This window comes from Streptosporangium brasiliense, from assembly GCF_030811595.1.
GTDB lineage: Bacteria > Actinomycetota > Actinomycetes > Streptosporangiales > Streptosporangiaceae > Streptosporangium > Streptosporangium brasiliense.
The window spans coordinates 3,295,478-3,350,428 of record NZ_JAUSRB010000002.1 but is presented as its reverse complement, the minus strand read 5'-3'; the positions used below and the strand labels follow the sequence as shown (position 1 = coordinate 3,350,428).

Genomic DNA, 54,951 nt, shown 5'->3' with positions numbered 1-54,951 from the left:
GCGCCCCAGTCTCCTTCAGATGTGGTTGCGCGGCCTTCAGGTGAAGCTCGCGCCGAACTACGTCCGGACCGTCTTCGCCCACTTCTCCGCGCTCCTGAACGCCGCGGTGGACGACGACCTCATTCCCAAGAATCCCTGCCATGCGGGATCGGTGAAGCCACCGAAAGCGGAGTCCAAGAAGATCAGGCCGTGGTCGGTGGAGCAGGTGAAGACCGTGGCCGGTGCCGTCACGCGGCGCTATGAGGTCATGGTGCAGACGGCTGCGGCGCTCGGGCTCCGTCAGGGTGAGGCGTTCGGCCTGGCCGTCGACGACATCGACCTTGCGGCCGGAGTCGTCCATGTGCGGCGACAGGTCAAGCTGCTCAACGATCGCCGCATGCTCTTCGCGCTCCCGAAGGGCGGAAAAGTCCGGGACGTTCCCCTCCCCGAGAGTCTCGCCCTGCGCCTGTCGGATCACCGGGAGACCTTCGCGCCGGTCGAGATCACGTTGCCCTGGCGCACAGTGGACGGGCCGCCGCACTCGGCGGAGCTGGTCTTCACGACCAGGCTGCGCAGCGCGATCAACCGCATCGAGTTCAACCGCTTCGTCTGGAAGCCCACCCTGGCCAAGGCCGGCATTCCGGCGACCCGGGAGAACGGCTTCCACATGCTCCGCCACCACTTCGCCTCGGTGCTGCTGGAGCGGGGCGTGTCCATCAAGGCCGTGGCCGACTTCCTGGGGCACGCCGACCCCGGCTTCACCCTGCGGACCTACACGCACCTGATGCCCTCCAGCGAGGAGCGCATGCGGCAGGCCGTCGAGGACGCGTGGGCGACGGGCCGATGTGCCCTGGATGTGCCCTGAGAGCCCCACCAAACGAGATCACCGCAGGTCGGCAGCCTGGCGGATCAGAACATCGAGATGTGGACGTGGTCCAGGTGGTTGGCGGTGTTGCCGCCGCGGTCGGACATCAGCTTCCAGCCGGTGCCGGTCCGGACGTCGTAGTACTTCTGCTGCCAGATGATGTACATGACCCCGATCTGGGGGCCCTTGGAGATGGCCCACTGGGCGAGGCGGTCACCGCGTTCCTTGGCCTCGGCGGTCGGGATCCGGCCGCCGGTGCTCATCATGAAGTCGCAGGCCCGGCCGCTGCCGTGGTCGCCGGGGTCGCCGGGGCGCAGGCAGCCGTAGCCGTAGGGCATCGGGAAGGACTGCAGCACCATGTTGCGCATGGCGACCGTGCGGGCGGTCAGGCCGTCGCTGCCGGAGGGGGTCTGGAAGCCGTATTTGGCCAGGAGCCCCTCGATCCGGACCCGGTTCTTCTTCAGGTCGGCGATGTCCTTCTTGAGGCTGACGATCTTCGCGTCCGCGGCCTTCTCGGCGTCCTTGGCCTTCTTGATCAGCTCCTGGATCCGGTTGAGCTGGGTGGCGCGCTGGCTGGCCAGGTAGGACATGGTCGCGGCCTGGCTGAGGGCGAGGGAGGGGTCGCCGTCGAAGCTCAGCATGTTGGTGCCGTCCAGCACGCCGCCCATGTAGGTGGTCTGGACGATGCGGGCGATGTCGGCCTTGGCGTTGGTCAGTGCCCGCTTCAGGCTCTTGGCGTTGGCGGCGGCCTTGCTGGCCTGGACCCGGGTCTCCTCCAGGCTCTGCACCTGGCCGCGGTAGTCCTTGTTGATCTGGCTCGCCTCGCGGGTGAGCCGGCGGAGCTCGGCCTCGGGGTCGGGCTTGGCCGCGCGCTGGGCGGCGGCACCGGCCATGACGGGGGTCAGGAGCAGCGCGGCGAGCACGACGCCCAGCGTGGCCGAGCGAGTCGATCTCACGCTTCGCTCACCTCCAGAGCCCCCTCATGGACGGAGCGAAACTATAGAAGACGATCTTGAGGCCCGCCACCGGAACGGCGGAACCCGCGCACCATTGACGAACTATCTACCAGTCTGCGGTGCTTTAAACAAATGCCGCGGCGGCGACCTCGCGGGGATGCGGGGCTCGGGATCCGGGACCCGGGGCGCCCCCTTGCCAGCGTCGACAGAACATGATTCGGTCTCCACAGTGGGGGGACCTTGTGGAGCCCTCCCTGGCGGAAGACACTGTCCGAACAAGCATTAGCTCAAATATCGACTCCGGCCCGCCCACCAGGAGGCAACAGATCATGCGTCAGCACGACACGCTGTTCATCGGGGGCGACTGGGTGGCCCCCGCGGGCACCGGGACCATCGACGTCGTCTCGCCCCACACCGAGGAGGTCGTCGGCCGCGTCCCCGACGGGACCCCCGCCGACATGGACCGGGCGGTGGCCGCCGCCCGCCAGGCGTTCGACCACGGCCCCTGGCCCCGGATGACGATGCCCGAGCGCGCCGCCGTCCTCGACCGGCTCGCCGAGATCTACGCGGCCCGCCAGGCCGAGATCGCCGAGACCATCACGCTGGAGATGGGCTCGCCCATCACCTTCTCCCAGATGGCGCAGGCCCCGCAGCCGCTCGGCATGCTGCAGTACTACGCCGCGCTCGGCAGGACCTTCCCCGTCGAGGAGGAACGGCCGGGCACCTTCGGCCCGGTGACCGTCCGCCGCGAGCCGGTCGGCGTGGTCGCCGCCGTGGTCCCGTGGAACGTCCCCCAGTTCGTCATCATGATCAAGCTGGCCCCCGCCCTCCTCGCCGGCTGCACGGTCGTGGTCAAGCCCGCCCCCGAGACCCCGCTGGACGCCTACCTGCTGGCCGAGATGGTCAAGGAGGCGGGCATCCCCGACGGCGTCGTCAACATCGTCGCCGCGGGGCGCGAGGCGGGCGAGCACCTGGTCTCCCACCCCGGGGTGGACAAGGTCGCCTTCACCGGCTCCACCGCGGCCGGCCGCCGGATCGCCGCGATCTGCGGCGAGCAGCTCAAGCGGTGCACCCTGGAGCTCGGCGGCAAGTCGGCCGCGATCATCCTGGACGACTGCGACCTGCCCTCGGCGATGGGCTTCCTGTCGATCGCCTCGCTGATGAACAACGGCCAGGCCTGCATCGCCCAGACCCGCATCCTGGCCTCGCGCAACCGCTACGACGAAGTCGTGGACGCGGTCGCCGCGATGGTCCGCGGCATGCCGGTCGGCGACCCCGCCGACCCCGCGACCGGCATCGGCCCGCTGGTCGCCAAGCGGCAGCAGGAGCGGGTCCAGGACTACATCAGGATCGGCATCGACGAGGGCGCCAAGCCGGTCGTCGGCGGCCTGGAGCGCCCCCACGACCGGGGCTGGTACGTGGCCCCGACCGTCTTCGCCGGGGCCACCAACGAGATGCGCATCGCGCGCGAGGAGATCTTCGGCCCGGTGCTGGCCGTGATCCCCTACGAGGACGAGGCCGACGCGGTCCGGATCGCCAACGACAGCGACTACGGCCTCGCCGGGACGGTGTGGACCTCCGACACCGAGCACGGCATGGACATCGCCCGCCAGGTGCGCGCCGGCACCTACGGCGTCAACCTCTACATGATCGAGACCAGTTCCCCGTTCGGCGGCTTCAAGAGCAGCGGCCTCGGCCGCGAGCTCGGGCCCGAGGGGCTGAGCGCCTACCTGGAGTACAAGTCGATCGCCCGCCTGGGCTGAGATCTCCGCCAGGACGTGCCCGTACGGCTCCGCGGAGCCGTACGGGCACGTCGCGGACGCGATGGCGGACGGACGGCCCAGCACGCCCCCGCGACGCTGGGCCACCGCCTGACTACAGAAAGTATGTCCCATCGGTCACCGTCGGGCGGTGGTCGATGTCCCGTGGACCTCTCCCGGCGGGTTTCATCCGTCCGCTGTAGGTAGACGGCATTTATCCGCGATTGGTTCGCGAAACAACCTCAAGAGTTTCGCGGGCGATCTCCAGCTCCTCGTCCGTCGGGATGACCGCGACCTTCACGGCCGCGCCGTCGGCCGAGATCAGCCGCTCTCCCCGCTGGTTGCGCGCCGGGTCCACGGCGATGCCGAGCGCCTCCAGGCCGGCCAGCGCGGTCTGCCTGACCAGCGGCGAGTTCTCCCCCACACCCCCGGTGAACGCGATCACGTCCACCGTGCCGAGCACGGCGTAGTAGGCGCCGACGTATTTGCGCAGCCGGTGGCAGTAGACCGAGAAGGCGAGCTCGGCATCCGGGTCACCGGCGGCCAGCCGCTCCTGCACCGCGCGCATGTCGTTGTCGCCGCAGAGCCCGAGCATGCCGCCGCGCCGGTTGAGCAGCGTGTCGATCTCCTCAAGGGACATGCCCCCGGTCCGGCCCAGATAGAGGACCACCGCCGGGTCCAGGTCGCCGCTGCGGGTGCCCATGACGAGCCCTTCGAGCGGGGTCATGCCCATGGAGGTGTCCACGCACCGCCCGGCCGACACCGCCGAGGCGCTCGCGCCGTTGCCCAGGTGGAGAACGATCACGTTGCCCAGCGGCCGGCCCACGGCGCGGGCGGCCTCGCGGGAGACGTAGGCGTGCGAGGTGCCGTGGAAGCCGTAGCGGCGGATGCCCAGCCGCTCGGCCACCTCGCGGTCGATCGCGTAGGTCGCGGCGGCCGGGGGGATCGTGGAGTGGAAGGCGGTGTCGAAGACCGCGACCTGCGGCAGGTCGGGACGGAGCCTGCGGGCGACCACGATGCCCGTCAGGTTGGCCGGGTTGTGCAGCGGGGCGAGCGGGACGAGCTCCTCGATCTTCCTGATCACCTCCTCGGTGATCAGGGTGGGCTCGGTGAAGGTCCTGCCGCCGTGCACCACCCGGTGCCCGATCGCGGTCAGCTCCGGGGAGTCGAGTCCGAGGCCCTTGTCGGCCAGCTCGGTCGCGACGACCTTCAGGGCCGCGTCGTGGTCGCTCACCGGGGACCCGGCCTCGCCGATCCGCTCGACCGTCCCGGAGGCCAGCCGCTCGTCACCGGACAGGAGCCGGTACTTCACGGAGGAGGATCCGGTGTTGAGCACCAGTACGCGGCTCAAGACGCCTCCTGTGCCTGGATGGCGGTGATGGCCACGGTGCTCACGATGTCGGTGACCAGCGCGCCCCGCGACAGGTCGTTGACCGGCCTGCGGAGCCCCTGCAGGACGGGTCCGACCGCGACGGCCCCGGCCGAGCGCTGCACGGCCTTGTAGGTGTTGTTGCCGGTGTTCAGGTCCGGGAAGATCAGCACGGTCGCCCGGCCCGCGACCTGGGAGCCGGGCAGCTTGGCGGCGGCGACCCTGGCGTCCACCGCGGCGTCGTACTGGATGGGCCCCTCGACCAGCAGGTCCGGCGCCCGCTCCATGACCAGGGCGGTGGCGTGGCGGACCTTGTCCACGTCGGCGCCGCTGCCGGAGTGGCCGGTGGAGTACGACAGCATCGCCACCCGCGGCTCGACGCCGAAGCGCTGCGCCGTACGGGCCGAGGAGACGGCGATGTCGGCGAGCTGCTCGGCGTCGGGATCGGGGTTGATCGCGCAGTCGCCGTAGACGAGCACCCGGTCGGCCAGGCACATGAAGAACACCGAGGAGACGATCGAGGTGCCGGGGACCGTCTTGATGATCTGGAACGCCGGCAGGATCGTGGCGGCGGTGGTGTGCGCGGCGCCGGAGACCATGCCGTCCACGGCGCCCCGGCGCAGCATCATCGTGCCGAAGAAGTTGGCGTCGGTGACCACGTCCATGGCCCGCTCCAGGGTCATGCCCTTGTGCGCCCGGAGCTCGGCGTACTCCGCGGCGAAGGAGTCGCGCAGCGGGGAGGTCAGCGGGTCGACGACGCGCACGCCGGACAGGTCGAGGCCGAGGTCGCCGATCCGCCGCCGGACCACCTCCTCCCGGCCCAGCAGGGTGAGGTCGACGATGCCGCGCCGCAGGAGGATGTCGGCGGCCCGGAGGATCCGGTCCTCCTCGCCCTCCGGCAGCACGATGTGCCGCCGGTCGGCCCGCGCCCGCTCCAGCAGCGTGTGCTCGAACATCATCGGGGTGACCCGGTCGGAGCGGGCCAGCTCGATCCGGTCGGCCAGGTCAGCGGTGTCCACGTGGGTCTCGAAGTGGCCGAGAGCCGTCTCGATCTTGCGGGGGTTGTCGGCGGTCAGCCGTCCCTCCAGGCCGCCCAGGGTGGTGGCCACGGTGAAGCTGTCCGCGGTGGCCGCCAGCACCGGCATGCCGGGCGCCAGGCGGGCGGTGAGGGCCTTGACGGCCTCCGTGGGCTCCTCCCCCACCGTCAGCACCACGCCGGACGGCCTCGCCGTACCGGCCGTGTCGGCCGCCACCGAGACGAGCAGCAGGTCCGCCCGGTCGCCCGGCGTGATCACCAGGGCCCCGTCGGTCAGGTACTCCAGGAACAGCGGGAGGGTGGCCCCGCCGAACACGAACCCGAGGACGTCCCGGCGCAGCCCGTCCTCGTCCCCCTGGATCTGCTTGGCCGACACCGCCTGCAGCACCTGGCCGACCGTCGGCGCCGACAGCGAGGGGTGCTCGGGGATGACGTAGCAGGGCACCGGCAGCTCCGGCTCCACCTTCATCCCCCGCGGCACCCGGTTGGCGACCACCGCCAGCACCGTGCTGCCCAGGTCCGAGAAGACCTGGTAGCCGGTGCGCATCTCCATCGCGATCTCGGCGGCCTGCTCGCCGTGCGCGCCCACCACCACGATCACCGGGGCGCCGAACTCGGCGGCGAGCCGGGCGTTGAGGGCCAGCTCGCGCGGGAGGTCGTCGGTGTCGAAGGAGCTGCCCAGCACCAGCAGCGCGTCGCACTCGCGCTCCAGCGCGTGGAAGCGGGCCACCAACCGGGCGACGAGCTCCTCGGTGCCCTTGTGCGCGTAGATCTCCGCGGCGTCCTCGGCCGTGACCCCGATCGCCGAGACCGCCGGGCGGTAGCGGGCGTTCAGCAGTTCGAGCGTGCGGTCGTCGCCCGCCCCGGTGATCGGCCGGAACACCCCGACCCGCTCCACGTGGCGGGTGAGCAGCTCCATCAGGCCCAGCTCGACGATCTGCCTGCCATCGCCGCGGCCGAGACCGGCCACGTAGATGCTCCGCATATGCACTACTCCTCGTCTCGACGCATCCTCTGTCATGCCTCCCCCGCAAGGGTGAACACCTGCCAGGGTTCAGGGACCGGCGGCGACCCACTCCCCGATCCGGCGGATCAGCGCCGGTGTGGCCGCCGACTCCGCGTGACCGTATCCGGGCTCGATCCACAGCTCCTTCGGCTCCCGGGCGGCCCCGTAGATCTGGTGCGCGTGGTCGAGGGGGAAGAAGTCGTCGGCGTCGCCGTGCACGACCAGCAGCGGCGTCGGGGAGATGTGGGCGGCCGCCTCATGGGGCGCCGACGGCACCGGGTCCCACACGCCCTTCCTGATCCGCGTCCGCTTGCCCACCCGCGCGGCCCACCGCCCCAGCGGCTGCTCGATCGCCCAGTGCACCTGGCGCATCGGCCGGGTCTCCCGGTAGTACCACCGCGCGGGCGCGCTGACCGCGACCACCGCGTCGGGCCTGCCCGGCCGGGGAGCGCTCTCACCCGAGGCCCCGTCCTGCCCGTGCCACCCGGCGTGCCGTACGGCCACCGCCGCGCCCATGGAGAACCCGACGACGGCGACCCTGGTGTAGCCGATCATCCGGGTATGCCGTACGGCCGCGTCCAGGTCCAGGATCTCCAGGTCCCCCACGGTCGACTCACCCCCCGACCGGCCGTGCCCCCGGAAGTCGAACGAGACCACCCCGCCGAATCCGCTCAGCACATGAGCGATCCGCCGCGTGGGGCGCTCCCGTAGCGATCCGGTGAACCCGTGCGCCAGCACGATCCCCAGTTCGGCCGCCCCGCGTGACGGGGTGTGCGCGGCGTCGATCCGGACTCCGTCCTCGGTCATGAGCATCGCGGCGAACGATGGCGCTAAAGGCATGCCCCGAGCTTAGAGCGGGTTTGACCTGGATCTGAGGCCGGGGACCGCACGGCGGAAAGGTGTCGGGAAGGTGAACTGACATGTTCCGTCCGACCACGACGTGAGAGTGATTGTGCGGATCAATTAAAATGGTAGGGCCGCACCGTCCGCGGCCAGCCTCCACGATCACAGAGTGAGACTCCCATCATGCCTTTGAACAGCCGCGACGACCTGCGGAACATCGCGATCATCGCGCACGTCGACCACGGCAAGACCACTCTCGTGGATGCCATGCTCTGGCAGTCCGGCGCCTTCCGGGCCAACCAGGACGTGGACGACCGTGTCATGGACTCCAACGACCTCGAGCGCGAGAAGGGCATCACCATTCTCGCGAAGAACACCGCCGTCAGGCACGGCGACATGACCCTCAACATCATCGACACCCCCGGCCACGCCGACTTCGGCGGCGAGGTCGAGCGCGGCCTGTCGATGGTGGACGGCGTCGTGCTGCTGGTGGACGCCTCCGAGGGCCCGCTGCCGCAGACCCGGTTCGTGCTGCGCAAGGCGTTCGCCGCCAAGATGCCGGTCATCCTGTGCATCAACAAGGTCGACCGCCCCGACGCCCGGATCAAGGAGGTCGTGGACGAGGTCTACGAGCTCTTCATGGACCTCGACGCCACCGAGGAGCAGATCGACTTCCCGATCGTCTACGCCTCGGCCAAGGCCGGCCGCGCCTCGCTGAACCGTCCGGAAGACGCCGGGATGCCCGACTCCGAGGACCTGGAGCCGCTGTTCCAGGTCATCAAGGACACGATCCCCGCGCCGACCTACGACCCGTCCGCCCCGCTGCAGGCGCACGTCACCAACCTGGACGCCTCCTCCTACCTGGGCCGGATCGCGCTCTGCCGCGTCCACCAGGGCACCATCAAGAAGGGCCAGCAGGTCGCCTGGTGCCGCACCGACGGCACCATCCAGAAGGTGAAGATCACCGAGCTGCTGATGACCGAGGCGCTGGAGCGCAAGCCCGCCGAGCAGGCGGGCCCCGGTGACATCATCGCGATCGCCGGCATCCCGGACATCATGATCGGCGAGACCCTGGCCGACCCCGACGACCCGCGCCCGCTGCCGCTGATCACCGTCGACGAGCCCGCCATCTCGATGACCATCGGCACCAACACCTCGCCGCTGGTCGGCAAGGTCAAGGGTTCCAAGGTCACCGCCCGCATGGTCAAGGACCGCCTCGACAAGGAGCTCATCGGCAACGTGTCGCTGCGCGTCCTGCAGACCGACCGTCCCGACGCCTGGGAGGTCCAGGGCCGTGGCGAGCTGGCGCTGGCCATCCTGGTCGAGCAGATGCGCCGTGAGGGCTACGAGCTGACCGTCGGCAAGCCCCAGGTGGTCACCAAGGTCGTCGACGGCAAGGTGCACGAGCCGGTCGAGCGGCTGACCGTCGACTGCCCGGAGGAATACCTCGGGGCGGTCACCCAGCTGCTGGCCGTCCGCAAGGGCCGCATGGAGCACATGACCAACCATGGCACCGGCTGGATCCGGATGGAGTTCGTGGTCCCGGCCCGCGGCCTGATCGGCTTCCGGACCGAGTTCCTGACCGAGACCCGCGGCACCGGCCTGGTGCACCACGTCTTCGAGGCCTACGAACCGTGGTTCGGCGAGCTGCGCACCCGTAACAACGGCTCGCTGGTGGCCGACCGCCCCGGTCCGGTCACCGCCTTCGCGATGACGAACCTGCAGGAGCGCGGCATCCTGTTCGTCACGCCGACCACCGAGGTCTACGAGGGCATGATCATCGGTGAGAACTCACGCTCCGACGACATGGACGTCAACATCACCAAGGAGAAGAAGCTCACCAACATGCGCTCCTCCACGGCTGACGTGACGGAGACCCTGATCCCGCCGCGCCAGCTCTCGCTGGAGCAGGCGCTGGAGTTCATCCGCGAGGACGAGTGCGTGGAGATCACCCCGGAGACCGTGCGCATCCGCAAGGTCGTCCTGGACGCCGCGACCCGCGGCCGCTCCGCCGCCCGCGCCAAGCGCGGCAACTGACCGTCCCCCCGGCCTCCGCACGGCCTACCGCCTCCGTACGGTGACCCGCCCTCCGCGCGGGAACCGTACGGTGGTACCGGGCTTCCAGGCGGGAGCCGTACGGTGACCCGCCTCCGCGCCGAAGAAGTGCGGACGGAGAGGTGCTGACGGAGAGGTGCTGACAAGGGCGCCGGACCCTCGCGGTCCGGCGCCTTTCCGCGTTCTCAGGCCCTCCCGCTCCCAGGTCCTCCCGTTCCCCGGCGCCCTCCCTCCGTGCCGCACGGCCCCCTCCCGACCGGACGGCATGGGCACCGTCCGATACTCGAAGGAGGAGAACCTTTCAGGCCCCTCCGCCGCGACCTCCGGGGGGAGGGGAAACGCGGATCCTCCGCGACGGGGGACAGCAACCGTAGGGGGACGCTCATGCTTCCCGGGTCTCATCTGGCACTGGCCCTCGCGCTCGGGGCGGGAACGGCCGGCGCCGCCGCCACGGCCGCGGTAACGCCCACACCCGGCCCGACCGGCCCATCCGGCCCGACCAGTCCATCTGCCCCGACCAGCCCGTACATCTCGCCGAGCCCGACCGGGTCACCGAGCCCGACCGGATCGCCGAGCCCGACCGGCCAGGCGGGCGCGTCGGCCCGCGCCGAGATCAAGGACGTCGACGGCAACCAGGTCGGCCTGCTGCGCATCGACACCAGGGACGACGGCAAGGTCAGGCTCAGGGTCCGGGTCCGCGGCCTGCCCCCCGGCTACCACGGCTTCCACATCCACAACAAGGGCGTCTGCGACCCCAGGTCGACCGACCCCGCCACCGGCAGCCCCTTCTTCAGCGCGGGCCCCCACTTCAACCTCGGCCCGGGCCCGCACCCCGGCCACTCCGGTGACCTGCCCAGCCTCCTGGTCGGCAAGGACGGCGTCGGCAGGGCCACCGACGTGACCGACCGCTTCCGGGTGCGGCAGCTCCTCGACGGGGACGGCAGCTCCGTCATCGTCCACGCCCGGCCGGACAACCAGGCCAACATCCCCAAGCGCTACAAGCTCAAGGGGGGCGGGAGCGGCCCGGACGCCGAGACGCTCAAGACGGGCGACTCCGGTGGCCGCATCGCCTGCGGCGTGATCGTCCGGCGTTAGGGGGCAGGTCCCGGCCGTGCGCCCGGGCCTCTTCCGGACATCCGGCCCGGAGGACCGCTCCGCGACGGGTGGAGCCCGTGAATCCGCTCGGTCCGGCAGGCGGGCCAGAATAAATGAGATTTTCTGCCACTTTGAAATCGTTACCGAGGTAACGTATCCAGATGCGGCCGTTTACGGCCTCATCACCGGTGACCTGTCGGAGGTCGCGGAAGGAGTGCGGTTATTCGAGGCCCTCCGCGTCGGGGCATTACCGCTCAGCATGTCAACGGCATTCGTCGAGAGAATGGCAGAGAAGAGATGGACCCGAGCAATCTCACGTGGCGGAAATCGAGTTTCAGCAGCAGCAACGGCGGTGACTGCGTCGAGGTGGCCGAGCTCGGAAGCACCGCCCACCGGCCGGAGCGCAAGCGCGACGCCACCCATGCCGTCCGCGACAGCACAGACCCTTCGGGGCCCGTCCTCTACTTCACCCTCACCGAATGGAACGCATTCACCAAAGGCATCAAAGCATCCGAATTCGACCTTACGGAACCGACCGGGTCATAACCTATGTTCTGCTCCTTGATACCGGCCGGTTCCGGCACGGGAAAGGTAGGCGGCTCACGGGACGCGGAAAAGGCGGGCGCGGTGCTGACCACGAGTTGAGCATTTGCTGACCCGCCCGCTCCTAGCGTTTCCGTAGCCGGCCGGAGGGCCGGGACCGGACCGGAGGGGCAGGCCATGCGGCGGCTGGAACGCGAGCGGCGACGGCGTGTCGCGGTCATCCCCCTGATCGGGATGGTCGCGTGCGCCCTGTCCGCCTGCGGGAGCGGCCCGGCGCCGGACCCGCTCTCACCCGGCGGGACCGCCGCGACCGCCGGCGGGGTGCGGCCCGGCGGCACGCCGGGCATGCCGGCCGCAGGATCGGCCACACCGGGCGGCGCCTCCGCCGCCCCGGTGCTCCCCGGCACCGCTCCGCTGTTCCCCGGCGTCACGGGCCCCGCGCTCCCCGGCTCCGCCTCCGGCACCACGCCGCCGGACGCCTACGCCCATGGCCGGCCCGGCATGCTCGGCCCGGCCGCCGCGAGATTCCCCGAGCGGGTATACGTGCCCAACAGCGAGAGCGACACCGTCACCGTGATCGACCCGCGCACCTACCGGGTGCTCCGCACCTTCGAGGTCGGCCGGCGGCCGCAGCACGTCGTCCCGTCGTGGGACATGAAGACTCTCTGGGTCAACAACACCGACGACGACTCGCTGACGCCGATCGACCCCAGGACCGGCAGGCCCGGAAAGCCGGTGCACGTGGACGACCCCTACAACCTGTACTTCACCCCGGACGGCCGCACCGCCCTGGTGCTGGCCGAGCGGGAGAACCGGCTCGACTTCCTCGCCCCCCGCACCATGAGGCTCCGGCACTCCATGAACCTGCCGTGCAGGGGGATCAACCACGCGGATTTCACCGCCGACCGGAAGACCTTCCTCGTCAGTTGCCAGCTCTCCGGACATCTGGTCGCCGTCGACATGGCGACCCGGAAGATCCGCGCCGTCATCGACCTGGCGGACGGCACCACCCGGCGCGGCACCACCTGGCGCGGTGGCGCCCGGCCCGGCGCCACGCGGAACAACGGCACACAGCGCGGCATCGCGCAGAGCCATGACACGCAGCGCGGCACCGCGCGGAACCATGACACGCAGCGCGGCACCGCGCGGAACCATGACACGCAGCGCGGCACCGCGCAGAGCCACGGCATGCAGCGCGGCACCGCGCACGACCACGGCATGCGGGGCAGTCACACCGGGAGCGGCGGCCTGTCCCGGCGCAACGGCCTGTCCCGGAGCAACGGGCATGACGCCGTCCTGCCCGGCCACATGCCGGAGACCGGCAGGCTCGGCGCCAACATGCCGCAGGACGTCAGGCTCTCCCCCGACGGCACCACCTTCTACGTCGCCGACATGGCCAGACGCGGCGTGTGGCTCGTCGACGCCGAGAAGTTCCGGGTCACGGGTTTCATCGGGACCGGCCGGGGCGCCCACGGGCTCTACGTCAGCCGGGACTCGCGGCTGCTGTACGTGTCCAACCGCGGCGCCGGATCGGTCACGGTCATCTCCTTGGCGCTCCGCCGCCCGGTCGACACCTGGCACATACCCGGCGGCGGTTCGCCGGACATGGGCGGGGTCTCGGCCGACGGCAGCCGCCTGTGGCTGTCCGGGCGCTACGACGGCGTCGTCTACGTGTTCGACACCCGTGCCGGCCGTCTCATCCGCAAGATCAAGGTCGGCGCCGGTCCGCACGGCCTGTCCGTCTATCCCCAGCCCGGACGCTACCCGCTCGGCCGCACCGGGATCCTCCGGTGAGGTGCGGCGGGCCCGTTCACGGCCGACCGGCCCGGCCTTCGAGCTCACGCCTGCGGCGTAGCAGCGCGGCGTGACGGGCGCGGGCCCGTACCAGGACGACGAGGGCCACGGCGGTCATCGTCACCGCGACGGCGACACCCGTCACGCCCACCCAGGTCCCGCGGACCGCGGCGACGGCGACCGCGGCGGCCGTCAGCAGCCCCGTCGCCACCACCGACAGCCAGCCGGCGATCACCTGGTCGAGGGCGAACAGTGGTGTCCTCCGGGTCAGCGCCCAGCTCCCGTAGCCCGTCCAGGCCAGGCAGAGTGCGACGAGCAGCCCGAAGGCCAGGTGCGTGCGGCCCGGCAGCGCCGGCTCCGTGGCCCACAGCAGGCCCACGCCCACCGCCCCCACCAGCCCGCCCAGCAGCGCCACGACGGCGCCGATCCGGCTGCGCAGTGAAAGCGGCCGGGACAGTTTGCCGATCATGTCATCGGGGTTCATCGCCGGTATCCCTTCTCCGTCAGATGGTCGCGCAGCATGCGCCGCGCACGGGAGAGGCGTGACTTGACGGTGCCGACGGGGACGGCGCAGATCTCGGCGCAGTCTTCCACGGAGAGATCCTCCAGGTAGAACAGCACGAGGATCTCCCGCTCGCGGGCCGGCAGCCCGGACAGCCCCTCGACCAGCTCGGCGCGGTCCACGAGCGCGACGGTCGCGTCCGGTGACACCGGTCCGTCCCCGGCCGCGACCTCCGGCCTGGCGTACTCCTCGCGGAGCCTGTTGGCCACCGCGCGCCGGGCGATCGTGAACAGCCACGGCGCGAACCTGCCGGGCTCCTTGAGCCGGGGCAGCCCGCGGACCACGGCAAGCCAGACCTCCTGGCTCACGTCGTCGGCCTCCACCGGGCCCAGCATGCGGCGGACGTAGGTCCACACGGGGCCGTGCCAGGCCCGGACCAGCTCGGCGAACGCCTCACGCTCGCCGAGCTGACAGCGGACCACCAGTAGTTCGTCGCTCACCTTGCCTCCTCACCCGGCACAGTCGGGGAGCAGGCCCGTCAGGTTCACGGCCCCACGGGCTCCGCCTCACGATCCCACGGGCTCCGGCTCACGGCCCCGCGGGCTCCGGCCGTGGAGGGCGGAGGCTAGTCCGCCGGGAGGTGGGCGGTGAGCCACTCGACGAGCGGGGTGAGGTCGCGCCAGACCACGCGGACGCGGTCGAGGACCTCGGGGGTGTGGACCCACGGCTCGGGAGGGAAGCGGCGGCCGGCGTGCAGGGATCTGTGGCGGAGCAGGTCGAGGCGGGGGTGGCCCTCCGGGGTACCGCGAGGGCGGGTCTTCAGCCGGTCGCCCTCGATCTCGTAGCCCGCCGCACGGAGCTCGTCCACGATCTTCGCCAGCGGGACGCCGCTGAGCTCCTCGTCGACCGCCTGACGGTAGCGGGCGAGCTGGCCGCCCTGCGCCGAGTAGAGGCCCGCGCCGGCGTGCAGCCCGGCGGCGTCGATCTGGACGTAGTAGCCGATGGCGTCGGCGGTGGCGGCATAGGCGCCCTGGTGGGTCTTGTAGGGCGACTTGTCCTTGGCGAAGCGGACGTCGCGGTGCGGACGGAACAGGTGCACCGGGCCGAACTCGGCGGCCAGCTCCTCGCCCAGCGCGGTCATGGGCGCCCTGACCATGTCTGTGTAGAGCTGCTTGTGACGCGTCCAGTAGGTCTTGGAGTTGTCGGCCTCCAGACCCTCGTAGAACAGGAAGGCCTCGTCGGGGAAGCCGCTGAAACTCATGGTGCCCATACTTCCATCCGCGACCGACATCGGCCCGTCATCGCCTGACGGGCTCCCTGTCCTCGCCGTACTCCTCGCCGGGGGCGAGTTTCCCGCCGTACAGCTCGGAGACCGTCACGAACGTGTAGCCCCGGGCGGCGAGCTGGTCCAGCACATGGGGGGCGGCTTCGATCGTGGTGGGGTGGATGTCGTGCATGAGCACGACGGAGCCCGGCGGGGCGGTGCTCGCCCTCCGCGTGACGATCAGGCTGTCGCGGTCGCGCCAGTCCTTGGTGTCGACGTCCCACAGGATCTGGGCGAGTCCCCTGTCCCGGGCCACGGCGGCGACGCGCTTTCCGGTGGCCCCGTACGGCGGCCGCATGAGGGTCATCCAGCGCCCGGTCACGTGGTGGACGACCCCCTGGGTACGGCTCAGCTCGCCCCTGATCCCGGCCTCCGACAGTGCGGTGAGCTGCGCGTGGCTCCAGGTGTGGTTGCCTATCTCGTGCCCCTCCGTCACCATCCGGCGGAGGTTGTGCGGGCCGTCCCCCTCCGCCACCATCCGGCCGATCACGAAGAAGGTCGCCCGGACGCCGCGGCCGGCGAGGATGTCGAGCAGTTGCCCGGTGTGTTCGCCCGGCCCGTCGTCATAGGTCAGCGCCACACACTTGATCCGTCCGCAGTCGATGTGGCGCTTCCCGGGCGGGACGGGATACCTGCTCCTGGGCCACTGCGGCTGGATCGCGGCCAGTTTGGCGGCCAGGGCGCCGGGGTCGACCGGCGGGGGCGGGGTGGCGGGGGCGGCGGCGGCCACCGGCACGCTCCCGGGCCTCACCACGGCGACCGGCGTGGCGCATCCCCCGACCCCTGCCATCAGGGCGATCAGGACGATCCACAGCCGCACGCTTCCCCCAAGGAGGCCATACGGGGCTACGGGTAATCCTCGGCCGCGTCCCCCCGCAGGATCCTGGCCAGGTCCTCCCACCAGGATGGGACATCGGCCTGTAGTTCGGCGTATCGACGCGCCACCCGGATGGCGCATCCGCCGGGATCGGTGCCCAGGTGACGGCGTTTCACCGGCCCCTCCTGCCAGCGGTAGAAACCATCACGGAAGCGGATGACCAGCCCTATCCAGACCGACAGGATCCCGTCGTCCCCGACCTCGTGGACGCCGGTGACACCGAGGTCCCCCAGCTCGGCGCGGAGCCGGGCTATCTCCTCGCGCGGCCCGTTCACCCGCCACCTCCCGGACCGGGCGGCGGGAGCGGTCGGTCGGGGGCGGGGCCGTCGTCCGGCGGGGCGGGCAGGGCGGGACGGGAGACCGAAAGCGACATACTGTAATGATGCGGTTCCGTCCTGTCGCCGGACAGTGGTTCGCCGCTATTGGTCTGGAACCCCCGGCCCCCGGTGGTGACCACCGAGGGACGCCCCGCGGGGCCTACGCGGCCTGCCGCTGCGCGGGCAGCCGGAACTCGCCCTCCTCGATGGCGTAGTCCTCGAGCATCGTACGGAGCTGGCGACGGCCGCGGTGCAGACGCGACATGACCGTGCCGATGGGGGTGCCCATCCGCTCGGCGATCTCCTTGTAGGCGAAGCCCTCCACGTCGGCCAGGTAGACGGCCACCCGGAAGTCCTCGGGCAGGGCGCGCAGGGCGTTCATCACCGCGCTGTCGGGCAGCTGCTCCAGCGCCTCGGTCTCGGCGGACTTGAGCCCGGAGGACATGTGGGACTCGGCGGCGGCGAGCTGCCAGTCCTCGATCTCCTCGGTGGCCGAGAGCTTGGGCGAGCGCTGCTTCTTGCGGTAGTCGTTGATGAAGTTGTTGGTGAGGATCCGGTGCAGCCACGCCTTGAGGTTGGTGCCCTCGCGGAACTGGTGGTAGGAGGTGAACGCCTTGGTCACCGTCTCCTGCACCAGGTCCTCGGCGTCGGCGGAGTTACGGGTCAAACGCATCGCGGACGCGTAGAGCTGGTTGGTGACCGGTACAACGTCGCGCTCGAACCAGTCCTGGCGCTGCTCTTCGGTCATCGTGATCACGTCATCCCCCTCTTGCTATTCCCCCACTCACCGTCCGGTGCAGGCGCGAGACACCTTCCCCCACGGCTTACGGCATGCTCGCACGCACGTGGTAAAGGTGCCGTTAAGAGTGATCGTGCCTGCTCAGGGGGTTCATCAGTGGCTGTGCCAGTGGCGGGTGCGACACGCCCTACAGCCGGACAAGTCTCATTATCGTAACATCCTTCCTTCAATTTGACTGAACATGTGTCTATCATCACATAACCGCAGCTAGCGATACCTTTAGCCCTATGAAATACGTGGATCGACACGACCCCGAGACCCGGACCTGGGTGGCCGAGGCCATCCGCCGAGTCGAGGCCGACGCCCATAGAAGCTGCGACACCCATCTCCACGTCTTTCCGCTTCCCTCGCGGTGGGGGGTAAACCTCTACCTGAAAGACGAGTCGGTCCACCCGACCGGTTCGCTCAAACACCGGCTCGCGCGCTCTCTCTTCCTGTACGGCCTGGCCAACGGCTGGATCGGTCCCAGGACCACGGTCGTCGAGGCCTCCAGCGGCTCGACCGCGGTGAGCGAGGCGTACTTCGCCCGGCTCATCGGCCTGCCGTTCATCGCGGTGATGCCCGCCTCGACCTCGCGCGAGAAGATCGCGCTGATCGAGTTCTACGGTGGCAAATGTCACCTGGTGGACGACCCTGGAACGATCTACGAGGAGTCCCACCGGCTGGCCGTCGAGACCGGCGGCCACTTCATGGACCAGTTCACCTATGCCGAGCGGGCCACCGACTGGCGCGGCAACAACAACATCGCCGAGAGCATCTTCAACCAGATGGAGATGGAGCCCCACCCCGAGCCCACCTGGATCGTGGTCGGCGCCGGCACCGGCGGCACCTCCTCCACCATCGGCCGTTACATCCGCTACCGGCGCTACGCCACCCGGCTGGCCGTGGTCGACCCCGAGGGTTCGGCGTTCTACTCCTCCTGGTGCTCCGGCGACGCCACGGCCACCGCTCCCGGCTCCCGCATCGAGGGCATCGGCCGCCCCCGGGTGGAGCCGTCCTTCATGCCCACCGTGATCGACCGCATGCTCCAGGTCCCCGACGCCCTCTCCATCGCGGCCATGCGCTGGGTCCGCGAGGTCACCGGCCGCGACGTCGGCGGCTCCACCGGGACCAACGTGGCGGCGGCCGTACAGCTCCTGCGGGAGATGCGCGAGGCGGGCGAGCGGGGCAGCGTCGTCACCCTGATCTGCGACGGCGGCGAGCGCTACCGGGACACCTACGACAACGACGCCTGGCTCGCCGGGCACGGCCTGGACATCGACCCCCACCTGGTGGGGCTGAGGTCCTTCCTCACCGAGCCCTGACCTCCGCTCCCACCCGACCAGAATTTCCTTTTGGCGCTAAGGTTTGGGCGCTAATGTGAGCACCACTTGCATCGATCTTGAAGAACTCGCGAGGAGGGGCATATGACGACGCCCTACGGTGACTTCGGGCGGAGCGGCGACCCTGAGGTCGACCGGCTGCTGGAGGGCTTCGGCAAGCTCTCCAAGCAGTACGAGAAGATGATCGACGAACTCTCCGAGGCGAACGGGCAGGGAGAGGCCGCCGATGGTCTGGTCCGGGTCGAGGTCGGTCCCGAGGGCTCGCTGATCGGCGTGAAGATCGACCCGCGGGCCATGCGCCTGGGCTCCGAGGCGCTGGCGGACGCGATCATGGAGGCCGCCACGAAGGCGCAGACCCGGGCGACCGAGCGCCTGAGCGAGGTGATGGCGCCGCTGACCAACCAGTTGGAGGGCTTCAACCACTCGGTGCAGGACCGGTTGCCGCGCATGGGGCTGACCCCCCGCATCGACTCCGATCCGCAGATCGCCGAGGCGCTGCGCGAGCTCCAGAAGATCCGCTCCGAGTACGAGGGCCGGTGATCACCAAGGCCGGTGATCCGGCGGACCGTACGGCAGGCCGTGCGGTCCGCCGGGGCCGATCCCGGCGCCCCGCCCAGGATCGGCGGGGCGCCGGACGGACCCGGGCGGGTCAGACGTAGGACCAGCCCTCGTCGCCGGAGCGCTGGACGCTGCCGCGCTTGATGTCGTCGAAGTCCGTCTTGCTCGCGTCGCCCGGCAGGCCGCCGCTGTCGAGGTTGACCTGGGGCTGCGGGAACTGGTTGTCGGCGCTCGTCAGTCCGATCAGGTCGCCGAGGCTGAACAGGACGGTCGCGCTGATGCCGACGACCGCGGTGATCGTTCCGCCCATGAGGAACAGGGCGGAAGACTGCTTCGTGGCGGTCGCCTTGGCCTGGATCCCCATCCCCCGCACCTTGACCTGGCCGCCCTTGATCAGCGCGCTCATCTTGAGGGCGGCGGTGGCGGGGTCGCCGGCGGGCATGGAGTTGGCCCGGGCGATCAGCACGTCGCCCGCGGCCTCCACCCGATACCCAAACAGCTGCATGATCTCCGAGGAGATCATGATGGCCAGCAGGGAGTCGATGAAGAGACCGCAGGTGTTGACGATGCGGTTGACGTTGGACTGGGCGCTCTGCACCGCGCCGGCCATCTGCCCGGCGGCGGTCTCGAACTGCTGGACCTCGTGGTAGACGACCTGCATGAACTTGTCGAAGGCGCGGCGGTCGGCGCCCTCGGGCCAGGCCGCCTGGATCTTGGCGAGCTTCTGGTCCCACTCCCTGGTCCTGAGATGCAGGACCTTGAGGTTCACCGTACGCCAGTCGTTCCACGCCTTGGAGATCGCGTCGTCGTCCCAGGGCTGGGCGAGCGCCCAGATGGCCGCCGCTCCGATGGCCGGCGCCGCCAGCTTCCCGGCCAGATCGATCTTCTTCATGGTGGCCGCCCAGTTCGGCGCGATCCGGCCCAGGGCCAGCATCCCGCCGATGGTCGCGAGCTCCGCGCCGCCCAGTACCCCGAGTTCTTCGCCTGGCATGCGATACCCCGCCTAGTCCGTGAGTCCCTGGTTCTTCTTCTTCGCTTCCTCAAGGAAGGACCTGTTCGTCTCCAGCCTCGCCTGAAGATCGATGATCTTCTCTGTCTCGGCGCTCTGCTTCGCGGAGGCGAGGTTGGCCTCCATGTAGTGGATCACCACGCTGAGCAGGCCGGCCTTGATGCCGTTGAGGGAGTTGACGAAGCCGTCGGCCTGCTTGGACTGGTATTCCTGGGCAGGGTTGTAGTTGTTGGCCACCGTGACCGCCCCGATGGGGCCCCACGCCAGCGGACTCAGATGGGTCCCGTCGGCGAGGGTCTTGATGCTCTCCGCGATGGGGAGCAGCGCGTCGACGAACTCCTTGGCGGCCTTCTCCAGCGCCTTCGAATCGACTTCGACCATCCCGCCCCCGCCTCTCGATGCGACGCATGTGAACGATGTGACGATGTGCCGGGGACGAGTAAATCAGGATCAACAACGGTACGGCAAACAAATGGTGATCTTCGGTGAACAGCTCACAAATAGGGACAGATCGTGGTGCGGCGGAAGGGGATCGGCGCCCGCTCACAGTGCGGCGGAAGGGGGTCGGCGCCCCGCTCACGGTGCGACGGAAAAGGCCCGGCGCCCCACGGGAGGGGGCGCCGGGCCGGTGACCGGACAGGCGTCAGGCGGCCTTGGCCGGGTCGACCTCGAAGAACCCCGCGAGGTCGTCGAGGATGGCGTGGGCGCCCTGGATGCCGACGGCGCTCATCCAGGTGACGTCGGCCACGTCGTGCTTGGTGCCCTTGAGCTTGCCCCAGAGCGGGTTGGCCTCGAACTTCTTCTTGACCGGCTCGACCGCCGGGTCGGAGTAGGCCGCGACGAAGATGTGGTCGGCGTCGAGCTGGGAGATGTTCTCCTGGCTGATGTTCACGGCGATCGTGTCGGTGGCGGTCGGCTGGCCCTCGGGACGGGGGAAGCCGACGTCCTTCAGCACCAGGCCGGAGTAGGAGTTCTCCACGTAGAGGCGGACGGTCGGCTCACCGGCGAAGCGGACGACGGAGACGGTGGGCAGCTCGCCGTCCTTGGCCTTGATCGACTCGCCGATCTTGGCGGCCCGGTCCTGGTAGGTCTTGATCGTCTGCTCGGCGAGGTCCTCCTTGCCCAGGGCCTGACCCATGAGCTTGAGGTTCTCCTTCCAGATGGCGCCCGTGGTCTCGCTGAACACCGTCGGTGCGATCTTCGAGAGCTTGTCGTAGAGTGCCTCGTGCCGGACCTTGGCCGAGACGATCAAGTCGGGCTTGAGCGCGATGATCTGTTCCAGACTCGGCTGCTCCAGGGTGCCGACCGACTTGGCCTCCTTGGCGTGGCCGAGCACCGGGGCCAGATAGTCAGGGAGCTTCTCGTCGATCGTCCGGTAGCTGGTGAAGCCGACGACGTCGGTCTCCAGGGTCAGCACCGCGTCCACGAAACTCTGGTCGAGGGCCACCACCCGCTTGGGCTGGGCCGCGATCTGGGTCTCGCCCATGGCGTGCTTGACCGTGCGGGGGAAGGCGGCCGCGTCGCTCGCCGCCGGGGCCGGAGCCGTCTGGCCGGCGTCCGCCGTGGTGGTGGTCGATCCACAGGCGGCGAGGCCAAGGGAGAGTACGGCTCCCGCCACGCCCACGGTCAAGACCCGCAACGCTCTCATCGAACAGCTTCCCTTCAAGGTAAGGCCAACCTAATTTAGCTTAGCCATACCTAAAACTGACATACTCATGCGGGGTACGGCAAATGAGAGGAGCAGAGGTGAGCACAGCGGTAGCCGCCGCACGGCCGCCGTCGCCCGGAAGGCTCAGGGCGGTCCACCGGCACCGCCTGCTCGTGCTGGCCGGGCTGTTCGGCGCCCTGTCGGTGACGGTCGTGCTGAGCGTCACGATCGGCGCGAAGCCGGTCCCGCTGGGTGACGTGTGGCACGCGCTGACCGGGCCGACCGGCACCGAGAACGACATCGTCATCCGCTCGCTGCGCATCCCCCGGACCGCCGTCGGCGTCCTGGCCGGGGTCGCGCTCGGCATCGCGGGCGCGCTCATGCAGGGCCACACCCGCAACCCGCTGGCCGACCCCGGCCTGCTCGGCGTCACCCAGGGCGCGGCGTTCGCGATGGTGCTCAGCATCATGGTGCTCGGCGTCACCAACCTGTACGGCTACATCTGGTTCGGCCTGGCCGGGGCCCTGATCGCCAGCGTGGGGGTCTTCGCCCTCGGCATGGCCGGCGGCCGCGGCAGCCCCACCCCGGTGACCCTGGCCCTGGCGGGCACCGCGGTCAGCGCCTTCCTCTACGCCCTCACCTCGGCCCTGGTCCTGATGGACGAGCAGGCCATGGACGTCTTCCGCTTCTGGCAGGCGGGCTCGATCGCGGGCCGGGGCGGTGACGTCGTCTGGCAGGTGCTGCCGTTCATCGCCACCGGCCTGCTGCTGGCGATGGTCAACACGCCCGGCCTCAACGCCCTCTCCCTCGGCGAGGACGTCGCCCGCGCCCTCGGCCAGAACGTCACCCTGACCCGCATCGTCGGCGTGGCCGCCATCACGCTGCTCAGCGGGGCCTCGGTCGCGGCCTGCGGCGCGCTGGCCTTCCTCGGCCTGATGGTCCCCCACCTGGCCCGCCCGCTGTCCGGGCCGGACCACCGCTGGCTGCTGCCGTACTCCGGGCTGATCGGCGCCGCCGCCCTGCTCTTCGCCGACGTGATCGGCCGGGTGGTCGCCCGCCCCGGCGAGCTGGAGGTCGGCGTCGTGCTCGCCCTCATCGGCGCCCCGTTCTTCGTCTTCCTGGTCCGCCGCAGAAAGCCGGTCCGCCTGTGACCTCCTCCCCCACCCGGCCGCCGCGTGAGCGCCCGGTACGGCTCGCGCACGAACGGCCGCTGCGGATCGGCTCCGCGTCCTGGCTGCTGCGCCTGCGCTCCGCCGTCGTGGCCCTGATCCTGCTGGCCGCCGCGGTGCTGCTGATGGCGCTCGGCATGCGCATCGGCGACATCCCGATGAGCGTCCCGCAGGTCTTCCAGGCGGTCACCGGCGACGGCCCGGACCACTTCGTCGTGATGGAGCTCCGGCTCCCCCGAGCCCTGACCGGCGTCCTCGTCGGCGCGGCGCTCGCCCTGGCCGGCGCGATCACCCAGGCCATCGCCCGCAACCCGCTGGCCAGCCCCGACATCCTCGGCGTCACCACCGGATCCAGTGTGACCGTCGTCGCGATCATCGTGGCCGCCGGGAGCACCGCGGGCGGCGCCAGCGGCGCCCTGGCCGAGGTGGGCATCCCCCTCATGGCCCTGCTCGGCGGCCTGGTCGGGGCGTTGACGGTCTACCTGCTGGCCTGGCGCAAGGGGCTGGACGGCTACCGCCTGGTGCTGGTCGGCATCGGCGTCTCGGCGGTGTTCACCAACGTCAAATACTGGCTGCTGACCGTCGGGGACGTCACCGACAGCAGCCGGGCCATGGTCTGGATCAGCGGCTCGCTGAACGGCAGGGGCTGGGAGCACGTGCTCCCGGTCGCGATCGCGCTCGCCGTGCTCATACCGCCGACCCTGGTCGGCACCCGCTCGCTCGGCGCGCTGCGCTTCGGCGACGACACCGTGACCGGTCTGGGCATCCGGATGAACCTCGCCAGGGGTCTGATGATCCTCGCCGCCGTCCTGCTCGCCGCGGTGGCCACCGCCGCCGCCGGGCCCATCGCGTTCGTCGCCCTGGCCGCCCCGCAGATCGCGCTGCGCCTGGCCGGGGTGGCCCAGCCGCCGCTGGTCGTCTCGGCCCTCGCCGGAGCCGTCCTGACCGCCGCGGCCGACCTGATCGCGCGGACCCTGTTCAGCCCCGCCGAGCTGCCGGTGGGCGTGGTCACCGCGGTCCTCGGCGCCCCCTATCTGATCTATCTCCTGATCCGTGTGCGCAAGGAGGGACGCTCGTGAGGCTGCAGGCCGTCGACGTAAGGCTCGGGTACGGCGATCACGTCATCGTCGACGGCCTCGATCTCGGGATCGAAGCCGGGACCGTGACCACGATCATCGGGCCGAACGGGTGTGGCAAGTCAACGCTGCTGCGCGCGCTCGGACGGCTGCTCAGACCCTCGGGCGGCGAGGTGCTGCTGGACGGCAAGCGCATCGACAGGATGCCGACCAAGGAGGTCGCCAAGGTCCTCGGCGTGCTGCCGCAGGCTCCGAGCGCGCCGGAGGGGCTGACGGTGGCCGACCTGGTGGCCAGGGGGCGGCACCCGCACCAGACGTGGTACCGGCAGTGGTCCTCCGACGACGAGTCGGCGGTCAGCGAGGCGCTGTCCATGACCGGCCTGCTCGACCTCGGGGAGCGCCCGCTGGACGAGCTGTCCGGCGGGCAGCGCCAGCGCGCGTGGATCTCGATGGCCCTGGCCCAGGGCACCGACCTGCTCCTGCTCGACGAGCCGACGACCTTCCTCGACCTGGCCCACCAGGTCGAGGTCCTGGAGCTGGTCCGCAGGCTCCACCGCGAGCTCGGCCGCACCGTGGTGATGGTCCTGCACGACCTCAACCTCGCCGCCCGCTACGCCGACCGCCTGGTCGCCATGCGCGGGGGCAGGGTCGTCGCCGCCGGGCCGCCGCACGAGGTCCTCACCGAGCCCCTCCTCGCGGAGGTCTTCGACCTGGACGCCAAAGTGATCGAGGATCCGGTGGCCGGGACCCCGCTGGTCGTCCCGGTCGGCGTGCGGCACTGACCGGCGCACGGCGTTCACCGAGTACCGACTTACGGCGTTGACCGGCGTGCGGCGTTGACCGGCGTATGGCGTTGACCGGCGTACGGCGCCGGAGACGTCCGCAGAACGTACGGCGCCGGAGCCGCCCGCGAGGGAGCCCCACGGGCGGACGCGCGGAGGGCGCCCCCGCGACACGGGGGCGCCCTCCGCGCGGTGGTGATCAGTCTCCGAGGAGCGTGTCGACGAAGACCTCGGCGTCGAACGGGGCCAGGTCGTCGGGGCCCTCACCGAGGCCGACGAGCTTGACCGGGACGCCCAGCTCACGCTGGACGGAGATGATGATGCCGCCCTTGGCGGTGCCGTCGAGCTTGGTCAGGGCGATGCCGGTGACGTCCACGACCTCGGCGAACACCCGGGCCTGGCGCATGCCGTTCTGGCCGGTGGTGGCGTCGAGGACGAGCAGGACCTCGTCCACCGTGGCCTTCTTCTCGATGACGCGCTTGACCTTGCCGAGCTCGTCCATCAGGCCGGTCTTGGTGTGCAGCCGCCCGGCGGTGTCCACGATCACCACGTCGACCTTGTCCTCGATGCCCTTGGCCACGGCGTCGAAGGCGATCGAGGCGGGGTCGCCGCCCTCCGGGCCGCGCACGACCTCGGCCCCGACCCGGTCTCCCCAGGTCTGGAGCTGGTCGGCGGCGGCGGCGCGGAAGGTGTCGGCCGCGCCGAGCACGACCTTGTTGCCGTCACCGATCAGGGAGCGGGCCAGCTTGCCGGTGGTGGTGGTCTTGCCGGTGCCGTTGACACCGACCACGAGCACCACTGCCGGGCGCTCGCCGTGCGCCCTGACGTGCAGGGTGCGGTCCAGATCGACGCCGAGCTGGGTGAGCAGCTCCTCCTTGAGCAGGGCGCGCACCTCCTGCGGCGTCCGGCTGCCCAGCACCTTCACGCGGGTGCGCAGCTCCTCGACCATCGCCCGGGTGGGCGCGACGCCGACGTCGGCGGTGATCAGGGTCTCCTCGATCTCGTCCCACGTGTCGTCGTCGAGACGGTCGCGGGAGAGCAGCTCCAGGAGCCCCTTGCCGAGGGTGCTCTGCGAGCGGGCCAGCCTGGCGCGCAGCCGTACCATCCGGCCCGCGGACGGCGGCGGGATCTCGATGACCGGGCCGGTGACCACGGGCTCGGCCGGCTTGACCGGCGGGGGCGGGAGAGTGGTGGTCGCCGCGTCGTCATCGGTGGCTCCCCTGGGGGGCGCCTGCTCCCCCTCCTTGGGGATCGGCAGCACCTGCGGCGGCTCGGCGGGCGGAGCCACCTTGCCCCCAGGCCGCTTGAACAGCAGCAACATGCCGCCTGCCGCCAGTAGGGCGATGACGACAACGATCGCGATTATGCCGAAGGGTTCCACAAGACCACAGTTTTCCAGACGGCCCGGGATGCTCCGACCCCCTGGGGGTCAGACGGACTCGTGTTCTCTCAGCCGCTGACTGATGACCTGGGTGACGCCGTCGCCCCGCATCGACACGCCGTACAGGGCGTCGGCGATCTCCATCGTGCGCTTCTGGTGGGTGATGATGATGATCTGTGACGTCTGTCGCAGTTCTTCGAACAGGGTCAGCAGGCGCTGGGTGTTGGTGTCGTCCAGCGCGGCCTCCACCTCGTCCATCACGTAGAACGGCGAGGGCCGCGCCTTGAAGATGGAGACGAGGAAGGCGACGGCGGTCAGCGACCGCTCGCCGCCGGACAGCAGCGACAGCCGCTTGACCTTCTTGCCCGGCGGCCGGGCCTCGACCTCGACGCCGGTGGTCAGCATGTTCTCCGGATCGGTGAGCAGCAGCCTGCCCTCGCCGCCGGGGAACACCCGCGTGAAGATCGTCTCGAACTCGCGGGCCACATCGTGGTAGGCGGCGGTGAAGACCTGCTCGACCCGGTCGTCCACCTCCTTGACCACGAGCAGCAGATCGCGCCGGGTCTTCTTCAGGTCCTCCAGCTGCGAGCTGAGGAAGGCGTGCCGCTCCTCCAGCGCCGCGAACTCCTCCAGCGCGAGCGGGTTGACCTTGCCGAGCTGGGCCATCTGCCGGTCGGCCGCCTTGGCCCGCTTCTGCTGCTCCTCCCGGACGTAGGGCACCGGATCGCCGTCCACCGTGGGGACCGGCTCGTCCGGGCCGTATTCGGCGACGAGCGTGTGGGCCTCGACGCCGAACTCCTCCACCGCCCGCGCCTCCAACTGCTCAAGGCGCATCCGCTGCTCGGTCCTGGCCACCTCGCTGCCGTGCGCCCGGTTGACCAGCTTGTCCAGCTCCCCGGACAGCTCGCGGACCCGGAGCCGGACGGACTTGAGCGAGGCGTCGATCTGCCCGCGCGCCTGCTCGGCCTCGTCCCGCTCGGCCGCGGCGCCGGCCAGTGAGGCCTCCAGCGACCGCAGCGTCAGCTCGGCCCCCCGGACCACCGCCTGGGCCACCTGCGCCTGCCTGCGCCGCCGCTCCCGCAGGACGGCGGCCCTGGAGCGCTCCTCGCGCTCCCGCTCGGCCGCGCGCATCAGGCCGTCGGCCCTGCCCTCCAGGCCCCTGACCCGCTCCTCTGCCGTCCGTACGGCCAGGCGGGCCTCCATCTCGGCCTGCCGGGCCGCCGCGCAGACCTCGGCGAGCTCGTCACGGATCTCGGTGCCGGGCTCGGTCTCCAGCCCCTCGGCGGCCTCGGCGGCGGCGAGCCGCTCCTCAAGCTCGGCCAGCCCGGCCGCGTCCTGGTCGCGTGCCTCCCGCGCCGCCCGCACGCCCCCGGCCAGCCGCTCGCACTCGTCCCTGGCGGCCTGCGCCGCCGCGCCGAGCTGGGCCAGCCGCCTGGCCGCGGCGGCGGCCTGCTGGTCGGCGTCGCGCTGCCGGGCCCGGAGCTGGTCCAGGGCGGCCTGCGCCGCGTTGACCCCGGCCTGCGCGGTCTGCACGCCCGTCTGCGCCTCGGCCACGCCCGCCTGGGCGGCCTCGACCGCGAGCTGCGCCTCCCCCTCCGCCTCGGCGGCCTCCTCCAGCGCCGTCGCCGCCTGCTCGGCGGCCACCCTGGCCGTGGACAGGTCGGCGACGGCCTCGTCGAGCGCGGCCCGCACCTGGAGGGCCGAGGTGCCGCCGGCCGAGCCGCCCCGGGCCGCGTAGGCGCCCAGGAGGTCACCGGAACGGGTGACGGCCCGCAGCTCCGGCCGCTGGTCGACCGCCTTCCTGGCGGTCGCCAGATCTTCGACGACGAGCACGCCCCCCAGCAGGTGGGCGGCGGCGGCCCGCAGCTCCGGCGGGACGGTGACCAGGTCGACCGCCCATTCGGCGCCGGCCACCGGCACGGGGCCCGCCGGGCTCTGCGCCCCGTCCGCGGCGATGACCAGGGACGCCTGGCCGCCGCCCGCGCTCCGCAGGAAGTCGATGGCGTCGGCCGCGCTCTGCAGGGACTCCACGGCGACGGCCTCGGCGGCCGCGCCCAGAACGGTGGCGACGGCCACCTCGGCGCCCGGCCGGACGGCCAGCATGGCGGCCACCGGGCCGAGCACCCCCGCCAGGTCGGCCGCGAGCAGCGCCGCACCGCCGTCGGCGCCCCTGGCCAGGCTCAACTCCAGCGCCTCGAACCTGGCCTCCAGCGCGGCGACCTGGCGCTGCGCCTCCTGGTCGGCGCGGCGCGCCGTGGTCAGGGCCGCCCTGGCCGCACCGAGGCCGGCGTCCGGGCCCGCGACGGCCGACTTCGCCTCCTCCACCACGGCCCTGGCCTGGTCGACGGCCTGCCTGGCCTGGTCGACGGTCTCCAGGGCGATCTCCAGCTCCTCGGTGAGGGCGGGGTCGGCTGCCGGGTCGGCCTGCTCCTGGCTGTCGTGCTCGGCCTGGGCGCGCCCGGCGCGCTGCTCGGCCTCCTCCAGGGAGCGCGCCAGCCGGCCGATCTCCTCCTCGGCGGCCCCGGCCCGGCTGCGCGCGGCACCGACCTGGCCCCGGAGCCTGGCCAGCCCCTCGCGCCGGTCGGCGGCCGCCCTGGCCGCGGCGGCCAACCGCCGCTCCTCGGCCGCGAGCGCGCCCTCGGTCTCGGCGCGCTCGGCCACGGCCCTGGCGAGGGTCTCCTGCTCCTCGGCGAGCAGCTCGGCGAGGACCCGCTCCTGCTCCCGGACCTCCTCGGCCTCGCGCTCGAAGTCCTCCGGGTCACGTCCACGCCGTTCCACGGCGGTGTCGGTGGCGTGGCGGTGCCGCTCGGCGGCGAGCCCCGCCAGGCCCCTGAGGCGCTCGCGGAGCGAGGAGAGGCGGAAGTAGGTCTCCTGCGCGGCGGCCAGGCGCGGCTGGGCCTCGGCCTCGGCGGCCTCCAGCTCGGTCTCGGCGAACTGGCCCTGCTCCAGCTCGGCCTCCACCGCCGTACGGCGGGCGAGGACGGCGGCCTCGTCGGCCGTCTCCCGCTCCAGCGTGGTCCGCAGGGTGAGCACGTCGTCGGCGAGCAGCCGGAGCCGGGCGTCGCGGAGGTCGGCCTGGATGACGGCGGCCTTACGGGCGATCTCGGCCTGGCGGCCCAGCGGCTTGAGCTGGCGGCGCAGCTCGGTGGCGAGGTCCTGGACGCGGGTCAGGTTGGCCTGCATCGCGTCGAGCTTGCGCAGCGCCTTCTCCTTGCGCTTGCGGTGCTTCAGGACACCCGCCGCCTCCTCGATGAACGCCCGGCGGTCCTCCGGGCCGGCGTGCAGCACCTGGTCGAGCTGGCCCTGCCCGACGATGACGTGCATCTCGCGGCCGATGCCCGAGTCCGACAGCAGCTCCTGGATGTCGAGCAGGCGGCAGGTGTCACCGTTGATGGCGTATTCGCTCTGCCCCGCCCGGAACATCAGGCGGCTGATCGTGACCTCGGTGTAGTCGATGGGCAGCGCGCCGTCGGTGTTGTCGATGGTGAGGGTGACCTCGGCGCGGCCCAGCGGGGCCCGCGAGGAGGTCCCGGCGAAGATGACGTCCTCCATCTTCCCGCCGCGCAGCGACTTCGCGCTGTGCTCGCCCATGACCCAGGCCAGGGCGTCGACCACGTTGGACTTGCCGGACCCGTTGGGGCCGACGACCGCGGTGATGCCCGGCTCGAAACGGAGGGTGGTGGCCGAGGCGAAGGACTTGAACCCGCGCAGGGTGAGGGTCTTCAGATACATGCAGGAACCCCCCATTCCCCGGTGCGCTCACCTCGGCCGCGGCGTCGGGCGTCACGGCTCGGGCGCCGGCGGCCGGGATCCTCCCCCGTCGCACAGCCGGTCCGCCCGCCTGGGAAGACTACCGTTCTTCACCCGCGCTCGCCTGTACACCGCCTGTGCTCCCCACGCGCACACGGCCCCGCACCGCGCGTGGTGCCCCGCACGGACGGATGGACCCGGTCCGCCACCGGCCGGGCGATCCCCGACGGGTGGCCATGGGCATGGGCCGACCGCCAAGGGGGAGGCCCCCGGCGGATGGCTGCGGGCATGACGGACCGCCGCCGAAGGTGAGATCCCCGGCGGGTGGCCACGGGCAGGGGCGGCCGCCAAAGTGAGGACGCCTACGGGCGCCTGCGGGCATGACGGGCCGCCGCCGAAGGCAAGATCCCCGGCGGGTGGCTGCGAGCATGACGGACCGCTACCGGAGGCGGGATCCCCGGCGGGCGCCTGCGGGTATGGGTCGGCCGCCGCCGAAGGTGAGATCCCTGGCGGGTGGCTGGGTACGCGGCCTACCGCCGCCGGAGGCTCCCGGGGCGGTCCGCTCTCTCCTCGCACCGCGTGGGAGTCCGTGGGTGACGGCTCCCGGGTGACGACGGATATGACAAGGGACGCCCCGGAGAGGCGTCCCTGGACAGTGTGTTCGTCCCGGCCCCTTAGGTGAGGGCCGGCTCACGATCCTGCAGGCGGGTGAACGCCTCATCACGGGTGCTGGCCGCGAGTTCGTCGTTCTGGGCCTGGAGCCGGGTGAGCTCTGCCTCGAGATCACGGATGCGCTGCTGGAGACGGCGCATTTCCGAGACCATACGAGGGTCAGGACCGCCGACGTGGCCGAGTAGAGCCTTCGCCATGGTTAAGGGTCCTCCACGCTGAGTGACCAGACTGGTTCGCGCACTTCTTGCCGCGGGAGGGGTGCGCGTGGTTCTTATCAAGAGTCGCACTGGTGAGGGAGACGGTCAAGTTGAACGCTCCGCTCGGATGCACCTGTGGGCACTCCCGACGGTAAAATATACCCCATTTTGGGGAGCTAAAGGAACGGTTAGCGCTCCACAAAACCGGTGGATCCTCCCTTCGCCTCGCTCCAGCGCTCGACGACCCCGTCGACGCGGCCCGGCGTGTCGCCGCCGCGGAGCAGTTCCAGCAGCCTGACGCAGGAGTCCTCCGGACCCTCCGCCACGACCTCCACCCGCCCGTCGGCGGTGTTCCGCGCCCAGCCGACCAGGCCGAGCTCCAGCGCCCGCGCCCGCGTCCACCAGCGGAAACCCACGCCCTGCACCCGCCCCCGGGCCCAGGCGGTCAACCGGACCTCCGTCATGACCGGGCCTTTCTCGGACGGGGCTGGCAGCGGGGGCAGCTGTAGGAGGAGCGGTTCATGAACGACTCCCTGATGATCGGGGTGCCGCATCTCCGGCAGGGCTCGTCCCGCCTGCCGTACACCGCGAGCGAGCGGTCGAAGTAACCGCTCTCGCCATTGACATTCACGTAGAGACTGTCGAAGGATGTGCCGCCCTCCGACAGCGCCGCGGCCATCACCTCGCGGGCGGCGCCCAGCAGCTCGGCGATCTTGGGCCGGGTCAGCGCCCCGGTGGGCCGGGCACCGTGCAGCCGGGCCCGCCAGAGCGCCTCGTCGGCGTAGATGTTGCCGACGCCGCTGATCAGCGACTGGTCCAGGAGCGCCCGCTTGATCTCGGTCTGCCTGGCGCGCAGCCGGCGGCCGAACAGCTCCTCGTCGAAGTGCTCCTCGAACGGGTCGGCCGCGATGTGCGTGATCGGCTCCGGCACCGGACGGCCGCCGGCCTGGGCCAGCGCGGTCACCAGCACGTGGCCGAAGGTCCGCTGGTCGACGAAGCGCAGGTCGGGACCGCCGTCGGTGAAACCGATCCGGACGCGCAGGTGCTTCTCCAGGGCCGCGCCGGGCTCCACCACCAGCAGCTGGCCGCTCATCCCCAGATGCGCCAGGATCGCCTCGGAGCCGCCGTCCAGGGGGAGCCAGAGGTATTTGCCCCGGCGCTCGGCCGGGCCTATCACGCGGCCCTTCAGACGGGCGGAGAACTCCTCGGCGCCGGGGATGTGCCGCCGGATCGCCCGCGGGTGCAGCACCTCGGCGTGGGCGACCACCCGCCCGGACACCCAGCGCTCCAGACCTCGCCGGACGACCTCGACCTCGGGCAGCTCGGGCATGCGCCCCTCCTTGAACGGCTCAGCTGGCTTCGCGCTTGTCCCGGTCCTGGCGGATCCGGTTCCAGGCCGCCTCCGCGGCCTGCTGCTCGGCCTCCTTCTTCGACCGGCCGGAGCCGGAGCCGTACTCCTCGCCACCGAGGCGGACGACGGCGGTGAAGGACTTGGCGTGGTCGGGGCCGCTCTCCTCGACGTGGTATTCGGGCACGCCGAGCGACTCGGAGGCGGTGAGCTCCTGGAGCGAGGTCTTCCAGTCGAGTCCGGCGCCCAGCGAGGCCGAGCGGGTGATGAGGGGGTCGAAGAGCAGGTGGACCACGCGGAACGCCTCGTCCAGCCCCCTGTTGACGTAGACCGAGCCGATGAGCGCCTCAAGGGTGTCGGCGAGGATCGAGGACTTGTCACGGCCCCCGGTGCCCTCCTCGCCCCGGCCCAGCCGCAGGAACCGGCCCAGGCCCAGCGTGCGGGCCACGTCGGCCAGGGCGCGCATGTTGACCACCGCGGCCCTGAGCTTGGCGAGCTGCCCCTCGGGCAGGTCCGGGTGGTTGCGGTAGAGGGTGTCGGTGACCACCAGGCCCAGCACCGAGTCGCCGAGGAACTCCAGGCGCTCGTTGGTGGGCAGGCCGCCGTTCTCGTAGGCGTAGGAGCGGTGCGTCATCGCCCGCTCCAGGATCGCGACGTCCAGCCGGACCGAGAGGACCCGCTCCAGCTCGTCCCTGACGGACTCGACGGCAACTGGCTTAACGCTCGTACCCACGTCTTCTCCTCGCACGTTTCTCGTTCGAATGCGCGATGGCGAAGGGGGACGAGAGATGCCCGAAGACGTGGTGGGCGCCGGGAGGGTACGCGTCATCGCGGACCCCGGCGTCCACCACAGCCGCGGGCGGACCGCCATCGCATTGGTGTGCTGACGGTTACGCCGGCCGGGCCGGAGGGCCCGGCCGGCGTCCGTCGGTCAGCATGCGATCAGGCGGAGGGCTCGATCACCTGACGGCGGTTGTAAGTGCCGCAGGTCGGGCACGCCACGTGCGGACGCTTCGGCGAGCGGCACTGGGGGCAGCTCACGAGCGAGACCGCGGCGGCCTTCCACTGCGACCTGCGGGAGCGAGTGTTGCTCCGCGACATCTTGCGCTTGGGGACAGCCACGTCAGCTCTCCTGATCGTTGTTATGTTCCGGAATCAGACCTTGCAGCTTGGCCCAGCGTGCGTCGATCACCTCGTGCCCGTGGTCAGGCTCGGCATCCGCGAGCCTGACCCCGCATTCCGCGCAGAGCCCCGTGCAGTCTTCACTGCAGACCGGGCTCAACGGCAGTGTGAGCACCACCGCGTCACGGAACGTGGGTTCAAGATCGAGCAGTTCGCCGTCGAGGATCGAGTCACCCTCGGCGGCATCCTCCGCCGAGTAGAAGAACAGCTCCTGGAAGCTCACCTCGGTATCCGAGATGACCGGCTCCAGGCACCGCGCGCACTCCCCCCGCAGCGGGGCTTGCGCCGTGCCCGTGACGAGCACGCCTTCCATGACCGCCTCAAGCCGGATCTCCAGCTCGACATCGGCGTCCTTGGGGACACCGATCATCTCAACGCCGATCTCCGCCGGTGCCGGGAGAGAGCGGGTGATCCGGAGCATCGAACCCGGTCGCCTGCCCAGATCGTGGGTGGATATCACCCAGGGGGCTCGAGGATCGAGGCTGTGCAGAGTCATTCCGCTCTCATCAGGCATGGCGAATCAACGCCGTTGTGCAAGGCCAAAACAAGAGAATACCAGGAGCTAACCCCTGAGCCGTTCGACCAGAAGCTCCTGCACGAGGTCCGGGACCAGGCCGGCCACGCTCCCACCGTACCGGACGATCTCCTTGATGCGGCTGGAGGACAGGAAGGACACCTCCGGGCCGGTGGCCATGAACAGCGTCTCGACCCCCGACATCCGGTAGTTGAGCTGGGCCATCTGGAGCTCGTAGTCGAAGTCGCTGACGGCGCGCAGACCCTTGACGATCGCGGGGATCTCCTGCTGTTTGCAGTAGTCCACCAGCAGGCCGTGGAACTTGTCCACGCGGACGTTGCCGTACTCCTTGGTGACGGTCTGGAGCATCTCGATGCGCTCCTCGACCGTGAACAGGCTCTTCTTCTCGATGTTGATCAGGACGGCTACGACGACCTCGTCGTACTGCCGGGAGGCCCGGCCGATGATGTCCAGATGGCCGTTGGTAACGGGATCGAACGATCCCGGACAGACAACGCGACGCAAGGCGAACCCCCTGCTCTATGGATTCCCGGCGGCGCGACCGTACCAAACGGACGCTTCGCCGTAACGACGGACCCTCTCCTCTTCGTATCCGGTGGGCCACACCAGGTCCTTCCCCCGGCTCTCCCGCTCCACCGCGACCAGCGCGTCCTCCGCGAGCCAGCCGCGATCTCGCAGCTGCCCCAGCACCGCCTCCACCGCCCCGTCGGTCATCACGTAGGGCGGATCGGCGAAGACGAGGTCGTAGGGCTCCTCGGTGCCCCGCTCCAGCACCCGCTCGACCCGGTCGGCGGCGAGCGTGGCCCCCGGGAGCCCGAGGGTCGCGATGTTCGCCCTGATCGTCCGGACCGCCTTGGCGTCGGACTCCACCAGCAGCGCGTGGGCCGCCCCCCGGGACAGCGCCTCCAGCCCGACCGCGCCGGAGCCGGCGTAGAGGTCCAGCACTCTCGCCCCGTCCAGCGCGCCGAGCAGCGACCCCACCGTGGAGAAGATGCCCTCCCGGGCCCGGTCACTCGTGGGGCGGGTCCCCCGCCCCGGTGGCACGGCCAGCCGCCGCCCCCCTGCGCTCCCCGCGATGACTCGACTCACCCGCCCATTGTCTCAGTGCCGGATGTCACCCCTCGTCCCACAATCTTGGCCAACGGCCCGCCCCGGCAGCCCGGCGTGTCGCGGCGGATCGCATAACCGCAGGTCAAAAGGGTCTGGGGAGGTGATCTAGGTCAAGAGTGGGCAAGGAGTGGCGACGAAAGCGCAAGGGTCGTTCCACCCGGTCCCGACGCCTTGCATGATGAGTCGTGCGGCCTCCAAGTGACCCAGGGGGAGGCCGACCGGCGTGATCGTGAGCCCTTCCGCACGCCGGTGCTCTCGGCACCTGACCCGAGAGTGGGCCCAGGCGGGGACGGCATTCGGGGGGAGGCCGTCCCCGCAGTTGGGCGTCCGCCCCGCATCCCGCCGCACCGCCGGCGGCCCCCTTCCGGTCCTCAGGTCTTCTCGAGATATTCCGCGCGCTCGTCGGCCAGGAGCCGGTCGATCTCCATCCGGAGGACGGGGTGCCCCGCCAGGTCGGGGTCGGCCGTCAGCATGGCCTCGGCGTCCTGGCGGGCGGCGTGGATGACGTCCTCGTCACGCAGGAGCTGGAGCATCTTCAGCGACGACCTGCGGCCCGACTGGGCCACACCCAGCACATCACCCTCACGGCGCTGCTCCAGGTCGACCCGGGACAGCTCGAAGCCGTCGAGGGTCGCCGCCACGGCGTCGAGCCGCTGGCGGGCCGGGGTGCCGCCCAGGGAGTCGGTCACCAGCAGGCACAGGCCGGGCAGCCCGCCGCGGCCGACCCGGCCGCGGAGCTGGTGCAGCTGGGAGACGCCGAACCGGTCGGCGTCCATGATGACCATGACCGAGGAGTTGGGGACGTCGACGCCGACCTCGATGACCGTGGTCGCCACCAGGACGTCGACCTCGCCCCGGGTGAAGGCCCGCATCACGGCGTCTTTCTCCTCCGGCGGCAGCTTGCCGTGGAGCACCGCCGTGCGCAGGCCCCGCAGCGGACCCTCCGACAGCATCTCGGCCACCTCCAGCACCGCCAGCGGCGGACGCCGCTCGTCGTCGTCCTTCGACAGGTCGCCCTCGTCCCCCTCCAGGTCGCCGATGCGCGGGCAGACGATGTATGCCTGCCGGCCGAGCTCGACCTCCTCGCGCAGCCGCGTCCAGGTGCGGTCCAGGAAGTGCGGCTTCTCGGCGGCGGGCACCACGTGCGTGGTGATCGGGGCGCGCCCGGAGGGGAGCTGGGAGAGCGTGGAGACCGTGAGGTCGCCGAAGACCGTCATGGCGACCGTGCGCGGGATCGGGGTGGCGGTCATGACCAGCACGTGCGGGCGCCCGCCGCCGGCCTTCTCGCGGAGCGCGTCGCGCTGCTCGACGCCGAAGCGGTGCTGCTCGTCCACCACGACCAGACCGAGGTCGGCGAACTGCACGCGCTCCTGGAGCACCGCGTGGGTGCCGACCACGATCCCGGCGGTGCCCGAGGCCGCGTCGAGCATGGCCGAGCGGCGGGCCGCCGCGCCCAGCGAGCCCGTCAGCAGGGCGACCGCGGTGCCGCCGAACATGCCGCCGGCGGCCAGGTCGCCGAGCATGGCCGAGATCGACCGGTGGTGCTGCTGGGCGAGCACCTCGGTGGGCGCCAGCAGCACGGCCTGCCCTCCGGCGTCGACCACCTGGAGCATGGCCCGCAGCGCGACGACGGTCTTGCCCGCGCCCACCTCGCCCTGCAGCAGCCGGTGCATGGGATGGGCGAGGGCCAGGTCGGCCGCGACCTCCTCCCCCACGCTCTGCTGCCCCTCGGTGAGCTGGAACGGCAGGCGCCCGTCGAAGTCGGCCAGCAGCCCGTCGCCGCGCCGGGGCCGGGGCGTGGCGGGCCAGGAGGCGGCGGCCATCCGGCGCTGCAGCAGCACGGCCTGGAGCAGGAACGCCTCGTCGAACTTGAGCCGTTTGCGGGCTCGGGTCACGTCGCCGTGATCGCGCGGCCGGTGGATCGCCTGGAGCGCCTCGGCCAGGCCGGGCAGCTTGTGCCGGGCCCGCAGCTCGGCCGGGAGCGGGTCGTCGAGGGGGCCCATGGTGTCGAGGACGACACCCAGTGCCCGGCGGATCGCCCAGGGCGTCACGTCCTTGCCCGCCGGGTAGATCGGCACCAGCGCGGCGGCGAACTCCTCGGCTCCGGCCTCGCTCTCGTCGAACATCTCGAACTCGGGGTGGGACAGCTGCCACCTGCGCTTGTCGCCCTGTCCGAACGCGCCGACCTTCCCCGCGAACATGCCCCGCCTGCCCGGCCGCAGCCGTGTCTCGGCGATGTGGGAGGCCTTGCCGAAGAACGACAGGTAGATCCTGCTGCGCCGGCCGTCGACGACCTCGACCTCCAGCCAGGTGCCGCCCTTGTTGCGCATCGGCTTGCGCATGGCCCTGGTGACCTCGCCCACCACGGTGACGTGCTCGTCGACCTGCAGGTCGTCGAGATCGGTCAGCTCGCCGCGCTCGGCGTAACGCCGGGGGTAGTGCCGCAGCAGGTCGCCGACGGTGCGCAGGTCGAGGACGCTCTCCAGCAGCTTGGCCGTCTTGGGGTCCAGTGCCTTCGCCAGCGGCTCGTCAAAGCTCGTCACCCCAAGTTTCTACCGTGTCCGGGCGACAGAATTCACGCGGCGCCCCCTGCCCGCTCACCGCCCGTCACCGCACCGCCCCGTCCCGGCCGTCACCGGCCCGCGTACCGTCCCCGGCCGTCACCGGCCCGCACCGCACCGTCCGTCACCGGCCCGCCGTACCGTCCCCGGCCGCCCGCCTCCCCACCGGCCTTCCCGTCCGCCGCGGCGCCGGGCTCACTCGACGCCGATGAGCAGCGGGTAGCCGCCCTGCCCGCCCTCGTACAGGACGACCTCGACGTCGGGCCTGGTCTCGGCCAGATGGTCCTGTACGGCCCGCGCCAGCCCCTCCGGCGCGTTGACGCCCTGGAGCATGGTCACCAGCTCGCTGCTCGCCGACACCATGCGGCGGGTGATCTCAAGGGCGGTGTCCACGAGGCCGGTGCCGATCACGGCGGCGTCGCCGTCGATCACGCCCAGGACGTCTCCCGGCACGGTCAGGCCCGCGCTCGTCATCACCTCCCGGTCGGCCACCCAGACGTGCCCGTGGCGGGTGTGCGCGGCCGCCTCGGTCATGGCCACCACGTCGTCGTCGAAGCGCCTCAGCGGGTCGTGGACGGCCAGCGCCGCCAGACCCTGCACCGAGGCCCTGGTGGGCAGCACGCTGACCACCAGCCCCTCCTCGCGGGCGATCTCGGCGGCGGCCGCCGCGACCTCGCGGGTCCCGCTGTCGTTGGGCAGCACCACGACCTCCGTGCCGGCCTCGCGGATCGCGGCCAGCACCGCCGCCAGGGGCGGGCTGGAGCCGGGCTCCCGGCGCACCACCACCGCCCCCGACTGCTCGAACACGGCGCCCAGCGCGGGCCCGGCGGCCACGGCCACCACGCCCCGCCCCCGGGCCGCCGGGTGGGTCCTGCCGGAGCCGACCAGGTAGGTCACCTTGATCCGGTGGGGTCGGCCCACCCGCATGGCCGCCTCGATCGCCGCCCCCGCGTCGTCCACGTGGACGTGCACGTTCCACAGGCCGTCGCCGCCCACGACCACCAGGGAGTCGCCGAGCGCGTCCAGCTCGCCGCGGAGCGCGCCGACCGCGGCCTCGTCCGCGTCGAGCAGGTACATGACCTCGTAGCCGGGGCCCTCCCCCACCTCCGGGCCCACCTCCGGGGCGACCCTGTGGGCCGGCGCCGGGATGTCGACCCGCCCGGTGTAGGAGTCGGTGACCACCGCGGCGAGGCTCTCCAGAATGATCGCCAGCCCGGCCCCGCCCGCGTCCACCACACCGCTGCGGGCGAGCACGTCGAGCTGGTCCGGGGTACGGCGGAGCGCCGAGCGCGCCTCGTCGGCCGCCCTCCTGGCCACCGAGGCGAGGTCTCCCGTCAGGCCGCGCACGGCCCCGGCGACCGCGGTCAGCACGCTGAGCACCGTGCCCTCGACCGGCCTGGCCACCGCGCCGCGGGCCAGCTCGGCGGCTCTGACCAGCCCGCGCCCGAGATCGGCGCCCCGCCCCTCGGCCGCCCTGAGCACCTCGGCGAGGCCGCGCAGCGCCTGGCTGACGATCACTCCGGAGTTGCCGCGGGCGCCGAGCAGCGCGCCCTGCGCGAGCGTCTGCCAGGTGGTCGCCGCGTCGGCGTCACCGGGCAGCCCGTCGAGCGCCTCGGCCGCGGAGAGCATGGTCAGGTGCAGGTTGGTGCCGGTGTCGCCGTCGGGCACGGGGAAGACGTTGAGCGCGTCGATCTCCTCGCGCGCCTTCCCCAGCGTCTCGGCGGCCAGCCGTGACCACCGCCGGACCGCCGGCGGGTCGAGAACCTGCAGCATGCCTGCCCTCCACCCTTCCGATATGCGCTACGGTTGCTCTGGAGATTATCCCCGTTCGGCCAGTCATGGCGGCCCGTGTTGGCATGCAGGGCCGGACATCGGATATCCTCGTGTGGCCAGCCGGTTGTCCCGGCGTGCCCGATGACCGCCTGCTTGTGCGGCGGATCGAGCCTCTCGACTGATAAAAGGAGCGAACCGTGGCTTCCGTCTGCGACGTTTGCGCTAAGAAGCCGACCTTCGGCAACAACGTCTCCCACTCGCACCGCCGCACCCGCCGCCGCTGGAACCCGAACATCCAGCCCGTGCGCGCAGTGGTGAACGGCACGCCGAAGCGGCTGAACGTGTGCACCTCCTGCATCAAGGCCGGCAAGGTCACCCGATAGTCAGGCTTCCTCGCAGCCCGTCGCCCCGGAAGGGGTGACGGGCTGTTGCTTTTCGGGCCTTGCCATGGGACCGCCGCCCCGGGCGGCCGGTGCCTGTGTGGGCGCTCCTCCAGGTCAACGCCCTGGGCACTTTCCGGTCCCGGTCGGTGCTGGAGGGGAGCGTCCTGGAGGTCCGCCAGACGCCCGCCCCCCACCAGGTGAACCTCGCCCGTGCCCGCGTCCGGCTGGGCTCCTCGCCGGAATGCCCGGAGGCCGGGCACCGGCCCGATCGCCAGGATTCTCTAGGGCGTTTCCTGTGGGCCCGCGTCCCGGCGCCACTGCCAGGCGTGGTCCACCGGGCCGATGCCCTCCCCCAGCGCGAACCCGTGGGCGATCGCGCCCGTGACATATGTCTTGGCCCGCTCCACGGCGGCCGGGACGTCCTCGCCGCGCGCCAGGTAGGAGGCGATCGCCGAGGCCAGGGTGCAGCCGGTGCCGTGGGTGTGGCGGTTGTCGTGGCGCTCGGCGGTGAAGCGGAACTCGCGGGTGCCGTCGGTCAGCAGGTCCACCGGGGCGCCGGGCAGGTGGCCCCCCTTGATCAGCGCCCAGGTGGGGCCCAGCTCCAGGACCGCCTCGGCGGCCCGGCCCAGGTCGGTTTCGTCCTCGACCTTCACCCCGGTGAGCTGGGCCACCTCCCAGAGGTTGGGGGTGACCACGGTGGCCGTCCGCAACAGGCGCGACTTCACCGTGTCGACGGCCTCGGGGGCGAGCAGCGTGTCGCCGTGCTTGGAGACCCCCACCGGGTCCACCACGACCGGCGCCTCGACCCCGGCCAGCACCTCGGCGACCACCTCCACCAGCGCGGGCGAGGCCAGCATCCCGGTCTTGACCGCCTGGACGCCGATGTCGCCGAGCACCGAGTCGAGCTGGGCGCGCACCGCCTCCGGCGGGAGCTCCCAGTATCCCTGGACGCCCAGCGAGTTCTGTGCGGTCACCGCGGCGATGACGCTCATGCCGTGCACGCCCAGGGCGAGCATTGTCTTCAGGTCGGCCTGGATCCCGGCGCCGCCGCCGGAGTCGGAACCGGCGACGGTCAGCACACGAGGAGGGGTCGGATCGGTCATGTCTCCATCCAACCAGCTCCGGCTCAGACGACCGAGCACTCTCCCCGGGTGCTCCAGCAGCTCCGCGGGGCCTGTGCCCGGCCCTGCGCGGTGAAGGTGAGGACCAGGTTCTCGCCGGCCTCCAGAGACGCGGCCGGCCCGATGACCAGGGTGTCGCCGTTCTGCTCCCAGCCGGCCCCGCTCACCGAGGTGACCTCGCCGCCGACCGGCAGGCTCAGCGTCAGGTCGGTGAGCCGCTCTCCGGCGGTGACCACGAGCTCGGCGGTGTAGACCTCCGCCTTCTCCGTGACGACGCCGAAGTCGACCGTGATCGCCGCGCCGCCGGCCGCCGGGGGGTTCGGCGTGCCGGGGTCGTCCGGGACGGAGGGCTGGGGGTCCGGGGGCTGGGTGGCGTCCGGGGTGTGCGCCGGGTCCTGCGTCCGGGTGTCGGTGACGAGGGACTGGCCGGTCCGGCTGGGCTCGGGCTCCGGCCGCTCGGTGGGCCGCGCGGGCTCGGTGCGCCGGGCGCGGGTGGCCGTCGGCGTCGGGGTGGGGGCCGCGGTCGAGGTGCGGCCGGTCCGGCTGCGGGTGGCCGCCGGTGTGGGGGCGGGGTCGGTCTCGCCCTCCTCCGCCGTCTCGGGCTCCTGGCTCGGCGTGGGCTCCCCGGTCTGGTCGGCGGTGCCGGCCGGGTCGGTCGGGTACGGCTCCGACTGGTCCGGCGTCTCCGCCTGGCAGCCGCTGGGCGGGCAGTCGGCGGTGGATCCGGCGGGGCTGCCCAGCATCTGGACTCCGGCCACGGTCCCGCCGAGCACCACGGCCACCGCCGCGACGGCCAGCACCAGCGTCCTGACCCGCCCGCCGGAGCGGCGCTTCTCCTCGGGCCAGACCGGGTCGGACAGCTCCGAGGCGGCCGACCACCCCGATCCCAGGAACCCGGCCCGGGGCTCGGTCACCGCCGACTCTTCGGGACGGAGCCGGCGCCCGATCGGCTCGTCGCGATAGTCAGGCTCCGGGGTGGGCTCCGGCTCGCGTTTCCCCCGGTTGCGGGGGGCTTGCTGGTCATGTCCACCGTGGCGGCCCATGTTGCCCCTTTCTCTCGGGAATCTCGACCGCCCATCTTCATACCAGTTTAATAACCGTTTGTGGCAAATTTAACTGATGTCACAGGAGTGGGAAACGTCACTTCCGGAAGTGATCCCAGCCGCCGTGCTCCAGCTTGCGGCCCCTGACCTGTACGCCCTCGCCCTCGGTCACCCGGCCGACCACGGTCCATCCGGACGGGAGCCGTACGTCCTCGGGGAAGGTCGCAGCGAGGGCGTGGTCATCCCCGCCGGTGAGCACCCACTCCAGCGGATCGGCGCCGAGCAGCCGGGCGGCCTCCTCCAGCGGCGCGGGGACGGCGAAGTTTTCGGGGGCCAGCACGATGCCGATCCCGCCCGCCTTGGCGAGGTGTCCCAGGTCCTGGAGCAGGCCGTCGCTGACGTCGAGCATCGAGGTCGCGCCGAGCGCGGCCGCCTCCGGGCCGCGGGCGTAGGGCGGCCGGGGGCGGCGGTGGGCGTCGATCAGCTCCGCCGGCTCGCTCAGGCCGCCGTCGAGCAGCGCGAGCCCGGCGGCGGCGTGCCCGAGCCGCCCGGCCACCGCCACCGCGTCGCCCGGACGCGCTCCCGAACGCGTGACCGGTGCGCGCCCGCCCAGGTCGCCCAGGGCGGTGACGCCGATCACCACCAGATCACAGCGGGTGATGTCGCCGCCCACCACGCTGGCGCCGACGAGGTCGCACTCGTCGCGGAAGCCGTCGGTGAGGTCGTCCAGCCATTCGGTGGCCGCCTCCGCGGGCAGGCCGAGACCGACCACGATGCCGGTGGGGTCGGCGCCCATCGCCACGACGTCGGAAAGATTCTGCGCTGCGGCTTTTCGACCGATGTCGTACCCACTGGACCAATCGCGACGGAAGTGCCTACCCTCGATCAATAAGTCTGTCGTCACGACGACCCGGCCGTCTGGAGCGCTCACCATCGCGGCATCGTCTCCGGGACCGAGCAGTACGGCTCTTCCCTGGGGCAAACGCCCAGTAATACGTGCAACAACTCCGAATTCGCCGAGATCTCCGACTGTGATGACGCACCTCCCGTTCATCACAGGGTACGGTGGCCCTTCGGCACTGATCCAATCGCCCGGGAGGACGTTATGGTGCAGGCCTACATCCTTATCCAGACCGAGGTCGGCAAGGCGGCGAACGTGGCCGGGGAGATCTCAGGGATCTCCGGCGTCACCCAGGCCGAGGACGTCACCGGCCCCTACGACGTTATCGTCCGCGCCGAGGCGCGGAACGTGGATGAGCTAGGCAAGCTTGTGGTGGCTCAGATTCAGGCGGTCGAGGGGATTACACGTACGCTTACGTGTCCAATCGTCCACATTTGACCTTTCAGGAACATGCGTGATGTCACTCCGGTTCGCTCGTTGGACGGGGTACGCCTGCGCCCTGCTGATCCTGGCGGGATGCAGTAGTACGGTCCGGGTGGATCCCCCCACCCCGGAGGGTCCGGCCGCCGCCGCGTGCAGGACACTCGGCGAACGGCTGCCGCAGGAGCTCGACGGTGCCGCCCGGGTGGAGACCACCCCGGCGTCGCCGTACGTCGTGGTCTGGGGGGAGGCCGGGATCGCGCTGCGCTGCGGGGTGCCGCGGCCGGCGACGATGACGGCCACCGAGCAGGTGCCCGAGATCGACGGGGTGGCGTGGTTCTCCGACCCCGCCAGACCGTTGCTGTTCACCTCGGTCGGCCGCGAGGTCTACGTGGAGGTGACGATCTCCCGGCAGCATGTCCCGGAGAACGTCCTCGTCGACCTCGCGGCCCCCATCAAGGCGGCGCTACCGTAGGCCCGGCGACCGGCGCAGCGCGAGCTGGATCAGCCGGTCGACCAGGTCGGCGTAGGACAGGCCGGTGGCGGCCCACAGCTGCGGCGCGACCGACATCGCGGTGAAGCCCGGCATCGTGTTGATCTCGTTGAGGACCAGCCGGCCGTCGGTGGTGTAGAAGAAGTCGACCCGCGACAGGCCCTCGCAGCCCAGCGCCTCGAACGCGCGCACGGCCATCGCCCGCAGGTTCTCGGCCACGTCGGCGGGGATGTCCGCGGGCACCGACAGGGACATGTCGTCACCGATGTATTTGGCCTCGAAGTCGAAGAACTCGTGGTCGCCGCGGACCAGCACCTCACCGGGCACGCTGGCCCGCGGGGCGTCGTCGCCCAGGGACTCCAGCACCGCGCACTCGATCTCGCGGCCCACGATCGCGGCCTCGACCAGCACCTTGGGGTCGTGCTCGCGGGCGAACTCGACGGCCGACTCCAGCTCCGCCAGGTCGTGCGCCTTGGAGATGCCCTGGCTCGACCCGGCCCGGGCGGGCTTGACGAAGACCGGCCAGCCGAGCTCCTGGACCTCCTTGAGGACCCGGTCCCGGTCGGTGCGCCAGTCACGGTCGCGGATCACGACGTAGGGGCCGACGGGCAGGCCCGAGGCGGCGAGCACCATCTTCATGTACGCCTTGTCCATGCCGACCGCGCTGGCCAGCACCCCGGAGCCGACATAGCGGACCCCGGCCATCTCCAGCAGGCCCTGGATGGTGCCGTCCTCGGCGAACGGCCCGTGCATCACCGGGAAGACGACGTCGACCCGGCCGAGCTCGACCGGGATGCTGCCGGGCTCGGAGGCCACCAGCGTGCCGCCGCCGGACGACAGCACCAGGCCCGTCCCCCCGGCGTCGACGGCCGGCAGCTCGTCGCCCTCGATCGCGTAGCGCTGGTCGTCCGAGACGAGCACCCACCGGCCGTCCTGGGCGATTCCGATGGGGACCACCTCGTACTTGGACCGATCGATGGCCTCCAGCACGCTACCGGCTCCGAGGATGGAGACGGCGTGCTCGGAGTTACGGCCACCGAAGACGATTGCGACCCTCGGCCGGGTTTCGTGCTGCTCGCTCATGATGACCGAATCTACCCCCTCTGAGAGGTCAATCCGCCTGTCAGACGCGCCTATCCCGCCGATTCGGGGAGGGAGTCCAGCGCCTGGGTCACGTCCATGATCAGGTCTTCGGCGTCCTCCAGGCCGATGGAGAAGCGGACGGCCGCCGCGTCGATCCCGGAGGCCCCGCCGGCCGGCCGGCCGGTCGAGGCCAGGTGCGCGGCCTTGGTCCGGGTGCCGCCGACGGAGGTGGAGATCGAGGCGAGTCTGAGGGCGTCGATCAGCGCCGTGCCCGCGCCGTGGCCGCCGCGCGGGGTGACCGTCACGCAGGCGCCGTATCTGGTGCCCTCGGGCCCGGAGTCGAACAGGTGCCTGGCGAGCTGGTGACCCGGGTGCCCGGGCAGGCCGGGGTAGTCGACCCGGCGGACGGCGGGGTGCTTGGCCACCGCCGCGGCGAACACCATCGCGGTGGCGCACATCCGGCGCACCCGCAGCGGCAGGGTCTCCAGCCCCCGGCGGAGCAGGAAGGCGTCGTCGGGCGAGAGCGTCCCCCCGATGTCGACGCAGACCTCCCGGAGCCGGGCGATCAGGGCGGGACGGCCGACCGCGACGCCGCCGGTGCAGTCGTCGTGACCGCCGAGGTAGCGGGCCGCGGAGTGGATCACCAGATCGGCGCCGTGCTCCAGGGGGCGGCAGACGACGGGGGTGGCGAAGGTGGAGTCGACCACCAGCAGCGCGCCGGCCCTGCGGGCGATCCGGTAGAGGCCGCGGATGTCGGCGACGGCCGTCGTGGGATCGGACAGCGTCTCCGCGTAGATGATCTTCGTGTGGGGCTGGATCGCCGCCTGCACCCGTGCCGGGTCGCCGTAGTCCACGAAGGCGGCGTCGATCCCGAACCGGGACAGCACATTGGTGATCAGCGAGTGGGTCCCGCCGTAGAGCGGGGCCGGGGCGACGATGTGCGTGCCCGCGCGCAGGAAGGTCATCAGGACCGCGTTGACCGCGGCCATCCCCGACGAGAACGCCTGCCCGGCGACGTCCTCGGGCGCCGCGGCGCCCTCCAGCGCGGCCACCGCCGCGGCGAAGGCGGTGGTGGTGGGGTTGTCGATCCGGCCGTGGGCGGAGCCGGAGCCCCCGCCCTCGAACGCCTCGGCGAGCTGGCCGGAGTCGGCGAAGCTCCACGCGGAGCTGCGCCACACCGGGGGGCCGAGGGGGGTCCGCCGCGGCGCCGGCGGGGCGGGCAGGTGCGCCGACCGGGTGTTCTCGCCCTGCCGTCTGCGCGCGCGTCGGTTCACACGCCGTACCGTTCCGGCTTGGGGGTGCGGGACATCAGCAGCATCGCGGCCTCGCTGGGGGGCAGCCCGTCATGGACGACGGCCACCACCACCTCGGTGATCGGCATCTCCACATCGTGCTTTCTGGCCAGCTCCAGGACCGACTCGCAGGACTTGACCCCCTCGGCGGTCTGCTTCGTCGCGGCGACGACCTCGGCCAGGGTCATGCCCTGCCCGAGATTCTTGCCGAAGGTGCGGTTGCGGGACAACGGGGAGGTGCAGGTCGCGATGAGGTCGCCCATCCCGGCGAGCCCGGCGAAGGTGTGCGGATCGGCGCCGAGCGCCGCGCCCAGCCGGGAGATCTCGGCCAGCCCGCGCGTCATCAGCATCGCCCCGACGTTGTCGCCGAGGCCCATCCCGGCGGCGACGCCGACCGCCAGGGCGATCACGTTCTTGACCGCCCCGCCGAGCTCCACCCCCACCACGTCGGGGTTGGTGTAGGGGCGGAACCACGGCGGCAGGTGGCAGACCGCCTGGAGCCGTTCCATGGCCCGCTCGTCGGTGCAGGCGACCACGGTCGCGGCGGGCTGGCCCCGGATGATCTCCCCGACCAGGTTGGGGCCCGACACCACCGCGACCCGCTCCTGGGGCACCTCGGCGACCTCGCAGATCACCTCGCTCATCCGCTTGGTGGTGCCGAGCTCGATGCCCTTCATCAGGCTGACGAGCACTGCGTCGGGCGGCAGGTCCGGCTTCCAGCCGATCAGGTTGGACCGCAGCGTCTGGGAGGGGACCGCGAGCACCACGAAGTCGGCGCCGTCGAGCGCCTCGGCGGGATCGGTCGTGGCCCGCAGGTTCTCGGGCAGCGTCGCGCCAGGCAGATAGTCGGGATTCTCGTGACGGCGGTCGATCGCCTCGACGACCTCCGGGCGCCGCCCCCACAGGATCGTCTCGGTGCCCGCCCCAGCCATGATCATCGCGAAGGTGGTGCCCCACGATCCCGTGCCGAATACAGCCGCCTTGGTCATTTCATCACCGTACGCCGAAGTCAGTTGTCGGAAGGTCTCTTGAACGGCGCCTCTGGCGCCTTCTCCTCGCGTAACTCAGCGAGCAGGTCCGTGATGGCCGCCATGATGTCGGCGGTCGCCTCGCGCAGGACGTCGGCGTGGAGCGGCTGTCCCTCGTACTTCGACAGGTCGACCGGCGGGCCGGTCAGCACGCGGAAGGTCTTGCGCGGGAAGAGGTCGGGCTTCTTGCTCCCGTAGGGGAGGATCTCCTGCGCGCCCCAGTGGGCCACCGGGATGACCGGCGCGCCGCTGGACAGGGCGAGCCGGGCCGCTCCGGTCTTGCCCTCCATGGGCCAGAAACGGGGGTCGCGGGTGCAGGTGCCCTCGGGGTAGAACAGCACGCACGCCCCGTCGGCGAGCCTCCGCTCGGACTCCTTCAGCGAGCGGATCGCCTCGGAGCTCCCCCGGTAGACCGGGATGGCCATCAGCGACCTCACCATGTGCCCGAGCACCGGCACCGAGAACAGCCCCGACTTGGCCAGGATCGTCGGCCAGCGCCCGTTGTCGTAGAGGTAGTGAGACAGCAGGACGGGGTCCACCCAGGAGAGATGGTTGGTCGCCAGGATGATCCCACCCTCCTTGGGCAGGCGGTCGGCCCGGCGCCAGTCCTTCTTGACCAGGAGCCACGCGATCGGCTTGACGATCGCGACTGCCACGGCGACCCAGAACCGGGAAGGCCATCCAGGGCGTCTCATGAGCTCCTCCATGTAAGCGGGATGCGCCCTAAGTGTCCCGGTTGACTCTGCGGGATGTCGAGGCGGGATGCTTAAGGCTATGCCTGCTTCGGAGAGTTCCGGCTGGACCTTGGTCGTCCCTGTCAAGACACTGGTCGCCGCCAAGACCCGGCTGTCGGAGGCGGCCGGCCCGCACCGGGCCGCGCTGGCCGTGGCGATCGCGTGCGACACCGTCGAAGCGGCGCTGAGCTGCCCGATCGTCACGCGGATCGTGGTGGTGACGGGCGACCCGGTGGCGGCCGAGGCCCTCGGCGGGGTGGGGGCCCATGTGGTCGGCGACCCCGAGGCGGGGCTGAACGCGGCGCTGCGGCACGGCGCCCAGGAGGCGGTACGGCTGGCGCCCGGCGGCGCCGTCGGCGCGCTCCAGGCCGATCTCCCCGCGCTCCGCCCGGCGGAGCTGGCACTCGTGCTGGCCGCCGCGGCGGAGTTCGACCAGGCGTTCCTGCCCGACGCCGCCGACGTCGGCACGACCTTCTACGGGGTGCGGCCCGGTGTGCCGTTCACCCCGGGGTTCGGCGGCGAGTCGCGCGACCGTCACCTGCGGCGCGGCGCGAAGGAGATCTGCCTGGAGGGGATCGACTCGGTCCGCCGGGACGTGGACACCCCCGACGACCTGCGGGCGGCCCTGGCTCTCGGCGTGGGCCCCCGCACCCTGGCGATGGCGGAGAAGATCAGGAGGGAGCCTCCCGACGGGGGGGCTCCCTCCATGTGACAGCGGCGGTCAATGCCCCGCGTGCATGTGTGACAGCGGCGGTCAGTGCCCCGCGTGCGCCTCCTCGCGGGCCTTCCTCGGCAGTAGGAAGGCCGTGAGGAAGGTCAGCAGGAGCATGCCGGCCACCACCCACAGCACCACCCGCATCGCCCCGGCGATGTCGGGGTGCGGCCCCCCGGCCACCAGGTCGAAGAAGACCGTGCCGAGCAGCGCGACGCCGAAGGCGCCGCCGAGCTGCTGGACGGCGGTCATCGTGCCGGAGGCCGAGCCGGTCTCGTGCTGCTCGACCCCGGCCAGCACGATGTCGAAGAAGGGCGCCATCAGCAGGCCCATGCCGATGCCGGTCACCGCCAGGGCGGGGACGAACTGCCAGGCGGTCACCGTCGCCCCGGCCAGGGTGATCGTCAGCAGGACGCCGAGTGTGCCGAGCGCCATGATGAGGACGCCGCCCTGCAGGACCTTGCGGCCGAACCTCGACACCGCCTGGGCCAGCCCGAAGCCGGCGACCATGGCCAGCGACCAGGGGATCATCACGAGAGCGGCCTTGAGCGTGGAGTATCCGAGGCCGATCTGCGTGTAGAGGTTGAACACCAGCGTGAAGCCCGACATGGCGGAGAAGAAGACCAGGCCGGTCAGCAGACCGCCGGTGAAGGCCCGCTTACGGAAGAGACTGGGCACGACCAGCGGGTCGCCGCCCATCCGGCTCTTGCGGGACTCGAACCAGCCGAAGACCGCGAAGACCACGACCGAGGCGCCGATCATGACGAAGGACCAGGCGGGCCAGCCCTCCTCCCGGCCCTGGACGAGCGGGAAGACCAGGAGCAGGCCGGCGGCCGAGGCCAGGATCACACCGGGGACGTCGAGCCTGAGCGGGTGCGGGGAGCGTGACTCGGGCAGGAAGCGCAGCCCGGCGGCGAGGGCGGCCAGGCCGAGCGGCAGGTTGATCAGGAAGATCATGCGCCAGCCGGTGCCGAAGAAGTCGGCGTCGATCAGCCATCCGGCCAGGATCGGCCCGCCCACCGAGGACAGGCCCATGACCGGCCCGAACATGCCGAAGGCCGCGCCCACCTCCTTCGGCGGGAACATCTCCTTGATCAGGCCCAGCCCCTGCGGCAGCATGACCGCGCCGAACAGGCCCTGCACGACCCGCGCGCCGACGAGCAGTTCGGGAGACTGCGCGAGGGCGCACAGCAGGGAGCCCAGGGTGAACCCGGCCGCGCCGATGAGGAACATCCGCTTACGGCCGAAGATGTCGCCCAGCCGGCCACCGGTGATCAGGCCCACGGCCATGGACAGGGTGTAGGCGGCGCCGAGCCACTGGATCGTGGCGGCGGTGCCGCCGATCTCGGCCTGGATCGTGGGCGAGGCGATGTTGGTGACCATGGCGTCCAGGAGGTCCATCACCTCGGCGGCGAGGATCACGGACAGGGCGACCCAGCGCCATCGGTAGGCGGGTGGCTCGACGGCCGCTATGACCGGGGTTGTCATGTCTGTGGCCAATTGAGGCTCCTCATATGTCTGCGGGGGATGTCCACCACCGATGAACGATGTTCACCATAATTGAGCAACGTTCTTATCATGAACAGTGTTCTTCAAGGCGTGCGGTGTTCACGATATATCTCATGCAACCGCAGATCAAGATATATCGTGAAGGTGAGCGCCGTTCGACTCAGTGAGCGTTGTTCACTTGAGCGTTACACTGGCGCCATGAGTGACGAGTTGCCCGCGCTGCCCTGGGAGCGGTCCCGTCGCAGGACGCCTCGCGTCCGGATCCCGCTCACCCGCGACCGGATCGTCGACGCCGCCTACGCGGTGCTCGACCGCGAAGGCTACGACAGGCTGAGCATGCGCCAGGTCGCGGCCGAGCTCGGCGTCGCGGTCTCGGCTCTCTACGCCCACGTGAGCAGCAAGGACGAGCTGTTCGAGCTGATGTACATCCGGATGTTCCGCGGCTGGACCCTGCCCGACGCCGATCCCGCCCGCTGGCGTGAGCAGATCATGGACTTCGCCAGGAGCAGCCGGGCCAGGCTGCGGGAGCACCGCGACCTGGCCCGGATCTCCATGAGAAGCGTGCCGTTCAATCCCGAGGTGCTGCCGCAGGTGGACCGCCTCCTGGGCGTCTTCCGCGCGGCGGGGCTCCCCGACCGGGTGGCCGGAGCCGCCGGCGACGTGATCTCCACCTTCATCGACGGCTTCGCCTACGAGGAGAACATGTGGGAGGACCGCCGCCGCGAGGCGGAGGAGGGCACCTGGACAGAGCTCCAGACCATCATGAACCAGTATTTCAAGGATCTGCCGGCCGACCGGTTCCCCAACCTGGTCGCCCTCTCGGACTTCCTGATGGACAAGTCCAACGACGACCGGTTCGAGCTGGGCATGGAGATCATCGTCCGCGGCCTGGCCTCCATCGCCGAGGAGGCCCGGCAGGCCGGAGGCTCAGGACCCTCCGGCGGGCCGGAACCGGCGGACGGGCGGGGTGACGCCGGCCACGGTGAGCGCGCCGCGCTGGAAGAGCTACGCTGATCGCGTGCAGGCGACGGTGCGGACCTTTGACGCGACGACCCGGTCGGGGTCGGTGTTCCTGGACGACGGGACCGAGGTCCCCTTCGGCGCGGCGGCCTTCGACGCCGGGCCGCTGCGGCTGCTCCGTCCAGGACAGCGGGTGAACATCGTCATGGACGACGGCCGGATCACCTACGTCACGCTCTCGACCTTCCCCCTGCCGGACCGGAGCGCGGACCCCCGTCCCTGACGGCCGGGCGCCCCTCGTCACCCGCCCTTGACGGCCGGACGCCCCCGCGCCCGTCCCCGTCGGACCGGGTGCCCCTCGTCACCCGGCGGCGGCCGCCCCGTCCCGGACAGCCGGACGCCCGGATCCCCTCGGCGGGGATCCGGGCCGTCCGCGTGAGGCCCTACTTTTTCTTCGCGGCCTTCTTTCCCTCCACGTTGACGAGCTCCTTGAAGTCCGAGCCGGGACGGAACTTCGGACCCCAGCTCTCGGCGACCTTGATCTCGGCGCCGGTCGAAGGGTTACGGGCCGTGCGAGCCGGCTTGTGCACCATCTCGAAGGCGCCGAAGCCGGTGATGGAGACCTTGTCCCCGCCGGCGACGGCCTTCTGAATGGCGTCGAGCACCGCGTTGACGGCCTCGGTGGCTGTCTTCTTGTCGCCCACCCGATCCGCGATCGCGTCGACGAGTTCCTTCTTGTTCATAAAGGTTGCTCCCCCTGTTACCGATGTCTGGGAGTGGGTCATGAGGCAGAAAACCCGTCTCACCCGATTTGTCACGGCACGGGGTCCCAACTGAACGAGAAACCCCTTGCCCGCTTGAAATTAGGGGACGGAGCCGCGCGACTCAATCACCTTCCGCAATGTTTCCAGCACTCGGCGTATCTGAAACCAGAGCATCAAGGTCTAGAAGGAATAAATCAAGACGCCCCGCTGCATGGCTGAGATCACGTTTGGCCACGTCACAGATGGAGAGCAGGCGCCTGCTCAGGCGCTCCCTCTGATCAAGGGGAACGGGCAGCACGCGGACGCGGCGGTGCGCATCGCGCAGCCGCCACGCCAGCTCGTTCTCTGAACGCGTCAGACGGTCGTCGGCAGCCATGGCTGCCGCCTATTCTCGTATGCCGCGACGTCATCGGCATTACGCAGGGTCAGCCCGATGTCGTCCAATCCCTCCATCAGACGCCAGCGGGTGTAGTCGTCGATTTCGAACCCGGCGATCTCCCCGGCCCAGCGGACCTGGCGTTCCCCCAGGTCAACCGTGATTTCCAGGGCGGGATCGGCCTCGACGGCGGCCTGCAGGGCCTCGACCGTGGCGGCCGGCAGGACAACGGGCAGCAAGCCCATCTTGGTGGAATTATTACGGAAGATATCGCCGAAACGGGCCGCGATCACGGCGCGGAAACCGTATTGCTGCAGGGCCCAGACCGCGTGCTCGCGCGAGGAGCCGGTGCCGAAGTCGGGCCCGGAGACGAGGATCGAGGCGCCCTCGTGGGCGGGGTCGTTCAGGACGAAGGACGGGTCCTCGCGCCAGGCGGAGAACAGGCCCTTCTCGAATCCGGTCCGGCTGACCTGCTTGAGCCAGACCGCGGGGATGATCTGGTCGGTGTCCACGTTGCTGCGGCGCAGCGGCACGGCCCGGCCGGTGTGAGTGGTGAAAGCTTCCATGATCGGGATCTCCTAGGCCAGGTCGGCGGGCGCGGTCAGTTTGCCGGTGACGGCGGTCGCTGCGGCGACCTGCGGGGAGACCAGGTGGGTGCGGCCCCCCTTGCCCTGGCGCCCCTCGAAGTTGCGGTTGGACGTCGACGCGCTGCGCTCGCCCGGGGCGAGGGTGTCGGGGTTCATGCCCAGGCACATCGAGCAGCCCGCCTCGCGCCACTCGGCGCCCGCGGCCTTGAACACCTCGTGCAGCCCCTCCTGCTCGGCCTGGAGCTTGACCAGCATCGAGCCGGGGACGATCAGCGTGCGGGTGACGACCTGGCGGCCGCGCAGCACGTCGGCCACGGCCCGCAGGTCCTCCAGGCGCCCGTTGGTGCAGGAGCCGACGAAGACGGTGTCCACCGCGACCTCGCGCAGCGGCGTGCCCGCGGTCAGGCCCATGTATTCCAGCGCGCGCTCGGCCGCGGCCGGGTCGTCGGTGTCCTGCGGGGCCGGCACCGCCGCCCCCAGGGGAGCACCCTGGCCGGGGTTGGTGCCCCAGGTGACGAACGGGGTCAGCGCCGTGGCGTCGATCTCCACGACCGTGTCGAAGACGGCGTCCTCGTCGGTGGCCAGCGACTTCCAGTATTCGACCGCGGCGTCCCAGTCGGCGCCGGTCGGCGCGTGGGGCCGGCCCTTCAGGTATTCGAACGTGGTCTCGTCCGGGGCGATCATGCCTGCCCGGGCTCCCGCCTCGATGGACATGTTGCAGACGGTCATCCGGCCCTCCATGGAGAGCTTGCGGACGGCCTCGCCGCGGTATTCGACGATGTATCCCTGGCCGCCGCCGGTGCCGATCTTGGCGATGATCGCCAGGATCAGGTCCTTGGCCGTGACGCCGACCGGCAGCTCGCCGGAGACCTCGATGGCCATCGTCTTGGGCCGGTAGGCGGGCAGGGTCTGGGTGGCCAGCACGTGCTCCACCTCGGAGGTGCCGATGCCGAAGGCGATGCCCCCGAAGGCGCCGTGGGTGGAGGTGTGAGAATCACCACAGACGATCGTCATGCCCGGCTGGGTGAGGCCGAACTGCGGCCCGATGATGTGCACGACGCCCTGGCCGGCGTCGCCCATGGGGTGCAGCCGGATGCCGAACTCCGCGCAGTTCTTGCGCAACGTCTCGACCTGGGTGCGCGACACCGGGTCCTTGATCGGGCCGAGGAGGGTCGGGACGTTGTGGTCCTCGGTGGCGATCGTCAGCTCCGGACGGCGGACGGGACGGCCCGCCATGCGCAGGCCGTCGAACGCCTGCGGGCTGGTCACCTCGTGAATGAGGTGAAGGTCGATGTAGAGCAGATCGGGTTCTCCGTCGGCACGTCGCACAACGTGCTGCTCCCAGACCTTCTCCGCCAGCGTGCGGCCCATGTCGCCTCCTTGCGATCGCTTTCCGCACCCCACTTGCTTTCTCATATGTCGAGACGGCAGTATCGGTGTATGGACAACTCTAGCGGAGTCGGCGTACTCGACAAGGCCGTGCTCGTGCTCAATGCCCTCGAAGCCGGTCCGGCGTCCCTCGCACAGCTCGTCCAGGCCACCGGTCTGGCACGCCCCACCGCCCATCGGCTCGCCGTCGCGCTGGAGCACCACCGCATCGTCTCCCGCGACACGCAGGGCCGGTTCGTGCTGGGTCCTCGCCTGTCGGAGCTGTCCACGGCCGCCGGGGAGGACCGGCTGCTGGCCGTCGCCTCGCCGGTGCTGATCCAGCTGCGCGACCTCACCGGGGAGAGCGCGCAGCTTTACCGGCGCCAGGGCGACGAGCGCGTGTGCGTGGCGGCCGCCGAGCGCTCCAGCGGGCTGCGCGACACCGTTCCGGTCGGCGCCGCGCTGCCGATGCTCGCCGGGTCGGCCGCCCAGATCCTGCTCGCCTGGGAGGAACCGGACCGCCTCCACCGGGGCCTGCGCGGGGCCAAGTTCACCGCGGCCACGCTGGCGAGCGTCCGGCGCCGGGGCTGGGCGCACAGCGTCGGCGAGCGCGAGCAGGGCGTGGCCAGCGTCTCGGCGCCGATCCGGGGCGTGGGCGGCAAGGTGGTCGCCGCGGTCTCGGTCTCCGGCCCGATCGAGCGCCTCACCCGCACCCCCGGCAGGCTGCACGCCGCCCCCGTGGTCACCGCCGCCGAGCGGATCACCGAGACGATGCGACGGGCCAACTGAACCGTGCGATATGGGGAGGCGAGCACCCTTGCGGCCCCCTAGGCTGGGTAGGTGACAGATCGCATCGAGGCAGCCGCCGCTGAACTGCGTCCCCTGCTCCAAGAATTCATCCTCTGGGCGCGCGAGAACGCACCCGGCAGCGATGCCAACCTGGTCGGCTCGGTGGTCCTGTGGCACCGGCTGATCGCCTCCGAC

56 protein-coding genes (2 of these 56 only partly in view) are annotated in these 54,951 nt (G+C 71.2%); 19 read left to right on the top strand and 37 right to left on the bottom strand.

Annotated elements, in window-relative coordinates; all coding sequences use genetic code 11:
* On the top strand, window positions 1–844 hold the 3' portion of the coding sequence (locus J2S55_RS24085; RefSeq protein ID WP_306865149.1) for a tyrosine-type recombinase/integrase. 380 nt of this gene lie to the left of the window's left edge; the window shows 844 of its 1,224 coding nt (coding positions 381–1,224); its start codon lies off the left edge, out of view; it ends in the stop codon at window positions 842–844.
* A 44-nt stretch (window positions 845–888) separates the two neighbouring features.
* Here the strand turns inward: J2S55_RS24085 and J2S55_RS24080 are convergent, their stop codons facing one another.
* Window positions 889–1,800 carry a VldE C-terminal domain-containing protein gene (locus tag J2S55_RS24080; RefSeq protein ID WP_306865145.1) on the bottom strand — a complete coding sequence of 304 codons (912 nt, stop codon included), beginning with the start codon at window positions 1,798–1,800 and terminating at the stop codon, window positions 889–891.
* Window positions 1,801–2,129: 329 nt separating this feature from the next.
* Between J2S55_RS24080 and J2S55_RS24075 the strand changes: the two genes are divergently transcribed.
* Window positions 2,130–3,563: an aldehyde dehydrogenase gene (locus J2S55_RS24075; protein WP_306865143.1), complete on the top strand. Its 1,434-nt coding sequence runs from the start codon at window positions 2,130–2,132 to the stop codon at window positions 3,561–3,563.
* A 211-nt stretch (window positions 3,564–3,774) separates the two neighbouring features.
* Here the strand turns inward: J2S55_RS24075 and J2S55_RS24070 are convergent, their stop codons facing one another.
* The 3 genes from J2S55_RS24070 to J2S55_RS24060 form a co-directional block, all read right to left on the bottom strand.
* The gene (locus J2S55_RS24070) at window positions 3,775–4,911 is read right to left on the bottom strand and encodes an acetate/propionate family kinase (RefSeq protein WP_306865140.1); all 1,137 of its coding nucleotides are present in this window, start codon (window positions 4,909–4,911) and stop codon (window positions 3,775–3,777) included.
* Window positions 4,908–6,950, bottom strand: a complete 2,043-nt coding sequence (pta, locus tag J2S55_RS24065) for a phosphate acetyltransferase (RefSeq protein ID WP_306865136.1) — start codon at window positions 6,948–6,950, stop codon at window positions 4,908–4,910. The genes J2S55_RS24070 and pta overlap by 4 nt, the downstream gene beginning before the upstream one ends.
* Window positions 6,951–7,019: 69 nt before the next feature.
* Window positions 7,020–7,811: an alpha/beta hydrolase gene (locus tag J2S55_RS24060; protein ID WP_306865135.1), complete on the bottom strand. Its 792-nt coding sequence runs from the start codon at window positions 7,809–7,811 to the stop codon at window positions 7,020–7,022.
* 186 nt (window positions 7,812–7,997) lie between these two features.
* Here J2S55_RS24060 and typA point away from each other — a divergent pair, with 186 nt between their 5' ends.
* From typA to J2S55_RS24040, 4 genes are all read left to right on the top strand, one after another.
* The gene (gene typA, locus J2S55_RS24055) at window positions 7,998–9,851 is read left to right on the top strand and encodes a translational GTPase TypA (protein ID WP_306865132.1); all 1,854 of its coding nucleotides are present in this window, start codon (window positions 7,998–8,000) and stop codon (window positions 9,849–9,851) included.
* A gap of 402 nt (window positions 9,852–10,253) precedes the next feature.
* Entirely contained in the window at window positions 10,254–10,964 is a 711-nt protein-coding gene (locus J2S55_RS24050) for a superoxide dismutase family protein (protein ID WP_306865129.1), read from the top strand.
* 297 nt (window positions 10,965–11,261) lie between these two features.
* A complete protein-coding gene (locus J2S55_RS24045; protein ID WP_306865128.1) occupies window positions 11,262–11,510 on the top strand; it encodes a DUF397 domain-containing protein in 249 nt (82 codons plus the stop codon).
* 174 nt (window positions 11,511–11,684) lie between these two features.
* Window positions 11,685–13,301: a YncE family protein gene (locus J2S55_RS24040; protein ID WP_306865126.1), complete on the top strand. Its 1,617-nt coding sequence runs from the start codon at window positions 11,685–11,687 to the stop codon at window positions 13,299–13,301.
* A 16-nt stretch (window positions 13,302–13,317) separates the two neighbouring features.
* Here J2S55_RS24040 and J2S55_RS24035 read toward each other — a convergent pair whose 3' ends face one another.
* The 6 genes from J2S55_RS24035 to J2S55_RS24010 form a co-directional block, all read right to left on the bottom strand.
* Window positions 13,318–13,785, bottom strand: coding sequence for a hypothetical protein (locus tag J2S55_RS24035; RefSeq protein ID WP_306865123.1), 468 nt, complete (start codon window positions 13,783–13,785; stop codon window positions 13,318–13,320).
* Window positions 13,782–14,303, bottom strand: coding sequence for an RNA polymerase sigma factor (locus J2S55_RS24030; protein WP_306865118.1), 522 nt, complete (start codon window positions 14,301–14,303; stop codon window positions 13,782–13,784). The genes J2S55_RS24035 and J2S55_RS24030 overlap by 4 nt, the downstream gene beginning before the upstream one ends.
* A gap of 125 nt (window positions 14,304–14,428) precedes the next feature.
* Window positions 14,429–15,064, bottom strand: a complete 636-nt coding sequence (locus tag J2S55_RS24025) for a DUF2461 domain-containing protein (protein WP_306865117.1) — start codon at window positions 15,062–15,064, stop codon at window positions 14,429–14,431.
* 37 nt (window positions 15,065–15,101) lie between these two features.
* Window positions 15,102–15,947: a polysaccharide deacetylase family protein gene (locus J2S55_RS24020; RefSeq protein WP_306865115.1), complete on the bottom strand. Its 846-nt coding sequence runs from the start codon at window positions 15,945–15,947 to the stop codon at window positions 15,102–15,104.
* 26 nt (window positions 15,948–15,973) lie between these two features.
* On the bottom strand, window positions 15,974–16,279 hold the full coding sequence (locus J2S55_RS24015) for a hypothetical protein (protein WP_306865112.1): 306 nt from the start codon (window positions 16,277–16,279) through the stop codon (window positions 15,974–15,976).
* Window positions 16,280–16,481: 202 nt separating this feature from the next.
* On the bottom strand, window positions 16,482–17,069 hold the full coding sequence (locus J2S55_RS24010) for a sigma-70 family RNA polymerase sigma factor (protein WP_043657805.1): 588 nt from the start codon (window positions 17,067–17,069) through the stop codon (window positions 16,482–16,484).
* 278 nt (window positions 17,070–17,347) lie between these two features.
* Here J2S55_RS24010 and J2S55_RS24005 point away from each other — a divergent pair, with 278 nt between their 5' ends.
* On the top strand, window positions 17,348–18,424 hold the full coding sequence (locus J2S55_RS24005; RefSeq protein WP_306865109.1) for a PLP-dependent cysteine synthase family protein: 1,077 nt from the start codon (window positions 17,348–17,350) through the stop codon (window positions 18,422–18,424).
* Between the two features lie 102 nt (window positions 18,425–18,526).
* Window positions 18,527–18,982: a YbaB/EbfC family nucleoid-associated protein gene (locus J2S55_RS24000; RefSeq protein WP_306865106.1), complete on the top strand. Its 456-nt coding sequence runs from the start codon at window positions 18,527–18,529 to the stop codon at window positions 18,980–18,982.
* A gap of 109 nt (window positions 18,983–19,091) precedes the next feature.
* Here the strand turns inward: J2S55_RS24000 and J2S55_RS23995 are convergent, their stop codons facing one another.
* The 3 genes from J2S55_RS23995 to J2S55_RS23985 form a co-directional block, all read right to left on the bottom strand.
* Window positions 19,092–19,991 (bottom strand): hypothetical protein, encoded by a 900-nt coding sequence (locus J2S55_RS23995; RefSeq protein WP_306865103.1) that lies wholly within the window; start codon window positions 19,989–19,991, stop codon window positions 19,092–19,094.
* 12 nt (window positions 19,992–20,003) lie between these two features.
* A complete protein-coding gene (locus tag J2S55_RS23990) occupies window positions 20,004–20,390 on the bottom strand; it encodes a hypothetical protein (protein WP_306865101.1) in 387 nt (128 codons plus the stop codon).
* 262 nt (window positions 20,391–20,652) lie between these two features.
* Window positions 20,653–21,657, bottom strand: coding sequence for an ABC transporter substrate-binding protein (locus tag J2S55_RS23985; RefSeq protein ID WP_306865099.1), 1,005 nt, complete (start codon window positions 21,655–21,657; stop codon window positions 20,653–20,655).
* Between the two features lie 98 nt (window positions 21,658–21,755).
* Here J2S55_RS23985 and J2S55_RS23980 point away from each other — a divergent pair, with 98 nt between their 5' ends.
* Genes J2S55_RS23980 through J2S55_RS23970 form a run of 3 tightly spaced genes read left to right on the top strand, consistent with a single transcriptional unit; the run spans window position 21,756 to window position 24,684 of the window.
* Entirely contained in the window at window positions 21,756–22,808 is a 1,053-nt protein-coding gene (locus tag J2S55_RS23980; RefSeq protein ID WP_306865097.1) for a FecCD family ABC transporter permease, read from the top strand.
* On the top strand, window positions 22,805–23,905 hold the full coding sequence (locus tag J2S55_RS23975; RefSeq protein WP_306865095.1) for a FecCD family ABC transporter permease: 1,101 nt from the start codon (window positions 22,805–22,807) through the stop codon (window positions 23,903–23,905). Before J2S55_RS23980 ends, J2S55_RS23975 begins: the two co-directional genes overlap by 4 nt.
* Window positions 23,902–24,684 carry an ABC transporter ATP-binding protein gene (locus J2S55_RS23970; RefSeq protein ID WP_306865093.1) on the top strand — a complete coding sequence of 261 codons (783 nt, stop codon included), beginning with the start codon at window positions 23,902–23,904 and terminating at the stop codon, window positions 24,682–24,684. The genes J2S55_RS23975 and J2S55_RS23970 overlap by 4 nt, the downstream gene beginning before the upstream one ends.
* A 199-nt stretch (window positions 24,685–24,883) precedes the next feature.
* Here the strand turns inward: J2S55_RS23970 and ftsY are convergent, their stop codons facing one another.
* The 12 genes from ftsY to J2S55_RS23910 form a co-directional block, all read right to left on the bottom strand.
* Window positions 24,884–26,005, bottom strand: a complete 1,122-nt coding sequence (gene ftsY / locus J2S55_RS23965) for a signal recognition particle-docking protein FtsY (RefSeq protein ID WP_370879795.1) — start codon at window positions 26,003–26,005, stop codon at window positions 24,884–24,886.
* Window positions 26,006–26,113: 108 nt separating this feature from the next.
* Complete coding sequence (smc, locus tag J2S55_RS23960) at window positions 26,114–29,797, bottom strand: chromosome segregation protein SMC (protein ID WP_306865088.1); 3,684 nt, start codon at window positions 29,795–29,797, stop codon at window positions 26,114–26,116.
* Between the two features lie 692 nt (window positions 29,798–30,489).
* The gene (locus J2S55_RS23955) at window positions 30,490–30,684 is read right to left on the bottom strand and encodes a hypothetical protein (protein WP_012894377.1); all 195 of its coding nucleotides are present in this window, start codon (window positions 30,682–30,684) and stop codon (window positions 30,490–30,492) included.
* 188 nt (window positions 30,685–30,872) lie between these two features.
* Window positions 30,873–31,148 carry an acylphosphatase gene (locus J2S55_RS23950; RefSeq protein WP_306865083.1) on the bottom strand — a complete coding sequence of 92 codons (276 nt, stop codon included), beginning with the start codon at window positions 31,146–31,148 and terminating at the stop codon, window positions 30,873–30,875.
* On the bottom strand, window positions 31,145–32,014 hold the full coding sequence (mutM, locus tag J2S55_RS23945) for a bifunctional DNA-formamidopyrimidine glycosylase/DNA-(apurinic or apyrimidinic site) lyase (RefSeq protein WP_306865080.1): 870 nt from the start codon (window positions 32,012–32,014) through the stop codon (window positions 31,145–31,147). Before mutM ends, J2S55_RS23950 begins: the two co-directional genes overlap by 4 nt.
* Window positions 32,015–32,033: 19 nt before the next feature.
* Window positions 32,034–32,717, bottom strand: a complete 684-nt coding sequence (gene rnc / locus J2S55_RS23940) for a ribonuclease III (RefSeq protein ID WP_306875551.1) — start codon at window positions 32,715–32,717, stop codon at window positions 32,034–32,036.
* Between the two features lie 257 nt (window positions 32,718–32,974).
* A complete protein-coding gene (gene rpmF / locus J2S55_RS23935) occupies window positions 32,975–33,154 on the bottom strand; it encodes a 50S ribosomal protein L32 (protein WP_012894381.1) in 180 nt (59 codons plus the stop codon).
* Window position 33,155: 1 nt separating this feature from the next.
* Window positions 33,156–33,710 (bottom strand): YceD family protein, encoded by a 555-nt coding sequence (locus J2S55_RS23930; RefSeq protein WP_306865076.1) that lies wholly within the window; start codon window positions 33,708–33,710, stop codon window positions 33,156–33,158.
* Between the two features lie 66 nt (window positions 33,711–33,776).
* Window positions 33,777–34,253, bottom strand: coding sequence for a pantetheine-phosphate adenylyltransferase (gene coaD / locus J2S55_RS23925; protein ID WP_031158615.1), 477 nt, complete (start codon window positions 34,251–34,253; stop codon window positions 33,777–33,779).
* A 15-nt stretch (window positions 34,254–34,268) separates the two neighbouring features.
* On the bottom strand, window positions 34,269–34,838 hold the full coding sequence (gene rsmD / locus J2S55_RS23920; RefSeq protein WP_306865072.1) for a 16S rRNA (guanine(966)-N(2))-methyltransferase RsmD: 570 nt from the start codon (window positions 34,836–34,838) through the stop codon (window positions 34,269–34,271).
* Window positions 34,839–35,230: 392 nt separating this feature from the next.
* Window positions 35,231–37,402: an ATP-dependent DNA helicase RecG gene (recG, locus tag J2S55_RS23915; protein WP_306865069.1), complete on the bottom strand. Its 2,172-nt coding sequence runs from the start codon at window positions 37,400–37,402 to the stop codon at window positions 35,231–35,233.
* A gap of 213 nt (window positions 37,403–37,615) precedes the next feature.
* On the bottom strand, window positions 37,616–39,193 hold the full coding sequence (locus tag J2S55_RS23910) for a DAK2 domain-containing protein (RefSeq protein ID WP_306865066.1): 1,578 nt from the start codon (window positions 39,191–39,193) through the stop codon (window positions 37,616–37,618).
* Between the two features lie 197 nt (window positions 39,194–39,390).
* Here J2S55_RS23910 and rpmB point away from each other — a divergent pair, with 197 nt between their 5' ends.
* Window positions 39,391–39,576 carry a 50S ribosomal protein L28 gene (rpmB, locus tag J2S55_RS23905; RefSeq protein WP_012894387.1) on the top strand — a complete coding sequence of 62 codons (186 nt, stop codon included), beginning with the start codon at window positions 39,391–39,393 and terminating at the stop codon, window positions 39,574–39,576.
* 281 nt (window positions 39,577–39,857) lie between these two features.
* On the opposite strand, the gene thiD is transcribed toward rpmB, so the two are convergent.
* The 3 genes from thiD to J2S55_RS23890 all read right to left on the bottom strand — a co-directional run bounded on the left by thiD (window position 39,858) and on the right by J2S55_RS23890 (window position 42,794).
* Window positions 39,858–40,679 (bottom strand): bifunctional hydroxymethylpyrimidine kinase/phosphomethylpyrimidine kinase, encoded by an 822-nt coding sequence (thiD, locus tag J2S55_RS23900; protein WP_306865057.1) that lies wholly within the window; start codon window positions 40,677–40,679, stop codon window positions 39,858–39,860.
* A gap of 23 nt (window positions 40,680–40,702) precedes the next feature.
* Window positions 40,703–41,611 carry a hypothetical protein gene (locus J2S55_RS23895; RefSeq protein WP_306865054.1) on the bottom strand — a complete coding sequence of 303 codons (909 nt, stop codon included), beginning with the start codon at window positions 41,609–41,611 and terminating at the stop codon, window positions 40,703–40,705.
* Window positions 41,612–41,837: 226 nt separating this feature from the next.
* Entirely contained in the window at window positions 41,838–42,794 is a 957-nt protein-coding gene (locus J2S55_RS23890; protein ID WP_306865052.1) for a thiamine-phosphate kinase, read from the bottom strand.
* Window positions 42,795–42,845: 51 nt separating this feature from the next.
* Between J2S55_RS23890 and J2S55_RS23885 the strand changes: the two genes are divergently transcribed.
* Window positions 42,846–43,079: an Lrp/AsnC family transcriptional regulator gene (locus J2S55_RS23885; RefSeq protein WP_306865049.1), complete on the top strand. Its 234-nt coding sequence runs from the start codon at window positions 42,846–42,848 to the stop codon at window positions 43,077–43,079.
* Between the two features lie 19 nt (window positions 43,080–43,098).
* Entirely contained in the window at window positions 43,099–43,536 is a 438-nt protein-coding gene (locus J2S55_RS23880) for a DUF3515 domain-containing protein (protein ID WP_306865046.1), read from the top strand.
* Here J2S55_RS23880 and J2S55_RS23875 read toward each other — a convergent pair.
* Genes J2S55_RS23875 through J2S55_RS23860 form a run of 4 tightly spaced genes read right to left on the bottom strand, consistent with a single transcriptional unit; the run spans window position 43,528 to window position 47,652 of the window.
* Entirely contained in the window at window positions 43,528–44,637 is a 1,110-nt protein-coding gene (locus J2S55_RS23875; RefSeq protein ID WP_306865044.1) for a D-alanine--D-alanine ligase family protein, read from the bottom strand. The genes J2S55_RS23880 and J2S55_RS23875 overlap by 9 nt on opposite strands.
* Window positions 44,638–44,687: 50 nt before the next feature.
* Window positions 44,688–45,911, bottom strand: a complete 1,224-nt coding sequence (locus tag J2S55_RS23870; RefSeq protein WP_306865040.1) for a trans-sulfuration enzyme family protein — start codon at window positions 45,909–45,911, stop codon at window positions 44,688–44,690.
* Window positions 45,908–46,918 (bottom strand): NAD(P)H-dependent glycerol-3-phosphate dehydrogenase, encoded by a 1,011-nt coding sequence (locus J2S55_RS23865; protein ID WP_306865038.1) that lies wholly within the window; start codon window positions 46,916–46,918, stop codon window positions 45,908–45,910. The genes J2S55_RS23870 and J2S55_RS23865 overlap by 4 nt, the downstream gene beginning before the upstream one ends.
* Before the next feature lie 20 nt (window positions 46,919–46,938).
* On the bottom strand, window positions 46,939–47,652 hold the full coding sequence (locus J2S55_RS23860) for a lysophospholipid acyltransferase family protein (protein ID WP_306865036.1): 714 nt from the start codon (window positions 47,650–47,652) through the stop codon (window positions 46,939–46,941).
* 67 nt (window positions 47,653–47,719) lie between these two features.
* Between J2S55_RS23860 and cofC the strand changes: the two genes are divergently transcribed.
* Window positions 47,720–48,403 carry a 2-phospho-L-lactate guanylyltransferase gene (gene cofC, locus J2S55_RS23855; protein ID WP_306865034.1) on the top strand — a complete coding sequence of 228 codons (684 nt, stop codon included), beginning with the start codon at window positions 47,720–47,722 and terminating at the stop codon, window positions 48,401–48,403.
* Between the two features lie 42 nt (window positions 48,404–48,445).
* Here the strand turns inward: cofC and J2S55_RS23850 are convergent, their stop codons facing one another.
* Window positions 48,446–49,903, bottom strand: a complete 1,458-nt coding sequence (locus tag J2S55_RS23850) for an MFS transporter (protein ID WP_306865031.1) — start codon at window positions 49,901–49,903, stop codon at window positions 48,446–48,448.
* Window positions 49,904–50,110: 207 nt separating this feature from the next.
* On the opposite strand from J2S55_RS23850, the gene J2S55_RS23845 reads away from it, so the two are divergent.
* Both J2S55_RS23845 and J2S55_RS23840 read left to right on the top strand, forming a co-directional pair.
* On the top strand, window positions 50,111–50,926 hold the full coding sequence (locus J2S55_RS23845; protein WP_306865028.1) for a TetR/AcrR family transcriptional regulator: 816 nt from the start codon (window positions 50,111–50,113) through the stop codon (window positions 50,924–50,926).
* Between the two features lie 4 nt (window positions 50,927–50,930).
* Window positions 50,931–51,155, top strand: a complete 225-nt coding sequence (locus J2S55_RS23840; protein ID WP_306865024.1) for a hypothetical protein — start codon at window positions 50,931–50,933, stop codon at window positions 51,153–51,155.
* Between the two features lie 160 nt (window positions 51,156–51,315).
* On the opposite strand, the gene J2S55_RS23835 is transcribed toward J2S55_RS23840, so the two are convergent.
* The 4 genes from J2S55_RS23835 to leuC all read right to left on the bottom strand — a co-directional run bounded on the left by J2S55_RS23835 (window position 51,316) and on the right by leuC (window position 53,970).
* Window positions 51,316–51,615: an HU family DNA-binding protein gene (locus J2S55_RS23835; RefSeq protein WP_306865021.1), complete on the bottom strand. Its 300-nt coding sequence runs from the start codon at window positions 51,613–51,615 to the stop codon at window positions 51,316–51,318.
* Between the two features lie 142 nt (window positions 51,616–51,757).
* On the bottom strand, window positions 51,758–52,012 hold the full coding sequence (locus tag J2S55_RS23830) for an SCO5555 family protein (RefSeq protein WP_306865018.1): 255 nt from the start codon (window positions 52,010–52,012) through the stop codon (window positions 51,758–51,760).
* Entirely contained in the window at window positions 51,991–52,578 is a 588-nt protein-coding gene (gene leuD / locus J2S55_RS23825; RefSeq protein WP_306865014.1) for a 3-isopropylmalate dehydratase small subunit, read from the bottom strand. Before leuD ends, J2S55_RS23830 begins: the two co-directional genes overlap by 22 nt.
* Before the next feature lie 12 nt (window positions 52,579–52,590).
* Window positions 52,591–53,970, bottom strand: a complete 1,380-nt coding sequence (gene leuC, locus J2S55_RS23820; RefSeq protein WP_306865012.1) for a 3-isopropylmalate dehydratase large subunit — start codon at window positions 53,968–53,970, stop codon at window positions 52,591–52,593.
* 69 nt (window positions 53,971–54,039) lie between these two features.
* Here leuC and J2S55_RS23815 point away from each other — a divergent pair, with 69 nt between their 5' ends.
* Both J2S55_RS23815 and J2S55_RS23810 read left to right on the top strand, forming a co-directional pair.
* Complete coding sequence (locus J2S55_RS23815) at window positions 54,040–54,756, top strand: IclR family transcriptional regulator (protein ID WP_306865010.1); 717 nt, start codon at window positions 54,040–54,042, stop codon at window positions 54,754–54,756.
* Between the two features lie 51 nt (window positions 54,757–54,807).
* Window positions 54,808–54,951 carry the 5' portion of a hypothetical protein gene (locus J2S55_RS23810; protein ID WP_306865007.1) on the top strand. 1,596 nt of this gene lie beyond the right edge of the window, so only the first 144 of its 1,740 coding nucleotides appear in the window; the start codon lies at window positions 54,808–54,810; the stop codon falls past the right edge of the window.

What these genes read in the sequence shown, in the direction of transcription:
- J2S55_RS24075 (WP_306865143.1), top strand. Translation starts at nt 2,130, where the DNA reads ATGCGTCAGCACGACACGCTGTTCATCGGGGGCGACTGGGTGGCCCCC.
- pta (WP_306865136.1), bottom strand. Translation starts at nt 6,950, where the DNA reads ATGCGGAGCATCTACGTGGCCGGTCTCGGCCGCGGCGATGGCAGGCAG.
- J2S55_RS24060 (WP_306865135.1), bottom strand. Translation starts at nt 7,811, where the DNA reads ATGCCTTTAGCGCCATCGTTCGCCGCGATGCTCATGACCGAGGACGGA.
- typA (WP_306865132.1), top strand. Translation starts at nt 7,998, where the DNA reads ATGCCTTTGAACAGCCGCGACGACCTGCGGAACATCGCGATCATCGCG.
- J2S55_RS24050 (WP_306865129.1), top strand. Translation starts at nt 10,254, where the DNA reads ATGCTTCCCGGGTCTCATCTGGCACTGGCCCTCGCGCTCGGGGCGGGA.
- J2S55_RS24045 (WP_306865128.1), top strand. Translation starts at nt 11,262, where the DNA reads ATGGACCCGAGCAATCTCACGTGGCGGAAATCGAGTTTCAGCAGCAGC.
- J2S55_RS24040 (WP_306865126.1), top strand. Translation starts at nt 11,685, where the DNA reads ATGCGGCGGCTGGAACGCGAGCGGCGACGGCGTGTCGCGGTCATCCCC.
- J2S55_RS24035 (WP_306865123.1), bottom strand. Translation starts at nt 13,785, where the DNA reads ATGAACCCCGATGACATGATCGGCAAACTGTCCCGGCCGCTTTCACTG.
- J2S55_RS24025 (WP_306865117.1), bottom strand. Translation starts at nt 15,064, where the DNA reads ATGAGTTTCAGCGGCTTCCCCGACGAGGCCTTCCTGTTCTACGAGGGT.
- J2S55_RS24010 (WP_043657805.1), bottom strand. Translation starts at nt 17,069, where the DNA reads ATGACCGAAGAGCAGCGCCAGGACTGGTTCGAGCGCGACGTTGTACCG.
- J2S55_RS24005 (WP_306865109.1), top strand. Translation starts at nt 17,348, where the DNA reads ATGAAATACGTGGATCGACACGACCCCGAGACCCGGACCTGGGTGGCC.
- J2S55_RS24000 (WP_306865106.1), top strand. Translation starts at nt 18,527, where the DNA reads ATGACGACGCCCTACGGTGACTTCGGGCGGAGCGGCGACCCTGAGGTC.
- J2S55_RS23995 (WP_306865103.1), bottom strand. Translation starts at nt 19,991, where the DNA reads ATGCCAGGCGAAGAACTCGGGGTACTGGGCGGCGCGGAGCTCGCGACC.
- J2S55_RS23990 (WP_306865101.1), bottom strand. Translation starts at nt 20,390, where the DNA reads ATGGTCGAAGTCGATTCGAAGGCGCTGGAGAAGGCCGCCAAGGAGTTC.
- J2S55_RS23985 (WP_306865099.1), bottom strand. Translation starts at nt 21,657, where the DNA reads ATGAGAGCGTTGCGGGTCTTGACCGTGGGCGTGGCGGGAGCCGTACTC.
- ftsY (WP_370879795.1), bottom strand. Translation starts at nt 26,005, where the DNA reads ATGTTGCTGCTGTTCAAGCGGCCTGGGGGCAAGGTGGCTCCGCCCGCC.
- smc (WP_306865088.1), bottom strand. Translation starts at nt 29,797, where the DNA reads ATGTATCTGAAGACCCTCACCCTGCGCGGGTTCAAGTCCTTCGCCTCG.
- J2S55_RS23955 (WP_012894377.1), bottom strand. Translation starts at nt 30,684, where the DNA reads ATGGCGAAGGCTCTACTCGGCCACGTCGGCGGTCCTGACCCTCGTATG.
- J2S55_RS23950 (WP_306865083.1), bottom strand. Translation starts at nt 31,148, where the DNA reads ATGACGGAGGTCCGGTTGACCGCCTGGGCCCGGGGGCGGGTGCAGGGC.
- mutM (WP_306865080.1), bottom strand. Translation starts at nt 32,014, where the DNA reads ATGCCCGAGCTGCCCGAGGTCGAGGTCGTCCGGCGAGGTCTGGAGCGC.
- J2S55_RS23930 (WP_306865076.1), bottom strand. Translation starts at nt 33,710, where the DNA reads ATGACTCTGCACAGCCTCGATCCTCGAGCCCCCTGGGTGATATCCACC.
- J2S55_RS23910 (WP_306865066.1), bottom strand. Translation starts at nt 39,193, where the DNA reads ATGCTGCAGGTTCTCGACCCGCCGGCGGTCCGGCGGTGGTCACGGCTG.
- thiD (WP_306865057.1), bottom strand. Translation starts at nt 40,679, where the DNA reads ATGACCGATCCGACCCCTCCTCGTGTGCTGACCGTCGCCGGTTCCGAC.
- J2S55_RS23890 (WP_306865052.1), bottom strand. Translation starts at nt 42,794, where the DNA reads ATGAACGGGAGGTGCGTCATCACAGTCGGAGATCTCGGCGAATTCGGA.
- J2S55_RS23885 (WP_306865049.1), top strand. Translation starts at nt 42,846, where the DNA reads ATGGTGCAGGCCTACATCCTTATCCAGACCGAGGTCGGCAAGGCGGCG.
- J2S55_RS23880 (WP_306865046.1), top strand. Translation starts at nt 43,099, where the DNA reads ATGTCACTCCGGTTCGCTCGTTGGACGGGGTACGCCTGCGCCCTGCTG.
- J2S55_RS23875 (WP_306865044.1), bottom strand. Translation starts at nt 44,637, where the DNA reads ATGAGCGAGCAGCACGAAACCCGGCCGAGGGTCGCAATCGTCTTCGGT.
- J2S55_RS23865 (WP_306865038.1), bottom strand. Translation starts at nt 46,918, where the DNA reads ATGACCAAGGCGGCTGTATTCGGCACGGGATCGTGGGGCACCACCTTC.
- J2S55_RS23860 (WP_306865036.1), bottom strand. Translation starts at nt 47,652, where the DNA reads ATGAGACGCCCTGGATGGCCTTCCCGGTTCTGGGTCGCCGTGGCAGTC.
- cofC (WP_306865034.1), top strand. Translation starts at nt 47,720, where the DNA reads ATGCTTAAGGCTATGCCTGCTTCGGAGAGTTCCGGCTGGACCTTGGTC.
- J2S55_RS23845 (WP_306865028.1), top strand. Translation starts at nt 50,111, where the DNA reads ATGAGTGACGAGTTGCCCGCGCTGCCCTGGGAGCGGTCCCGTCGCAGG.
- J2S55_RS23835 (WP_306865021.1), bottom strand. Translation starts at nt 51,615, where the DNA reads ATGAACAAGAAGGAACTCGTCGACGCGATCGCGGATCGGGTGGGCGAC.
- J2S55_RS23830 (WP_306865018.1), bottom strand. Translation starts at nt 52,012, where the DNA reads ATGGCTGCCGACGACCGTCTGACGCGTTCAGAGAACGAGCTGGCGTGG.
- leuD (WP_306865014.1), bottom strand. Translation starts at nt 52,578, where the DNA reads ATGGAAGCTTTCACCACTCACACCGGCCGGGCCGTGCCGCTGCGCCGC.
- leuC (WP_306865012.1), bottom strand. Translation starts at nt 53,970, where the DNA reads ATGGGCCGCACGCTGGCGGAGAAGGTCTGGGAGCAGCACGTTGTGCGA.
- J2S55_RS23815 (WP_306865010.1), top strand. Translation starts at nt 54,040, where the DNA reads ATGGACAACTCTAGCGGAGTCGGCGTACTCGACAAGGCCGTGCTCGTG.